The organism is Nonlabens sp., from assembly GCF_018401815.1.
In the GTDB taxonomy this organism is placed as follows: Bacteria; Bacteroidota; Bacteroidia; order Flavobacteriales; family Flavobacteriaceae; genus Nonlabens.
On sequence record NZ_JAGYKG010000007.1, the window covers coordinates 1 to 57,671 of the forward strand.

The following is a 57,671-nucleotide window of genomic DNA, read 5'->3' on the forward strand; positions in this document are numbered from 1 at the left end:
TTGAATAAAGAGGGTTTTCGAACCTCCACAAATAAGGAGTGGAACAAGAGTAACCTTTCTATCTACATAAAAAGAATGGGATTTGAGTTGGGAAAGTAGAAAGGGGTTACATTTACACACCCATAAGATTAAACAACTACGGTAGAATAACATAATTAATTCATTTTTTTAAAAAGCCACTTCCACAAGAAGTGGCTTTTTAAGTTGATTACTATCGCTTGTTATGAGATCGCTCAGGGCGAAAGCAGAAGCCAGCACTGTAACAGTCTACATAAAGCTACGTACAGTAGAAACAAGAAGAGGAAGCCCCATATGCAAGTCAGGTCAGAAAAAAATTGAAAAACACCGTGTTTTTTTATATTGTAAAGCAGTATCTTTGCACTTCGAAAAACAGCCGCAAAAAGCTGTATCTTTTTAAGTTTTAAAACATTATATAAATGTCTCAAATTACAGGTAGCGTTTCACAGATCATCGGACCGGTGGTAGATGTAACATTTGATAGTGCAGAAGGCGCACTTCCTAAAATTTATGATTCACTAGAAATCACCAAAAAAGATGGTTCCTTACTAGTACTTGAAGTACAATCTCATATTGGTGAGAGCACGGTAAGAACAATTTCAATGGATTCTACAGATGGGCTTAGTCGCGGTACCGTGGTTCATGCTACTGGTAATCCTATCAAGATGCCTATAGGTGATGACGTCTACGGCCGTCTATTTAATGTGATCGGTGACGCCATTGATGGTTTGGGGAATCTTCCTAAAACCGGAAAAGATGGACTTTCTATTCACAGAGATGCACCAGCATTTGAAGACCTTTCCACTTCTACTGAAGTGCTTTTTACTGGGATTAAAGTAATCGACCTTATTGAGCCTTATGCAAAAGGAGGGAAGATCGGGCTTTTTGGAGGTGCAGGAGTTGGTAAAACAGTATTGATTCAAGAATTGATCAACAACATTGCAAAAGGTCACGGAGGACTTTCTGTATTTGCCGGAGTTGGTGAACGCACACGTGAAGGAAATGACCTTTTACGTGAGATGTTAGAATCAGGAATTATAAAATACGGTGACGATTTCATGCATTCTATGGAAGAAGGCGGTTGGGATCTTCAGAAGGTGGATAAAGCCGGAATGAGAGAATCAAAAGCAACTTTCGTATTTGGACAAATGAATGAGCCACCAGGAGCACGTGCTCGTGTAGCACTTTCTGGTCTTACCATTGCAGAGTATTTCCGCGATGGAGCTGGAGATGGACAAGGAAAAGACGTTCTTTTCTTTGTGGATAACATCTTCCGTTTTACTCAAGCAGGTTCTGAGGTGTCGGCTCTTTTAGGTCGTATGCCGTCTGCAGTAGGTTATCAGCCTACTCTAGCCACAGAAATGGGTGCGATGCAGGAACGAATTACCTCTACTAAAAAAGGATCTATTACCTCTGTACAAGCGGTTTACGTACCTGCAGATGATTTAACCGATCCAGCGCCAGCAACAACTTTTGCTCACCTTGATGCAACTACAGTACTTTCTCGTAAAATTGCAGAGCTTGGAATTTATCCAGCGGTAGATCCACTAGATTCTACCTCTCGTATTCTTGCTGCAGACATTTTAGGTAATGAGCATTACGATTGCGCCACTCGCGTAAAAGAGTTGTTACAGCGTTATAAAGAATTACAAGATATTATTGCCATCTTAGGTATGGAAGAATTATCTGAAGAAGATAAAATGGCGGTTAACCGTGCACGTCGCGTGCAACGTTTCTTATCTCAACCATTCCACGTAGCAGAGCAGTTTACTGGTCTTAAAGGTGTGTTAGTTGATATTAAGGATACCATCAAAGGTTTTAACATGATTATGGACGGAGAGTTAGATCACCTTCCAGAAAGTGCATTTAACCTTAAAGGAACTATTGAAGAGGCTATCGAGGCAGGAGAAAAAATGCTTGCTGAAGCATAAATAAGTAAACAGTAGCAGCCTCAGCAACCCGTCTTACTGGGACTGTAAACTGGAACTGAAAACTAAATAAAGATGATTTTAGAAATAGTTACACCAGAGATGACCCTTTTTAAAGGGGAGGTAGAATCAGTTGCTGTACCTGGTATTAACGGCCAGTTTCAGATGCTAGACAATCACGCGCCAGTGGTATCCTTGCTTACTAAAGGAGCTATTAAGATTTTTGGAAGTGTAGCACTTGAAGAATCTGTTGCTGATTTGTTTACAAAAGCAGACGGTACTACTAACTTTGCTATTACTGGCGGAGTTCTAGAAATGAAAGATAACAAAGCCATTGTTTTAGCAGACTAAAGCAAGACGTGTTTTAAAAATATTAGAAAGCCTTTATCATTTTGATAGAGGCTTTTCTTATGATTAGAAGTTATACCATATCAGAGACTTGATCCCTTTAGGCCTGGATACTATTCAATAAAAAATCCTTTGAAGCATATTCCAAAGGATTGATTTTAATTGTTTAAAAACAGTTGGCCTAAAGTACAACCGCTCTATGGAGTGGCATTGTTATTATTTCAACAACTTAATTGTAGCTTCATTACCATTGGTCACGGCGAGTTGAAGAGCAGTTGTTCCATCTACTTGAATAGACGTATCGGCTCCAGCATCTAATAGTTGAGCTACCAGATCAGCACGACCCATTTTTGCGGCCCACATTAATGGAGTGTTATCGTTACATGCTTTGTTGACATCTACTTTAGCTTCTGTCATAAGGTATAGAGCAACATCTGAGCTTCCCATTTGAACAGCTAGTTGTAGAAGAGTTGCTTTCCTTGTGCCAGCTTGCAGGCATTCGTTTTTGTTGGTGTCGTTAACTAAAATTTTAAGGTCTCTAGGGCTATCATTCTTCAGAGCAATAGTCATGTCTTTAGTTAGATCTTGAGCACTTGCTGTTCCTGCTAGGATAAGAGCGAGAATAAAAAGGACTTTTTTCATTATTATTAGGTTTTAAGAGTTGCTAATATAACACTATCGGTTCAAACCTTTTAGTAGTTTGATCACAGATTTTTGGTAGGGACTACTTTTCTACCTTTTGCACTATAAAGTTGTACTGGCATCAAGACCCTTTTCAAGCGATTTCACTTTATAGCCAAGGCTGGTATCCAATTGATTATTCCTACTAGAAAACTTGCAAATACTACCTTGAATTATCAACAAGCAAAATGTGGTTTGTGATTTCGCTTTCCTTATTTTTACAGCATGCTTCCAGATAAACTACAAGCTCTTTTAGGTATGCGTCACTTCTCAGGAAGTTTGCGCAAACTCACTGTAAATAAAGGTCTTGTAGATTTTGCGTCTAACGACTACCTGGGGTTTTCAAAATTGGCGCCATCAGCAACCTATTCCTCTAATGGAGCAACTGGCAGTCGCCTGCTTTCTGGTCATAGCGAGTTGCATGATGAAGTAGAAGCACAAATTGCTCAGTTTCACAACGCGCCGGCGGCATTGCTGTTCAATTCAGGATATGACGCAAACATTGGGCTGATTCCCGCACTTACAGATCGAGCCGATTTGATCCTTTTTGACCAGTTGGTGCATGCCAGTATACGCGATGGGATCCAGCTCTCTCAAGCCAAATCCTTGAAATACCGTCACAACGATTTAGATCACCTCGAGATTTTATTGTCCAAATTCAGCGAGGAAGAGGAGCGCGAGGTGTATGTCATCACAGAGTCTGTTTTTTCTATGGATGGTGATATGCCGGATCTTAAGAAATTAATAGCATTAGTAAAGCGATTTGAGAATGCGCACCTGATTTTGGATGAGGCGCATGCCTTGGGTGTTATAGGAAAAAACGGCGCTGGTCTCGCACAAAAGCTGGATGTAGAAAATGATATTTTTGCTCGAGTGATGACCTTTGGCAAAGCTTTGGGCTGCCATGGTGCCGCTATTTTAGGGAGTGAAGACCTTAAGGAATATTTGATCAATTATGCCCGTAGTTTTATTTATACCACTGCGCTTCCAGAGCATTCGTTGCGATCTATTGCTTATGGTTACCGCACTTTGAGTCAGCGTGAAGGTACCCTCTCTCAATTAACCCAAAACATTACACTTTTTAATAAACTAGTGCTGCAAAATGGTTTGAGATTGCGCTTTCGCGAAAGCGAGACCGCCATCCAAGTATGTATCATTCCAAAAAACGACAAAGTAAAAAAGACGGCAAGTGTATTAAAAGAAAATGGCTATGATGTACGAGCTATTCTATCTCCTACCGTACATCAGGGAGAAGAGCGCCTGCGAGTGTGCTTACACAGTTTTAATACAGAAAAAGAAATAGAAGGCATGTTGAAATTACTTGCCAAAACCTTAAAAAACTTATGAGTAAATTCAGAACCGTGGCCGTATTTGCCTATCCTGCAGAAGCACTAGCAGTAAAAGGGAGATTAGAAAGTGAGCAGGTGATGGTTTTTTTAAAAGACGAATTTACTGTGGCTGCAGACCCATTGATCTCTAATGCGATAGGTGGTGTGAAAATGCAGGTACACAAAGAAGATTATATAAAAGCAATGGGAATCATTGAACAGTCTAATCCAGATATGTTGAAACATCGAGTAGAATACATCAAATGCCCTAGTTGCAAAAAAGTGGATGCTAGAGATAGGCGAGTTATAGAAACCGCAGGCTCCTTATCTGAAAAAATGATCGCTATAGGCTTAAGTATTTTTCCATTCACGAATTCATTTAATTACGAGTGTAAAAACTGTCAAACTAAATTTAATGTAAATGAGTAATATTTTTATTACCGGAATAGGAACTGATGTAGGTAAAACAGTGGTTGCAGCAATTGTGACACAAGCACTACAAGCCGATTACTGGAAACCTATACAGAGTGGTCTAGAAGAAATGGACAAAGCTACTATTGCTAGTCTTATCAACAATTCTAAAACCCAGATCCATCCAGAAGCCTACCGACTTTATACGCCTATGAGTCCGCATAAGGCAGCTGAAATTGATGGAATCACCATAGACCTTGCAAAAATTATACGTCCTAAAACAGAAAACACTTTGGTTATAGAAGGTGCTGGAGGATTGCTGGTTCCTATTAATGATCAAGCAACAATTGTTGATTTAATCAGCCCTGAGGATCAAGTGATCTTAGTGAGTTCTGGTTATTTAGGAAGTATCAATCATACCTTACTTAGTGTAGCGCTTTTAAAAGCTAAAGGCTTGAACTGTGTAGGTATTATTTACAACCACGTTGATCTTGATGGTACTATCGAAGTGATTGAAAAAATGACAGGATTAACAACTTTGGGTCACATAACAAGAGAACAAGAAATAAGTGCGGCTGTTGTTTCTGCCTATGCCTTAAAATTTGAAAAAGTTCTAAAAGCATTATGAAAAAGGAAGAAATTCTAAAAAATGATGCGCGTTTTATATGGCACCCGCTTACGCAACATAAAACGGCTTCAGCACCTATTGCTATTTCTCATGCAAAGGGAAATTACTTGTATGATTTTGAGGGAAAGAAGTATTTTGACGGAATATCAAGTTGGTATACCTGTAGTTATGGACATACTAATCCCGTTCTAACTAATGCGATCAAACATCAAGTGGATCAATTGCACCATATCGTCTTTGCTGGAATGACCCATGAGCCAGTAGCCACTTTGGGAAAGAAGCTCATAGCCATCTTGCCTGACAATCAGCAGAAGCTGTTTTTTTCTGAGAATGGTTCTACCAGTGTGGAGATAGGGTTAAAAATGGCGTTTCAGTACCATTTTAATAAAGGGGAGCAACGGAATACAGTGGTAGCATTAGAAAATGGGTTCCACGGAGACACTTTTGGAGCGATGAGTGCCAGCGGATTGTCTGTTTATAATGGACCCTTTGAAGATTTTTTTATTGATGTGGTGCGTATTCCAGCACCGACAAAAGAGAATTTAGATCAGGTGTTACAACTTGTTGATCGCATTCTAGAACAACAGCAAATTTCAAGTTTTATCTATGAACCATTAGTTCAAGGAGCAGCAGCGATGCAGCTTCATGATAATGAGGCTTTGTGCCAAGTAATTAACAAATTCCAGCAACAGGGCGTGATTGCGATTGCCGATGAAGTGATGACTGGTTTTGGTAAAACAGGGACCTACTTTGCCAGCGATCAAATAGGTGCAAAGCCAGACGTGATGTGTCTTTCTAAGGCACTCACTGGGGGCATCATGCCTATGGCAGTTACTTCTTGTACTTCAGATATTTACGATGCTTTTTACGATGATGAATTAGCTAAAGGGCTATTTCATGGTCATACCTATTCGGGAAACCCATTAGGATGCGCTGTTGCTAGTGCAGCAATAGATTTGTTAATTTCCGAAGAGATTCAGGAAAATATCAAACGAATAACAAGGTCTAACCTAGGGTTTAAAATAAAAATTGAATCTCATATAGGCGTTGCTGCAGTGCGAGCAAAAGGGGTGATTCTCGCTATTGATCTCGCTGTAGAAATGGAGCGCTATGGAAACAAACGCAATGAGATGTTTCAATGGTTTTGGCAGCGTGGTTTGTTTTTAAGACCGCTAGGTAAAACAATTTATATAGTACCTCCTTATACCAGCTCGGAGCAAGAAATGAATTTTATCTATGAGTTGTTAGAAGAATTTATAGTTCAGGGGGTCTAATTTTTTCAACGATTAGGTTACGAGTAGAGTTTTAATAGCATATTTTTTTTAGATAGGGAGTTGTATTTAATAGCCAGGGCATAAATATTCCAAAAAATGCCAGCCGTTTTGCCAAGTTTTCAAAAACTCGCGATGCTTTATTTTACAGGTACAATGCGTTGGATTCTTTTTCTTCTATTTATTCTAAGTCTGACTTCTTTTGACGATTTTTGCAAGAGTTAAAAAGCAAGTGAAAAACCCTATTTACATCAACGATGCAGCGATGATTGCCGCAGTAGATTCATTTACGAGTCTAAGGTCCGTTCATTGTTTTGAAAAAAAAAATAAAACTTGGATCAGTCCTATTTCCAAAGAGAAGGAAGGACAATTGCAGGCATTTTTAAAAGATCATAAGGCTTATAAATTTTTGGATCGCAGTGTGCAGCTGGCGCTTTTTGCAGCCAGGTCCTTAAACAATATTCCAGAGCAAACGGCCGTAAACATAGGTTCTAGTCGTGGTGCTACAGGATTGTGGGAGAAGTATCACTCTCGCTTTCGCGAAAGCGGAACCGTTCCAACAGCTACCTCTCCATTAACTACTCTTGGCAATATTTCTTCTTGGGTAGCTCAAGATTTGGGATTGAAAGGCACAGCTTTTTCTCATAGCATTACTTGTGCTACAGCCTCTCATGCGATTCTTAATGCTATTGCTTGGTTAGAAAGCGGTATGGCAACGAGTTTTATCGCTGGTGGAAGTGAAGCGGCATTGACAGAGTTTACCGTAGCCCAAATGCAAGCAATGCGTATTTATTCTAGAGATAGTATTCCTTACCCTTGTAAGTCACTGGATTTAGATAAGTCCCAAAATTCAATGATTTTAGGAGAGGCTGCCGCCTGTTTTTTACTTTCTAAAGAAGATAAAGATAGCCTGGCTAAAATCACTGGTTATGGAAGTGCTATTGAAAAATTAAAAAGTGCTACATCCCTTACAGAAAACGGAACGTGCCTACAGGGTTCCATGAAACAGGCTGTAGCGCGCATAGATCTAGAAACGGTAGATGCGATTATTACACACGCGCCAGGAACTATTAAAGGCGATAAAGCAGAGGTTACCGCGATAATAGCAGTTTTTGGTAAAAACTACCCCTATTTGTGTAATAATAAATGGCAACTAGGCCACGTTCTTGGGGCTAGTGGTGCCCTTAATCTAAGAATGGCTATCGAAATGCTACAATCAGAGGAGCTATTTAAAATTCCTTATTTAAAAGAATCTTTTGTGAACCCGAGGGGAGACGTAAGAATTCCTAAGCGTATTTTAATCAATGCGACTGGATTTGGAGGTAATGCGGTAAGTTTGTTGGTAGAGCGGTAATGGGCACTTATAGGGGAGGATTTTTAGATTCTTTTTAACGCGTATCTAATATTTCTTTATCCTTAAATCCTTGTAAGGAATACTTTAAGAATCCTTATTTTTACTTATTCAACTAGAAGAGGATTATGAGACACAACTGGACTAAAGAAGAAGTATTGGAGATATATAATAGACCCATTATGAGTTTATTATACGACGCAGCAACCATTCACAGAGAATTTCACAACCCAAATCAAGTACAGGTCGCTACACTTCTTTCTATTAAAACAGGCGGTTGTCCAGAAGATTGCGGGTATTGCCCCCAAGCTGCTCGTTACCATACAGACATAGAAGGAAATGATTTGATGTCTGTACAACAAGTTAAAGCACAAGCCTTAAGAGCAAAATCTAATGGTAGTTCTCGTGTTTGTATGGGTGCAGCTTGGAGAAATGTAAAAGACGGGCCAGAATTTGACCAAGTCCTTGAAATGGTGCGTACCATCAATAAATTGGACATGGAAGTGTGTTGCACTTTAGGGATGATCACTGAGAACCAAGCACACCGACTTGCCGAGGCAGGACTATATGCTTATAACCACAACTTAGACAGTTCTGAAGAATACTATAAAGAAGTGATCTCTACTCGTGGTTATCAAGACCGTCTGGATACGATTGGTAACGTACGTAAAACTAATGTTACGGTTTGTAGCGGTGGGATTATAGGAATGGGTGAAAACATAGAAGATCGCGCAGGAATGTTAGTGGCTTTATCTAGTTTAAGTCCGCAGCCAGAAAGTACTCCTATCAATGCGTTAGTTGCAGTTGAAGGTACTCCACTAGAAGAGCAACAGCCCGTTTCTATATGGGAAATGATACGTATGGTGGCAACTACTCGTATCGTCATGCCGCAAACTCAGGTGAGGTTGAGTGCAGGTCGCACCGATATGAGCCGCGAAGGACAGGCGATGTGTTTCTTTGCAGGCGCCAACTCCATCTTCGCAGGGGATAAACTATTAACAACTCCTAATCCAGATGTCAATGAAGACATGAGAATGTTTGAATTATTAGGATTGGAGCCTATGAAGCCATTTGTAAAAAAGGCACAGCCGGAAACTGTAGAAGCCCAATATTCTGTTTATAAAGATCAAGGTGAAAAACCCAGATGGACACGTCCTGATCATAAAATTGAACGTAACGAGCAAGCCAAACAAACAGCTAAAACTTTTAAAGCATAGTTATTGAAGTTGTATTAGTCCCCTTAACTTCTTAATCAAATAGTTGTTTATGGCTCTTAATCTTCAAGAAATACCACGTGTACCGACAATGTGTAAAGATGATTTTGTCAAAAATCACCTTCAACCACAGCGACCTGTAGTTATTGAAAAACTAACAGAAGACTGGCCTGCTTATGAAAAGTGGCATCTAGCATACATCAAACAAGTTGCGGGAGATAAAATAGTTCCTTTGTATGATGACCGCCCGGTAGCGCATGATGAAGGATTTAATGAAGCACATGCCGAAATGAAAATGTCTGCATATATAGACTTGCTAGAAGAAAAACCTACTAACTTTAGAATCTTTCTCTACAATATATTAAAAGAAGTTCCCTCTCTTCAAGCCGATTATAAGTTTCCGAAGTTGGGAATGAAATTGATCAAAGGCTTGCCGATGATGTTTTTTGGAGGAACTGATTCCAAGGTGTTTATGCATTTTGATATTGACGTTACCAACATCCTGCATTTTCAATTTCATGGTAAAAAGAGGTGTGTTATTTTTCCGCCAGACCAGTCCCCCTATTTGTATCGCGTCCCACATTCTTTAATTGCTAGGGAAGATATTGATTTTACAGACCCAGATTTTGAAAAATGGCCTGCTTTGCAAAAAGCCCATGGTTATGTTTGCGAGCTCCAACACGGGGAAATGTTGTACATGCCAGAAGGATACTGGCACTTCATGCATTACCTCACTCCAGGATTTTCTATAAGCTTAAGGTCGTACCCTAGAAAAATTAAAAACTTAGGGAAGGCGCTGTACAATTTGTTAGTAATGCGTCATTATGATAATTTCATGCGCAAACGCAAAGGGCAGGAATGGATCGACTATAAAAACAATCAGGCGATTGTAAGGACGCACGAGTATCTGAATAAATATCGTTGATCCCAGTTTTACAACTAATTAGGAATGAGTTCTACTGTTTTGGCATAAACCAGATGGCTTTCCCAACCTCTATAGAGCAAGTAATCAGCTAGTTTTTTGCGTTTTTTGTAGTTGTCGGTTTCCGTTGTGAGTTGTTCTAACCGCTTTCGCGAAAGCGCATCAAAAGCAATTTCATAATCATCATTAGAAATCTCTTTAAGACCTTCTTTTATAGTACGCTCGTTCAGTCCTTTCATTTTAAGTTCGCGTACAATACGAACCCTGCCCCATTTTTTAATACGGAATTTCCCTCGAGCAAAAGATTCGGCATAGCGGGTCTCATTCAAAAATTTGTGATGAATCAAATGCGGGATGATCTCATCTATGGCGAGCTGAATCACCCCCATACTCTTCAACTTATCTTCCACATCCTTATGACAGCGTTCTTGATAGGCGCAGTACCTCTCGATGGAACGAGTAGCCTCTTCTACGGTGTACGAATCTTTTTGCATGAAGTAGTTTGATTAAGTTTTCAACCCGATTTCAATAGGTGCTGTTTCTTGGTTTTTGAACAGGAGTTTCAGGATTGTAATTAAGAAATCAACTTTACCACATCTTTAGCAAAATAACTGGCAATCAAGTCAGCCCCTGCTCTTTTGATGGCGGTGACTTGTTCCATCATTACGGCATCGTGGTTGAGCCAGCCTCTTTCGGCAGCTGCTTTAAGCATGGCATACTCGCCGCTTACTTGATACACGCTTACGGGAACATTCACTTCATTTTTAATATCTCTAACGATGTCCAAGTAGCACAACCCTGGTTTTACCATAACTATATCTGCTCCTTCATCGATATCCATTAAGGTTTCTTTGATGGCTTCACTGCGGTTAGCTGGGTCCATTTGATAGGATTTTTTATCTCCAAAACCTGGCGCACTATCCAGCGCATCTCTAAAAGGACCATAAAAGGCACTTGCATATTTTGCTGAGTAGCTCATGATTCCGGTATCAGTAAATCCTTCTTTTTCTAGTGCTTCTCTGATATATAGAATACGGCCGTCCATCATATCGCTAGGAGCCACCATGTCAGCCCCAGCTTGTGCGTGTGAAACGCTCATCTGTGCGAGTACTTCACAAGTCGCATCGTTTATAATCTTGTGATTTTCTACAATACCATCGTGACCGTAACTGGAATAAGGGTCCAGAGCCACATCAGTCATGACGTATAGTTCTGGAGCAACTTCTTTAACGGTTTTGATAGCGCGTTGCATAAGGCCTTCTTTATTTAAAGCTTCTGTTCCTTTATTATCTTTTAATTCGTCAGGTACTTTAACAAAAAGCAACACACTTTTCAGCCCCATACTCCAAAGTAATTGTACTTCTTTCTTTAAAAGATCCAGACTGTAACGGTAATAATTGGGCATAGAAGCAATTTCTTCTTTGATGCCTTTTCCTTCTACTATAAATAATGGAACAATAAAATCATTTGGTGAAATCAAGGTCTGTTGTACCAGAGATCTTACCGAGGCACTAGTTCTTAATCTTCTATTTCTTCTTAGCGGATACATATTCTAAATCTAGTTTATTGATGAGGTTGTGGTAATCCATCGCATCGTTAGCAATTTTCAAAGTTACTTTCTTTAAGGTATTTAAAATAGCGATAACAGCAGTTTCTGAATTGTTGTATTTATGAGACTGGAATTGGTTTTGTATAAAGTCATTGATAAAAAGGGCTTCTTTATAAGTAATGGTTCTCCTTTTAACTCCTTCAGCTTTTTTATAGACGATGTAATCATCTCTAAAGCTCATGGATTCTTTATCATGACTGTCACGAATATATTCACTTGTAAAATCTTTACTTTGAAATATGGAATTGATATTTTCTATGGAGGGTTCTAAGCTTTGGGTGCAGGATGCGATAGTAACTATGGAAAATAGGAGAAGTAGTTTTTTCATGATCCTTTCAAAAAATATGGTAAATTATGTCCTTTTTTAATTACAGTGTTTGATCCAAATTTATTAGGGATCTATTGGAATGGTTTTCATTAGTTTATTTAGTTTCTGTTCCCTAACCGTAAAATCCTTTTGGTTGCTCGCTACGCTCGTCGCCAATACCTATATTCATCGGCACAAGCTCTGTTTTCCCTTTGAAAAAGGGAACTGCTTTTATTAGTTCTTTTCCCAAAGGATAGAATTAATTCTACCCTTTGGGAAAAGCGATTTCGGGAATAAATTATTCCTTCTTTAAAACCGTACTGCTTGCTTGTGCGGTGCACATTACGGTAAGATCGGCAATATTTACGTGTGCTGGTCTGGTCAGCGCAAATAGAATGACATCAGCCACATCTTGAGGTTGTAAGGGCATGTAGCCTTGATATACCTTATCTGCTCTTTCTGTATCTCCTTTAAATCGCACCTCGCTAAAGTTAGTTTGTACGAGCCCTGGACTTACAGCACCGACTCTAATGTGGTAGGGGTTTAAATCCAGTCGCATTCCAGTCGTAATGGCATCGACAGCATGTTTAGAACCGCAATATACATTTCCGTTAGGATAGACTTCTTTTCCTGCCGTAGAACCTATGTTGATGATGTGACCGCTTTTACGCTCGCGCATTTGTGGCATTACGGCATGACTGACATACAGCAGGCCTTTGACATTGATATCCATCATCGCATCCCAATCTTCTATGCTGCCTTTGTCTATAGGGTCTAATCCATGAGCATTTCCCGCATTATTAATTAGGACATCAATCTTATCAAAAGGAGATTGGGTAAGGCTGTGGATTTGTTGCGCTACTGTTTTTTGATCGCGCACATCAAAGCATAGCGTTTCTACAGGAACCTGTTGAGAAAGCTCTTGTTTTAATTCGTTTAATTTTTCTTTATTGCGCCCACACAGCACTAACGCAAAATTATTTTTGGCAAGTGTTTGTGCTGTAGCTAGTCCTATTCCGCTTGTTGCTCCGGTTATTAGTGCTGTTTTCATAATGGATCTTTCTAACAAAAATAGGGAAAAGCTACTGGTGATCTGTTGGATTTATGTTAGGGTTTTTATTTTACAATAAAAGGAACCTGTTTACCAAAATACCCTATGGGAAAAAGCGTAAGTGTTAACAATCGATAACATAAAACCATACTTCTTTGAAGTATATCAGCATGTCCTGCTTTAACTTTGGTAGTCACAGAGCCAAAACGAAATTTAACTACTTTTAAACAATTCCCTCTTGGATGAGGGTGCATTTTTGTCATTTCCTGACATGGTGAGGTAAAATAACAAAAAGAAGATTTACAAAATAGGATTTAAGAAAATATACTTATGGATCAACACAACACGCAGGTAGATATTGCGAGCATCAATGAAAAAGTGGCATTGGAAAGTCAGTTTGTAGAGCTGCTCGTTAATGAAATGAATAAGGTAATTGTAGGTCAACAATACATGATAGAACGCTTGCTTATAGGCCTTTTAGGTCGTGGGCATATTCTATTAGAAGGAGTTCCTGGACTTGCAAAAACACTCGCTATTACAACACTTTCTAAGGCAGTAAGTGGTTCTTTTTCAAGAATCCAATTTACACCAGACCTGCTTCCAGCAGATGTGGTAGGGACACTTATCTATAATATGAAAGATGGCGAATTCAATATCAAGAAAGGACCCATATTTGCCAACTTTGTACTTGCAGATGAGGTGAATCGGGCACCAGCTAAAGTACAGAGTGCGTTGTTAGAAGCCATGCAAGAAAAGCAGGTGACCATAGGGGATACCACATTTAAATTAGACAAGCCCTTTTTAGTAATGGCGACTCAAAATCCAGTAGATCAGGAAGGAACGTATCCGTTACCAGAAGCACAAATGGACCGTTTTATGTTAAAAACGGTCATCGATTACCCTACAATTGTGGATGAACAGTTTATCATGCGAGCAAATCTTAAGAAAGATTTTCCTGAGCCTAATGCAGTAGTGTCTGTTGAACAAATTTTACGTGCTCAAGATGCAGTAGAAATTGTCTACATGGATGAAAAGATCGAGAAGTATATTTTAGACATCGTCTTTGCGACTCGTTATCCAGAAAAATACAACTTAGCAGAGTTGAAACCCTTAATTTCTTTTGGGGCGTCTCCTCGTGGATCGATCAACCTTGCAAAAGCCGCAAAATGTTATGCTTTTATAAAACGTCGAGGCTACGTAGTTCCTGAAGATGTAAGAGCGGTAGTACTTGATGTATTGCGTCACAGAATAGGAATCACTTATGAAGCAGAAGCAGAAAACTACACGACAGAAGACATCGTAAATAAGATCGTAAACACGATTGAGGTACCCTAATCTAGTTGACAGTATTTAGTTGTAGTAGGCAGTTTTTATCTGGAACTACTTGAAGAATACTTTTGTTGAAAATTGAAAACGAATAATGAACACACAAGAACTCCTTAAAAAAGTACGTAAGATCGAGATCAAAACACGTCGATTAAGCGATGCTGTTTTTGGTGGCGAGTACCACAGTGCGTTTAAAGGACGTGGGATGACTTTTAGCGAGGTTCGAGAGTACCAGTTTGGTGATGATGTGCGCAATATTGATTGGAATGTAACCGCTAGATACAGTGAGCCCTATATCAAAGTGTTTGAAGAGGAACGGGAATTGACCTTAATGTTGGTAGCAGACATTAGCGGCTCGACACTTTTTGGAACTCAAGAGCAAATTAAAAAAGAAATTATAACAGAGTTGTGCGCTACACTAGCTTTTAGTGCCATGCAAAACAATGACAAAGTAGGCCTACTGCTATTTTCCGACCAGGTAGAATTATACATTCCGCCTAAGAAAGGGAAATTTCATATTCTTAGAATTATCAGAGAATTACTAGAATTTAAACCTCAAGGTACTGGAACAGATGTGGCTGGAGCACTTAAGTTTCTAGCAGGGGTGCTCAAGAAAAAAGCCATCGTATTTGTGATGTCAGATTTTATGAGTGCCGACTATAAAAAAACCCTTCAAATTGCAGGTCGCAAACACGATGTTACTGGAATTAGAGTTTATGACCAGCGTGAGGCAGAAATGCCTAAAATGGGACTCGTGCAATTCAAAGATCTAGAAACAGGGGCGTCGCAATTGATTAACACCAGCTCTAAATCGGCACGCATTAAATATGCTGCTTATCACAAAGAATGTGCTGCTTATTTTAAAGATGCGTTCACGAGATCTGATGCAGGCGCTATAGATTTAGAAACCCGAGAGAATTATACCAAAAAACTATTAGGATACTTTAAAGCACGATGATCAAAAAATTAGTGTACATAGCGTTTTTATTTTGCATCGCCATAACTTCTGCCCAAGACCAGACAAAGACGGAGGTAGTTACAAAGGTAGATCGTGACTTGATCAAAATAGGTGAAGAAGTAAAACTGGGAATCAGCGTAGAAGCTGATTTAGGTGATTTGATCATTTTTCCAGAGCAACAGACTATGGGTGCCATGGAAGTGCTCCAAAGCTATCCGGTAGATAGCTTGAGAATCGCCGATAAAATCAGGTTGTTCAAGCAATACGGCATCACCCAATTTGACTCGGGGGATTACTGGGTACCGCGATTGCAGGTATTGAAAAACAACCGAAGCATTCAATCAGATTCTGTTCTGATAAGTGTGCGTGAAGTAGTTGTTGATACTACTAAGCAAGGCATGTTTCCTATCAAGGACTCCGTAGATATTACCGATAGATCTACTCTTTCTTATAACTGGATGTGGTGGTTATTGCTATTAATTCCTGTGGGGATTGTTGTTGTTTTGCTTTCGCGAAAGCGGGAACAAAAAACCTATGAAGAAACCTTACAGCCTTTTGAATGGACCAAGTACCGCCTAAAATTATTGGACGAAAGTGGTCGTCTCGAAAACCGAGAATGGAAGGAATATTATACAGAACTTACGTACATTATTAGAAGGTATATCGATTCTAAAGTCTATGGGCATACTCTAGAAAGCACTACGGGACAATTGATTAAAGAATTAAAGATAGCTATGTCTGAAAAAGGCATGCATATTACTGATAAAACACTATCCAGGCTAGAAGACATCCTTCAAAAAGCCGATTTGGTCAAATTTGCTACTGCTGGTGGAGATGCGATAAGTGCTAAAGAAGACCGACAGCGCACCATGGAAATTATCAATAATATCCATCAAGTATTGCCGCCACCTACTGAAGAAGAACTCATGCAGGATGCGCGTTACAGACGCAAGCAAGAACTTAAAAAACGCACGCGCAACATATTAATTGGTATAGCAGCTGCTGTTGTTGCTTTGGGAATAGCGGTAGGAATCTGGGGGTATCTTGCAGGATTTGATAACGTGAAAGACCAGATTTTTGGTAACTCTCAAAGAGCACTTACGGAGCAGACCTGGTTGACCAGTGAATACGGCATGCCACCGGTGCAGTTGAATTCGCCTGATATTTTAGTGCGTCAAGACAGTACCAATTTAGGAGAAGTATTTAAACAGGTTGCTTCTTCAATTGACGAATTTGCTTCTGGAAATATTGCTGACGACTTTTATATAGGTGTCATTACGTTTACCATAGGAGCAAGTGATCCTGATGCAGAAATTGAACTTGATCCAAAGGTGGTAAGAGATAATATGACCATAATTTTAGATAAAATGGGGGCAACCGACATCTTGATGTTGGAAGATGAGGTAGAAATAGATGGAGTTAAAGGAGTGTCCTTAAAAGGTACGTACCAACTTAATGATGAAGATTATGAGTACGATATTCTTATGATGTCTAATCGCGTAGGTATCGACCAAATCATCATCACCAATAAGAAAGATAATGAAGAAGATGCTGATCGCGAATTTGGAAGAATTTTGAGAGAACGAGTGAGAAGCTCTATTGTATTTCCATCTTTTGATGATGGTAAAAAGAAGAAAGAATAATGATGGACTGGGTTACAAATATTGAGTTTGCTTCACCAGAAATGTTTTGGTTGTTATTGGCGTTGCCATTGGTGATCGCTTTTTACATTTGGACTTTTAACAGGCAGCATGCACAAATACAAGTTTCTTCAATTAAAGGGTTTCAAAGTAAAGGATCTCTATTAGGGAAATTGAGGCCCTTACTTTTTGTATTGAGATTGCTGGCCTTGACTTTAATCATCACTGCCCTCGCAAGACCTCAAACAACTGATGTTACCACAAAGACTCAAACAACAAACGGTATAGACATTGTTCTTGCCATCGATGTAAGTGCGAGTATGCTGGCTAGAGACTTTGAACCTGATCGTCTAGAAGCTACTAAAGAAGTTGCTGCAGAATTTATTAATGGAAGGCCTAACGACCGTATAGGCGTTGTGGTGTATGCGGGAGAAAGCTATACAAAAACACCGATCACCACAGATGAAAGCATTTCTCTGAAAGCAATTAAAGACATCAAATTTGACGGTGTTCTTGAAAATGGTACTGCTATAGGAATGGGACTTGCGACCGCTGTAAATAGATTGAAAGAAAGTGAAGCGCTGAGCAAAGTGATTATTTTAATGACAGATGGAGTGAACAACAGCGGTTTTCTCGATCCTAAAATTGCTAGTGAATTAGCCATAGAATTTGATATTAAGGTCTACACCATTGGAATAGGAACTAACGGTAATGCATTGTCCCCTTACGCTCAATTACCTAATGGAAAATTTCAGTTTAGAATGGCACCTGTAGAAATTGACGAAGAGCTTATGAAACAAATCGCTGCGGATACCGGTGGTAAGTACTTTAGAGCAGACAATAATAAAAAGCTTAAAGAAATTTATGCCGAGATTGATCAACTAGAAAAAACAGAGATCGAGCAATTTGAATTCTATAACATAGATGAAAAATACAGAGATCTTGTTTTATTGGCCTTATTAGGTATAGGTGTAGAACTGTTATTGAGATATACTATTTTTAAGACTGCTGCGTAAAGGTGATGAGTACTGAGTTCAGAGTTTTTGGGTTAGCCGCTGCCAGTTAAAGCTGGAAAAGCAGTGGTAGAAAATATAAAGGAACTGTTTATAATTAAAAGAAGTTGTTAGGTTGAGCGATAGTCGAAACCTTTTTACCTGAGGAAAGAGACGTTTATTTCTTAAGAGAAATACGTTGGTTTCCCCTATTTGACAGACAAGCTTTTCAGGCTCATTTAGGAGGAGTGAAAAAACTAATTTTAACTATTACTAATAGATAATAACTAAGAAAGTGTATATACTAGAAGAAAAAATATATTTCTGGCTTTTGTGCCTTATCCCGGTCTTGATCGTTCTATTTATAGGGCTTTCTTACTGGAGGCATCGCGCACAAAAAAAGTATGCTGCTAAGCAAATGCTGGATCATTTGATTCCAGACCGCTCTTGGTTCAAACCTATTTTAAAATTGGTAACCGTTTGTGTGGGAATTGCGTTTTTAGTTTTGGCGCTGGTGAACCTTAAAGCAGGCGAAAAAACAGAAACTGTCAATCGAGAAGGTGTTGATATTGTTTTTGCAGTAGATGTATCTAAATCGATGCTAGCAGAAGATATCGCTCCTAACCGATTGGAAAAATCCCAACGTTTAGTTACCGAGATCATTAACAACCTGGCAAGTGATCGCATAGGACTCATTGCTTATGCAGGAAGCGCCGTTCCACAATTACCGATTACAACAGATTACGGAAGTGCAAAAATGTTCTTGCAATCGTTGACTACCGAATTGATTTCCAGTCAAGGAACGGCTATTAATGAGGCGATACAGTTGGCAGAAAATTATTATAGTGACGAGACGGAAGCCGCAAAAATTTTAGTCATCATCAGTGATGGAGAAGACCACGAGGGAGAGAGCGTTGCAGTTGCTGAAGCTGCTGCTGAGAAGGGAATACGCATCTTTACTATAGGTGTAGGAACTGAAAAAGGAACGACCATTCCCATTAAAAGAAATGGAATCGTTAGAGAGTTTAAAAAAGATAGAGACGGGAACACCGTGATCACTAAGCTCAATGCGGAAACATTAATAGAAATTTCTGAAGCGGGAAAGGGGGCTTATATCGATGGTACGGTTACGGCAACGGTAATAGAAGAATTGAAGGCTGAGCTCTCCGGAATCGATAAGGTCGCCTTTGAATCACAACAATATGCCGACTTTGAATCTCAATTTCAGTGGTTTTTGGGTTTTGGACTGTTCTTTTTATTTTTAGATATCCTTTACCTAGAGAAAAAAACCAATTGGCTTAAAAAATTAAACTTGTTCAATGAATAAGAAGAAGATGAAACATATAATAGTCGTTTTATGGATTTTGGGTAGTTACGCTTTCGCGAAAGCGCAACCAACACCAACAACAAATCCAGTATATGAAAACGCAGTAGCAAAAGCTCAGGAATATGCAAGTGAAGGAAATTTCAACCTTGCCGAAGCTGCCTATAAAAAAGCAAAAGCAGTAAATCCGCAGAGTGTGGATGCCGCTTATAATCTTGGAAATTTATACTACGAGAACACTAAGAAGTACAAGGCCTCTAGCAGTTATATAGCAGCTGCTGAAGCCGCTACAACCAAAGAAGAAAAACACAGGATTTTTCACAATCAAGGAAATTTGTTGCTGGAAAACAAAGAATATAAAAAGGCAGTAGAGGCATATAAAAATGCGTTGAGAAATGATCCGACAGACGAAGAAACCAGATACAATCTAGCGCTTGCTAAAAAAGAAGAAGAAAAGCAAGGTGGCGGCGGTGGCGGTGGTGATGATGAAAAAGATAAGAAAGACGACAGCCAAAGCAAAGATCAGGACAATAAAGAAGGGGATAAAGACGAGAAGTCTGACGGTAAAAACGACGGAAAAGAAAACGAGAAAGACGGGGACAAGGAAAAAGGTGATGGAGAAGGCGATAAAGATCAAGATGGAAAGCCTAAAGATGGAAAAGATGGCGACGGGGAACCTAAAAAGCAAGACCAAAACGCCCCACAACGTGTGGAAGGTAAAATGACACCACAACAGATCAATCAGATATTAGAGGCGATGAGTAATGAAGAACAAAAAATTAGAGCTAAAGTAAACGCAAAGAAAGCTGCAGGTCCTGCAAAAAAATCTGAAAAAGATTGGTAATGAAAAATTTGATTTATGTAGTAGTTATTTTAATAAGCGGTTTAAGTTTTGCACAAGTTGACTTTACCGCTGAGGCCAGTCGCGATAAAATTGCGATAAATGAACGATTGCGTATTGAATTTAAAATGAACGTGGATGGAGATAATTTTACGCCTCCTAATTTTACCGGATTCCAAGTTGTTGCGGGTCCTAGTCAGTCAGTTTCACAAAGCTGGATCAATGGAGTAAGTAGCATGTCTAAGTCCTATACCTATGTGCTGAAGCCTAATACAACAGGAAAGCTCACCATACAGCAAGCGGTGATGACTTATAATGGGAATGAATATAAAACCATCCCACAAGTGATCAATGTGACTGGTGCAGTAGAAAAACCAAAGGGTCCAGATGACCAATCCATTAGCGTAGATGACAGCATTCATTTAGTTGCCGAGGTTTCTAATTCCAACCCGTATTTGAATGAAGCCATACGAGTAGTTTATAAAATTTATGTTTCTAATCAGACAGGGGTAACCGGCTGGAATGAGTTAGACAGTCCAAAATACAGAGACTTCTGGTCTCAAAACATTGATAATCGCAATAGACAAGTTCAAAATGGTACTTATCTAGGAGAACCTTATCGTTACTTAGTTTTAAGAGAGGCGGTTTTATACCCGCAGAAAACAGGCAAATTGGAAATAGAACCCCTTACATTAGATGTTCAAGTTCAAGTACCCACTAACAGAAGAGACTTTTTTGGGAGGCCTTATACTACAACGGTTAGTAAAACAGTTAGTGCAGGGAAACGCGAGATTACTGTTAAGAACTTACCCGCAGTAGGAAGGCCAATAAGTTTTACCGGAGCGGTTGGTGATTTTAATTTTAAAGTAGAAACAGATCGTGCCCAACTTGATGCAGGAGAAAGTTTAACCGCTAGTATCAGTGTTTCTGGCTCTGGTAATTTGAATTTGATGGAGCTTCCTAAATTAAAAGCACCACAAAGTCTTGAAGTATATGATCCAGAACGCAAGAATAATGTGACCACTAATATTTACGGAATGCGCGGTAGTATTACAGATCGTTATGTAGTCGTACCTCAATATGGCGGTAAATATATGATTCCACCTATAGAATTCTCTTATTTTGATCCTGCAAAAGAGCGCTATTTTACTAAAAATAGTGATGAAATGTTGTTGATGGTTGACGGTGATGCCCCTACTACTGCTGGAGTACATCCAGTTGCCGCTACTGGAGACGAAACGAGAAACATCATAGAGAACAACGCTCAGTTTGCCTTTATTAAAACACAAACCCGATTAGAAAATAAATACAAGACCTATTTTTTTAACACGCTAACGTATTGGTCGGTTTTGGGAGGAACACTCTTGATTTTACCACTAGTTCTATTATTTAGAGGGCAACAAGAAAAACGGCATTCAGACGTAGTAGGCAATAGAATCAGGACAGCCAATAAATTGAGTAAAAAGTACCTGAGTACTGCCAAGAAAAACATAGGAAATCACGAGTTGTTTTACATTTCTTTAGAAAAATCCTTACACAATTACCTCAAATCAAAACTGCGTATGCAAACTGCCGAAATGTCTAAAGATAAAGTAGCGGTCTTGCTTGCAGAGCAAGGAGCGATGGAGGGTGTTAGAAAAGAATTTATAGAATTGCTAGCAAGCTGCGAGTTTGCTAGGTTTACGCCGTCTTCTGAAGCTAGTATGAAGGAAGATTATGAAAAAGCAGGTCGTATTTTAAACGATATTGATAAACAAATAAAAAAGTAAGATGAAAAAGGCGTTGCGTATTTTATGTTTGCTTTTTGTTTTTATAGCTAATGCACAAGATTCTTTTGAATTGGCCGCTTTCGCGAAAGCAAACCAAGCATATACAGAAGAAAACTATGACTTAGCTATTGCAGGTTATGAGCAAATTTTAAAAACAAGCAAACACAGTGCTGAGGTGTATTTTAATCTAGGAAATGCATATTATAAAATTAATGCTATAGGGCCAGCTATTTACAATTACGAAAAAGCATTACAACTGGATTCAGAAAATAGAGATGTCATCAATAATCTCAAATTTGCCAATCAAATGAAAATTGATGTTATTGAAGCTACAACTACCACAGGTTTAGAGTCTGATGTATCTAGGGTTATCACCGCTCTAAGTGTAGATGAATGGGCTTATTTTAGTATACTAATACTTCTGTTTACTGTGTTAGTGTTCCTTCTTTATTACTATGCTCAAACCACGAGTAAAAAACGGCTGTTTTTTATATTGACTTTTTTCGGGCTTTTATTTTTAGCAATATCTATTGCAGCTGCATTTTATGTAAAGAGCAGTTTAAACGACCAGCAATACGCTATCGTTTATACGGCAGAGTTTACTACAAGAGAAGAGCCTAGAGAAGAAGCTGCACCTAGTTTTAACTTACATGAAGGCACAAAAGTAGAAGTGCTAGAAGAGTTCAATCAATGGGCACTTGTGCTGCTTTCCAACGGAAGTAAAGCATGGATCCCCTTAGATAAGATCAAAAAATTATAACTTTTTTATTTCTTTCACCTAAAACTCTGGGAACCTTGTTACTTTTAAGATTCCAATCCTTAGAAAACTTACATATTCGTTTTTTTTAATAAGGGACTTTACAATGTAACCTTTGTTCAAAAATATAAAGGGCGATGTATTAGGAGGTTTAACCGCTGGAGTTGCAGCACTGCCTTTAGCACTAGCTTTTGGAGTGCAATCTGGTATGGGAGCAATCGCTGGATCATACGGGGCTATTTTTATAGGTTTTTTTGGATCGCTTTTTAGCGGTACCAATACACAAGTTTCAGGCCCGACAGCACCCATGACTGCAGTAAGTATGGTAATGATCGCTGGAATTGTTCAAGTATACGAGGGCGATTTATCTAAGGCACTACCAGCAACCTTTGTATCGATTAGAAACGATTGATATCATTCCAGACCTCTTAGGGAAACAGCATATTTTTGAAAATTACGATGCTTGCCTTCATTGGATCCTTGCAAATGTCGAAGATACCGTGCCATCTCCAGAAAATTAAGTTCTGATAGTTCTTGCTTTCGCGAAAGCAAATGCCTTGTTCAACTATTATACAGCATCGGCTTTTTAGAAAATTGAAACATAGGTTGCAATTTGTTCATTTTCACCACCAATAAAAAAATGGATGTTGTTAAATCGCTATTCACGCATAGTATCCATGAGGGATGTATAATTTTAATACCTTAAAAAAATGGTATCTTTGAATTCCAAAAAAAAGAGGCGATTTTCAAGTTAAATTTCGTGTTCCTAATGGAGGTAATTTTTTGTTCAAAGGAGACAAATAATCCAATGATCATGTCGGTTAAATTCTAATTTTATAGACACGTATCGGCATAAACGAAATCAATCAAATGCAAAAATTTAACACTAAAATTGTTTAAAATGGATCAGACCAAGAAAATTGCTGTCATTGGCGGTGGTAGTTGGGCGACGGCCATAGTAAAAATGCTTTGCGAAAACCTACATACGGTGTATTGGTATATGCGCAGCGATTACGCGATTGAACACATCAAAAGGAACGATCACAACCCTAGTTATTTGAGCTCTGTAGAGTTCCGTACAGAGCAATTATACCTTTCTAGCGATATCAATGAAATAATAGGCCTATGTGATCTTTGTATATTTGCTGTACCTAGTGCTTTTTTATCGAAGGAGTTGGAAAAACTTAGCGTTTCATTAAAAGGCAAAATTGTTTTTAGCGCTATAAAAGGTATTGTTCCAGAAACTGGGCTTATAGTAGGAGAGCATTTCCATGAGCATTATGATATTGAGTTTGAAAACATAGGGGTTCTTACAGGTCCTTGTCACGCTGAAGAGGTAGCCCTAGAACGACTTTCTTATTTAACCATTGCTTGCGCCGATGAAGAAAAAGCAACATTTCTTGCTGAGCGTTTAGAAAGTGATTACATCAAGTGTAAAATCAGCGATGATATCATCGGTACAGAATACGCTGCGATGCTTAAAAATATTTATGCCATTGCTGCTGGAATTGCACATGGTTTAGGTTATGGTGATAATTTTCAGAGTGTTTTGATGAGTAACGCGATACGTGAAATGAAGCGTTTTATCAAGAAAGTTCACAAGATGAAACGCAATATTAATGATAGCGCTTATTTGGGAGATTTGCTGGTAACAGGATATTCTGGATTTTCGCGTAACCGTTTGTTCGGTAATATGATGGGAAAAGGATATACCGTACGAAGTGCACAAATGGAGATGAATATGGTGGCCGAAGGTTATTACGCTACTAAAAGTGCTTTTCAAATCAATGAAGAAAAAGGAGCTAAAACTCCTATCTTGGATGCTGTTTACAGCATTTTATACGATAATAAAAACCCTAAAAAGGTGTTTAAAAAACTAGCTGATAAGCTGGATTAAAAATTAAAACAATACAATGTCAACACTTGCAAAAGATTTTGGGATGGACGTTGCTTTAAAGCAACTAGGTCTCAAGGAAACAAATCACGGAACATCAACTGGTAATCATCACTTCGGTAATGGCGCGACCATAACTTCTTCTTCTCCTGTAGATGGAGCAGTTATAGGTAAATTAACGACCACGAGCCAAGAAGATTATGAAAAAGTAGTTGCTAGCGCACAAGCTGCGTTTAAAGACTGGAGAATGAAACCGGCACCTTTACGTGGTGAGATTGTGCGTCAGTTTGGTGATGAATTGAGACGATTGAAAGAACCACTGGGTAAACTGGTTTCTTATGAAATGGGGAAATCCTATCAAGAAGGTCTTGGAGAGGTACAAGAAATGATCGACATCTGTGATTTTGCAGTAGGTCTTTCTCGTCAGTTGCACGGTTTAACCATGCATTCAGAACGTCCTGGACATAGAATGTACGAGCAGTACCATCCATTAGGAATAGTAGGAATCATTAGTGCTTTTAATTTTCCAGTAGCTGTTTGGGCATGGAATACAGCTCTTGCATGGATTTGTGGAGATGTGTGTATCTGGAAGCCTAGTGAAAAAACACCTCTTTGTGGGGTAGCTTGTCAGAATATCATAGCAACTGTTCTTAAAAATAACAACCTGCCAGAAGGAATTTCTTGTTTAGTAAACGGAGATTACAAAGTAGGGGAAATGATGACTACAGATAAACGTGTGCCACTTATCAGCGCAACTGGTTCTACTCGTATGGGAAGAATTGTTGCGAGCAAAGTAGGAGAACGTCTTGGTAAATCATTATTAGAATTAGGAGGTAACAATGCCATTATAGTTACTCCAGATGCCGATATAAAAATGACGGTAATAGGAGCTGTTTTTGGAGCTGTAGGAACTGCTGGACAGCGTTGTACTTCAACACGTCGTCTGATTGTTCATGAATCTATGTATGATAAGGTAAAAGAAGCAGTTGTTGCTGCTTATGGCCAGTTGAAAATAGGGAACCCATTAGATGAGAACAACCACGTAGGTCCAGTAATCGATACCGATGCTGTTGCTAACTACAACCACGCTTTAGAGCAAGTTGTAAAACAAGGTGGTAAAGTGCTCGTAGAAGGTGGCGTACTTACTGGTGCTGGTTATGAAAGCGGTTGTTATGTAAGACCTGCAATTGCAGAAGCTACAAACGATATGCAAATCGTACAACACGAGACTTTTGCTCCGGTATTGTATTTATTAAAATACTCTGGAACTGTAGAAGATGCTTTGGAACAACAAAACGGTGTAGCACAAGGATTATCTAGTGCGATCATGACCAATAACCTAAGAGAAGCAGAACATTTCTTATCTCAAAGAGGATCTGATTGTGGTATTGCAAACGTAAACATAGGAACTAGTGGTGCTGAGATAGGTGGCGCCTTTGGAGGTGAAAAAGATACTGGTGGTGGACGTGAGTCTGGATCTGATGCTTGGAAAATCTATATGAGAAGACAGACCAACACGATCAATTATACTACAGAATTACCTCTTGCACAAGGAATCAAATTTGATTTGTAAGAAGTGCTTATTTTATAGAATATTCAAAAACCGCCTTAGAAATAAGGCGGTTTTTTTGTAACTAATGCTATAGAAATCTAAAAGATTTAGATAAGTAAATTTGACTGTCAACACCCATTTTTTTAATAGTTCAAAACTCTTTATATTTAAGAATTAATTCAAACCTTTAAATTATGTTTAAACACAGAAACACAGAAACACAGAAACACAGAAAGTTAAGTGGTTCAAACCGTTTTTGTTCACACTCACTGCATTCATTTTTATTGTAAGCAGTTGTGAGCGAGATATGGTAATAGAAGAAGAGGCTACGAGCTTAAAAGAAAACTCCATACAAGTTAATAAGATAACCAAAGAACAAATGTTATCAAAGTATGAGTTAAAGAGATCGCTATCAGAAATTACGTTTAAATCAAAGAATCAACTTCTTAGCGTTTATGACAGTGTCAATCAATTGTTTATAGATGACACTTATGCAAGTCAAATTATAAGTGGTGATTATGAAAGTTATAATATACCTGCGTATAAAATAAACCAAGATTCTACCGTATTGTATAACGTGTTTTTAGAAAAACAGCTGGATGGTACTTTTGAATCCTATTTGTTGAGCTATTATTATCAAAACAATGTAGGTGCAGATTTAAATCAAGAAGTTATATCTTTCTCAAAAGAACAACTATCTACAAATTTTCAAATTAATACTGATTTTAGATCGTGTGGACTTAGTGGAGTTACGTGCAATTGTTACACCCTCATGAGAGAATATGTCGACCTTGAAAGCTATGTTTATAGATGGGATTATGTCTCATGCAATAATGAAAGCATTGACGATGGAGATAGCGCAAGTGGCGGCGGTATTCCTTCTAATGACCCACCTGATTCAAACGTACCCAGTGATCCTATCGACTCTAATCCTATAGATACAAATCCAGAAGAAAATCAAGGTAGTAATGGAGGCTCTAGCGATGGTACTGCCACCATAGGAGCTACAGATAGTAATTGCCCACAATCAAGTGTACCATCACTAGGAGATGGGAGGTGTGGATCGCTTTCTGAGCCTGTCATTGGCGATGAACAATTTATTACTATTGATGGACCAGAAGAGGAAATTACTGATATTGCAGATTATTTAGCTGTTTTTGATATGTCATCATCAGCAGTAATTACCATTCAAGTTGATCAACCAATACCAAATTCAAGTGAACCTTTTGTCGTTGATGGAATAAACGTAGATGTTGGTCATTCTTTTTTGACCATCCAACAGGGTTCTACAGTTAGGAGCTTTGGATTTTATCCAGATGGAATAAGCAAACCTACAGCCCCTACTGAATCAGGTATTTTTGGTAATGATCAAGTTCATGAAATTGATGTAAACGGTAATGTGAACGCCACAGCATCTGAATTAAGCAGAATTATCACATTGGCAATACAATATAGCAACGAGGACTATAATTTAAACAATCAGAATTGCACTGATTTTGTTTTGGACGCTTCAAATATATTAGGTCTAAATTTTGGAGATGCTGGAGGTACGTGGTTACTTGGTGGAGGATCAAATCCAGGAGCTTTAGGACAAGTGCTCAGAAGTCAAATTAACTCAGGTAACTTAAATGGTGGTACTTCAACTGGAACTAGCCCATTAAATTCAAATTAATTTTTATGAAATATTTTATTTTTATTTTACTAATCAATTCTTGTGTCCATCTAAATGAAAATCAAGATCAGAAATCAATAGCAAAAAACTTTGCTTATGATTTATATTTTACAGAAAAAACCTATGATATTGTATTAGAGGAGTATACTGTTTTAACAAAAGATGAGATTACCAAGGGAGGTGATTACCTAAAACAAATCTTTAATATGTATAGAGAATCAAGTAAAGACAAAACTGTACGCGATAAGGATGATTTGAAAGTGGAAAAATATGAAGTAAAAAAACATAAGGATATTGTCCATTATGATATGGACTTAAATTATGATTATTACATATATTTTATTGAAGATGAACCATTAGGAACAGTCATATTCAACAAAAAAAATAAGATTGTTTCTTTCTTTCCTGAAATCCATAAACCAAAAACAAAAGCTATTAAAGCTGCATTTCTAATAGATATAGTTAATAGTTATCAAGGATTCTTAGAAAAACAGAAATAACTTTTATGTTCAAAATAGATGATTACTCCTTTATTCCTTTACTGATTCAAGCAGTTATTGTGTTATTTAATATCTTTTTGATTATCATAATAATCAGATTATAATACCCTCACTTCTTTAGACCACTTTTAGTTGTTTTTTAATTGAATTCTTAGGCTGCATTTTTATACATTTCAATTGGTTTTTGATTTATTCCTTGATGGTTTTTGTTATGATATTTATCCATCCACTTTTTAATTCCTCGGTACAAAGTTATACCATCATCAGCGGGGTTTAAAAAGATATGTTGGTACTTAATGGTTCTCCAAAATCGTTCAATATAGATATTATCTAAAGCTCGTCCTTTGCCATCCATACTAATTCTTATCCCTTCATCCTTTAAAAGTTTTACATAAGCTAAACAAGTGAATTGACTCCCTTGATCAGAGTTCAATATCTCGGGCTTGCCTTTGGTTTTTATGGCGTGTTTGACCACTTCCAAGCTTGCCTGTGCATCTAAGGTGTTAGATAATCCCCACGCCATAATAGCTCGGCTGTATACATCTATTATGGCTGTAAGGTACATGAATCCTTTATGCATTGGTATATAGGTTATGTCTATCTCCCATACCTGGTTAGCTCGCTCTATTTTCAAGCCTTTTAAGAGATAAGGATGTACATACTTCTTTTCTCCCAGAACTGTTAAGTGTCTTCTAGGATAAATAGGTCGAATGTTAGCCTTACGCATTAGACGCCTTACACGCTCATAGCTAGCCTTAATATCTTTATCTTCTAACATGGATTGCATGGTGAGAACTCCAGCTGTTGGTTCCTCTAAGATGTGCTTATCCATAATTTGCATTATTTCTAAGTTTTCTGGCTTTTCACCTATGGGTTTATAATACAAACTACTCCTTGATAAATTAAGAAGCTCACATTGGTTTCTAATACTTAATGAGAGGTCCTTTTGTTGTGAAATCAATTCCTTTTTCATTGCAGTAGATCCAAATTTTTCAAGCTTTTTTTTAAATAGTCTCGCTCCATTTCAAGCTTACCAATTTTTGCATAGAGCTTATCCAAATCAACTTCCTGCTCTTTTGGTTTAGATGATTTTTTATCAAAAACATCACTGGATTTTTCTAAAAACTCTTGTTTCCATTGACTGATTTGATTCGGATGTAACTCAAAACGTTCAGCTAATTCTGATAGGCTATACCGCTCCTTTAAGGCTTCTACAGCTACCTTTGTCTTAAATTCTGAAGTGAACCTGCCGGCCGGAACAGGCGGGTTTCCTTCTTGATTTTCTCATTTTGTCCATTGTTTAAAGTTAATAAATTTTCAACTTAACTAATGGTCCGAATTTGTAGAGGTATTATACACAATGCCTTTTTCAATAGGATTTTTATGGATGTAATTAATTTTTTACTGAATCACATCAGTACTCTATAATTCAATTGGTTTGTTGTCATGACGCCAAAATTGAAAATTACTAGTAGTTGAACTTTTTAAAGCTTCTTTCTTAAAATAATTTAATGAAAATTCTTTTCTGCTTTCTCTTGGATTTTCTTGAATTGATTTGATAATACTCCTACTTATATCTCTTTTAAAATCTCCTAATAACAATTCTGGTTTTTGATTATCAATACTTCTAAAAATTAAATGAACGTGATTGGTCATAATGCACCATGCATAAATTTCCACGCCTTTGCTTTTTTGACAAAATTCTTAGCGCTCTATAAGCAACTCTTTGTATTCGTTTCTAGTAAATACAGCTAACCAGCCCACAACTGCTCCATAACCCTACGAAAGGATTCGCGCGGCAGCGCGGGGCGTCCAACCATTGACGGCATCATTTCATGCGATTGGATTTTACAATTATAACCATCGCCTGAACATATTCGCTCTTACTTTAATGCTCTATAGTTGCCCGTTTGTTTTTAGCAACAATTGCCAAAAAAAACAGGCACTCGCTTCAATTATACTTTTTTTTCCTACCATAAAGGGGGAGTTAGCTCGTAACATTATATCTAATTCATAAATTATACCTCTTTAAAAAACATACCCCATTTTTTTAAAGGGTCAAAATATATAATTATATAATTATTAGATGTATACCCCTATTTAATTAGGGGGTAATATAATTTATTTATACTTTTCCCCCGTATTAACCCAATAAATAATAACCATTATGAAAAAAGTGGAAGCCATTATTAGAAAATCAAAATTTGATGAAGTCAAAAAAGCCCTTCATGCCATAGACGTTAACTTTTTCAGTTACTGGGATGTAACTGGAGTCGGAAATGAAAAGCAAGGTCATGTATACAGAGGTATTAGCTACAGTACCTCTGACATTCAAAGAAGAATGATTTCAATTGTAATCTCAGACGAATTTTTAGAGCCTGCTATTAACTCCATATTAGAAGCTGCTAGTACCGGTAATGTAGGAGACGGTAAAATTTTTGTGTCCGATATACAAGACGCTTACAGGATCAGGACTCGAGAAAATGGAACAGCAGGCATTAACTAATTTAAAATTATATAAAAATAAAATATGGAAACAGCACTATTTACAGCAAACAATGTATGGATGATGGTATGTACGGCATTGGTGTTTTTTATGCACCTTGGATTCTCTTTTTTAGAGATTGGATTAACCAGACAAAAAAATACCATTAATATTCTATTTAAAAACGTATTCATCATTTGTACTGGACTTTTACTTTATTACCTAGGCGGGTTCAACTTAATGTACCCTGGAGATTTCAATGGATATTTAGGTTTTTCAGGTTTTGGAATTCAACTTCCAGAAAATGGACTTACCCCTGATTACGCTTCTGGAGGCTACACTTACTGGACAGATTTTCTATTTCAAGGAATGTTTGCAGCCACAGCAGCCACCATAGTTTCTGGTGCGGTAGCTGAAAGAATTAAATTAGGCGGGTTCATGATATTTACAATTATCTATGTTGGACTGGTATACCCCATTGTTGGTTCATGGCAATGGGGTGGCGGATTCTTAAGCACCTTAGGTGGTGAAAATGCAGGGTTTCATGATTTTGCGGGGTCTACCTTAGTGCATTCTGTAGGAGGTTGGGCAGCTTTAATAGCCATTTACCTACTAGGCCCAAGAATTGGTAAATTTTCAGAAACTGGAAAGGCGCAAGCTATACCTGGACACAATATCCCATTAGCAGCAGCAGGAGTTCTTATCTTATGGTTAGGTTGGTTCGGATTTAATGGTGGGTCTGTTTTGTCTGCAGATCCAGCGGGAACTTCACTAGTATTGGTCACTACATCTTTAGCAGCTGCCGCAGGTGGAATAGGTGCATTTGTACTATCTGCTATTTTCTATAAAAACTATGACCTCACCATGTTTTTAAATGGAATTCTTGGAGGATTGGTTGGAATTACTGCAGGAGCAGATCTAATGTCTCCTAATGAATCGGTAATTATTGGATTGCTCGCTGGAGCGCTTATTGTTTTAGCAGTAGCTTTTGTAGACAAAATAAAATTAGACGACCCGGTTGGTGCAGTAGCGGTACATTTAATATGCGGGATTTTTGGTACTCTGGCAGTAGGAATATTTGGCGCTAAGGCAGGAATAGATCAGTTCCTATTCCAACTAGCAGGTGCAGGAGCTACAGCTGTTTTTTGTTCCGTTACGGCTTTTTCAATTCTTTATATTATTAAAAAGACTTTTGGAATAAGGGTTTCCAAAGAAGAAGAACTAGAAGGATTAGACCTTCATGAACATGGAATGGATGCTTATGCCGACTTTAGATTAAACCAACACTAAAAAACCATTATAAATAGCAACGGAGCGTTCTGCAAAACGCTCCGTTTGTTAAAAACCACTTAAAACCGAATTCTCATGATTTTTAAAACTATTACAAAGAACGTAAAATTATTATTGTTAAGCACTTCTTTAACCCTATCATTTTTATCTTCTGCTCAAGAGCTTAAAGAAAAAACAGTCCCAAAACTTACCTTCAGCGGAACTCTAGATACTTACTTTAGAGCAAATCTAAACGCTCCCAATTCAGGGGAACAAGCTATGGCTCCGGGTAGTTCATTTGCAAATTTGCCTGGATTTGCCTTGGGCATGGCAAATATTATAACAGCCTACAAGGGAGAAAAAGTAGGCTTTGTAGCAGATTTAGTTTTTGGACCAAGAGGTACCGATGCTATTTTTAACTCGCCAATGTATTCTGCTACTGGAAATGTTGTGAATCAATTATATATGTACTGGAATGCAAGCGATAAAATAACCATAACTATGGGTAATTTTAATACCTTCTTAGGCTATGAGGTTATTTCTCCCGCTGCAAACTTTAACTATAGCACTTCCTACTTATTCTCCTATGGCCCTTTTAGCCATACAGGAATTAAAGCAGACCTTGCGTTGACTGAAGATGTATCTCTTATGTTAGGAGTCTTTAATCCAACAGACCTTACAGAATATAATCCAACTGGAGGTTACGCATTTGGAGCTCAGCTCGGTTATAAAGGGCAAAACATGAATATATTAATAGATAATGGTGCATATGAATTGGATTACACTGGCGGATTTTCAATTACTGATAGTTTTTACTTAGGGTTAAATGGAGCCCACTATGACAACGACGGAGTAGGTTTTTCAGGAGTTGCCTTATATCCTCAACTCACCACATCAGATTCATTTGCCATTGGTCTTAGGGGAGAATACTTTTTAGAACATGGGGCTTATGGTGCTATTGACCAAATAGGTAACAATGTAGCAGATTCAAGTGTTTTTGCTCTAACACTTACCGGAAGTGCTTCTATTGGAAGCCTATTATTAAAACCTGAAATTAGGATTGATAATGGCTCTGACGCAAGCTTTTTAAATACCAAATTTGCACCTCAAAAAAGCCTTTCTTCATTTTTACTAGCAGCAGTTTATGCATTTTAGCTCCCTGTGTTTTGATGAATAGGTAATTGTTAAGTTCGTTTTTTTTTAATGGTGCCCGCTTAGTTAACAAGTGGAACAGCAAATCAACGAAGTGATCTAGTAGCAAGCTTGAACGCAGCACTCCTCAACGAGTTAGAGCAGCCTCTCAAAAGAATTGAACATGCATCAAAAACCTGATCAACAACCTTATTAAATAGCACAACGCTTTGTTTTAAATGAAGAGTTCAAATCATGAATAACTGGTTGTATGCCATGCGAGAAGTGAAGCCCAAAACTCATGTCAAAGCACTGGAACAAAAATCAGAAAACTGAATTTGAACATCATTGTGATCTAGCCACTCCTTTTAATACTAAAACTTATTGAACCCCTTATCCGTCATAGCATAAGGGATCTGTACAGAATTGTACAGGTATAATTGAAAACGTTTTCCAAGAAAAATAACCCTTTAGATTAGAAAGCAAAAAAGGAAGCACAATAGTTATTGGCCTACCTAAAAGTTTGATGGTAATCCCCCGATTAAAGCACTACAATGCAGATGTGTTGCACTTATAGGGGGAACTCAGCTTTGTTTGAAGAGAAATACATTGCTTTACTATTACTCCCTCCATTTTTATGTTTGCCGTCATCTAATTTATCTGCAAGCCTGTTGTTACTTTCAATTACGTGGTAAAGGCCTCCTGTGGGGGCAATGAAACTTGATATAGGAAAAAGGTGCATCACAAAAAAATAGCACCCACAAAATTATTGTAAATAGGTATTCCAATTAGAACGAACTCCTTTTCCAACTAACTATATTTGCAACCCGATAAGATTAAATGAGTCAACAGACCTTTTACTTGTTGTTTTTCTTTACCCCTAACTAAAGAAAAACTTTATAAAAAAGAGTCCTACATATTGTTATATGGGACTACTAGAAAAAGCTGAGGAGCTCCATCCTTGGCTTTTTTGTTTTGAACAGTCCCCAAATCATGACCCCTACGCCTTTTGTTTCCGTAACCAACTATACCTTTACGACCCCTTTAAAAAATTAACCATGCACTGCACCGCTTGTCTTAAGTCTTCTGGTAATCGATCAGCATTCCAAGGATGCGAGGATCCTAAAGTATGATTTGCTTCTCTAATGAGTTTTAATTGGGAATGAGAACTTGCTTTATGAAGTGCATAAGCATCGCTTACCAAAACTGCTTCATCTAGTTCTCCATGAAGGATCAAGTGAGCTTGCTTTATTTTTTCGGCTTGTTTAAGAATAGTTAATTCTTCTTCATTTTGAAGGAAATCTTCATAGAATTGGTAGAAAAGCGGCATTTCTTGTTTGGTACGTGCGTTTTTAACATAGATCACACCTTTTTCTTTCCATTCCTTTACCTCTCCGGCATTTGGAAAGCGCTCGGCATAATGAGCCACACCAGCAAGCGTAATAAGTTTTGAAACTCTAGCCTCCTTTGCGGTTACTATGGTGGTAATACCCCCCGCTCGAGAATGCCCTAATAGATTTATCTGATGACGATCTACTGGCAAATCTGAGTTTTCTATCCAATCCAAAACCCTAATGGTATCTCTTACTTCTATACTGTAATTATTGTTTCCAAAAGCTTCGAGATCTGGAAAATCCATAGGCTGCTCTACAGTGCCCCCGTTGTGTGAATAGTTAAATTTTATAAATAGAAATCCCGCTTTCGCGAAAGCGGAACCCATCAAGCTCCATGCGCCCCAATCTTTAAACCCTTTATATCCATGACAAAAAACAACTACAGGTAAAGGGGTACTGCTTTCTTGATACTCATAATCCAACAGTATAGCTCGATCGCTTTCTCCTTTTATGATACTATTATTCTTTGTAATCATACTGGTTTTTCTGTAAGGTGAATTTCTTTATCAAATAATTCTTGAATCAACCTCAGAAGTACTTTTTCAAAATCTTGCAGCACTTCTGCATCAATCATTTTTTCTTTATAAGATCTTGCTTCCTTAAAAGAAAAAGGAATATAGCCCTCATCAAAATTCTTAAAACTGATAATCCCTGCACTAGCTTCAGTAAAGGGTTCATTAAGACTATACAAATAACTGTACATCAGGACTTGGAAGGCTTTTGCCTTTTTATAATCCTCTGATAGTATATGGAAATTTTGTGGATCAATACCTACATCCCCTTTTTCAGTCGCTCCAGACTTATAATCAATAATGCGCAATTTTCCGTTGAGTTGATCAATACGGTCCACCTTTCCATGGATTTTCACCTTACCTATTTGCGGAACTTCAATATGGGCCTCTAGTTTGCGCTCTACGCTTTTAATAATAAGTTCTTGGCCCCCTAGAACAAGATTCAAGTCGCTTTGTACCATTTTCTTGATGTAATGAAGGGATACTTCATAAATGATTTTATTTTTGCCTAAGGGTGTGGATCCTGACGAGTAACACTCATGATACGCCTTTTCTAATTGGGGCAGGATTTGCTTTTTGATCTGGTCAAAATCTTCTTTGACCAATAGTTTACCCACATAATACTGATACAATTTATCAAGCGCTTCGTGAATAATCAAACCCATGGTGTTTGCAGCAATATTCTCTTCCACATCCTCCATATCTGAAATGCGCAAAATCTTACTCGCATAAAAGTCAATTGGATTGCGCACATAACTGGTCAATGCAGATGGACTAAAACCACTAATGGCTATTTGCTGTAATCGTTCAAAGTAAGAGGGTTCCTTTTTAATTACCAGCAACTTTTCCTTTACTGCACTATTTTTAAAAATATACTGTTGGTGAGAGATGACGTGCTTAGAGTTTTGATCTGTTTCTAATTGAGTTAAAAACCTGCTCTTTTCTCCACCTCCTAGGGTATCTCCTTCTGTATTGTAAATAAACGCTGCCTTTTCTACTCGATGAAGCAATCTGTAAAAGTGGTAAGCGTATACACTATCTTTCTCTGAATAGGTAGGCAACTCAAACTGATACTTCATGTCATTTGAAATATAAGAGGTTGTTGATTTACCTGCAGGTAAAACACCCTCGTTCACTGAAAGCATGATGATATTTTTATAATCTAAGGCTCTTGTTTCTAACAGCCCCATAACTTGAAGTCCCCGAACCGGCTCTCCTATAAAATCAAGATTTTTAAGAGACACCAATTGCTTGTATAGATAGGCAACGGTTTTAAGGTCCTTAATTTCTTGATTGTTGTCAATAATAGTTGCCAGATGTTGCACCACTTCGGTAATGCCTAATAATTGTTCTATTTCTAGTCTTCGATTCTCTTCTTTAAGCAATTTGATTTTAAGCTCGTGCAGCAAGAATTGAATCAGACCAATAAGCCCACCAACATCCTGTACCGGTTGAAGTATTTTATAGAGCATGTCATTTGGTGAACCTTCATCAAAGCTCGATGGAGTCACATAAATTAAATTTTTCTCTCTTATATATTGAACCAACCGCCTGGAGTCCTTTTTAAGGAGCACATGAGCAAAGGAGGATTCTAAAATGTTGATCACGCCCTTATAATAAAATCCATCCTCAATAGCCTCGGTATGCATCTTAATAATATCATAGATAAAAGCAGTTAATGGCAACTGATCTAGTGCAAGTCCCATCGTCACGTTAAAGTGCTCAATATTCTCAGGAATAGCGTCTAATAAGGGAAGTAACAAGCGCTCATCTGCAAGAATAACAGCAGTTTCCTCGAGTTCTTCTTGTGGGATTTGCTCCATTAACTGAACGGCCACTTGAATCATGCTTAAGTTACCTGCAGCACCATGAATACCTATCTGTTTATTGGTGTTATACTCATTGCTATACAGTTGTAATTCTTTTGAAGTATAATACTTCCACTGCTTTTTAAACTTGCGTATAAACTTACCCGATTCGTGATGTGGTACATCCATCAAATAGGCATCTATATCCCAATAAACCAACCCCCTTTCTTCTTGAATAATTTTTTGAATGATTTTGGATTCGGCAGTATTAAGCGCATTAAGTCCTAAAAAGATAGTTTTTACACGATGCTTTAATATAGAAGCACTTGATTCTTGTTTCCCTTCAAAAAGATTCAAATGAATTGTGTCAAAGTGCTCCATACAGCGATCAAATGCCAATCGATAGGCCATACCTTGATAAGCAGTTTCATTTTCCATACATAGCTTTTGGAAAGCCTCATAATACAAGTGTAATTTTTTCCAGAATCTCAAGTACTTAGAAACCATCAAAGTGGGGGTTTTATTCAAAGCCCAATGGTCCATTTCTTTGACACTACCTAAATAATTAAAAAACTGTTCTGGATCAACTAGGTAACGATCCATCTCGTTGAAATCTTTAAGAATAGTGGTTGCCCAACCTATAAATTCGTCAAAGCTATCCACTTTATTATCCTTCTCTACACTTTTGTAAGCGCTATAAAACAGTGGTAACAGATCTAAATCATCCACTACTTCTACTTCAGCAAGTTGTTCTATATACTCTTCTACACTATAAATTTTAGGCAAAAATATAGGTTGCTCCAGACGTTGTGCTATGTACCTGCTTAAAAAAATACCGACCCTTCTCGACGGCACGACATAAATAGCTGTGGTGGTATCTATTTGATTTTTCTCAAGATCCCCAAGAACTTTTTCTAAAAATGAATTCATCTGGTTAAGATAATTAATATGCTTCTTTTAGGAGTCTTTTTTAGATTCCTTTTAAAAATAAAAAAGTCCATTTGCAGGGCAAATGGACTTTAAGCATTGGATGAATAAATAAGTATGAGTTATCTTTTTGTAATCGTAAATTCTGATCTACGAGACAATTCATATTCCTCAGACGTACATTTTTTTGATGCGCAATCCACAACTGGAGCTGCCTCTCCACGGCCAACAGCTTTTAATCTAGAGGCCTCCACCCCTTGTGATTCTATGTATTTAATAATGCTATTGGCGCGTCTTTCTGTCAGCGCTAGGTTATAATCATCAGCGCCTCTTATATCTGCATAGGTTTCTGCAAGAATTTCAAGCGTAGGGTATTTTTTCATTAATCCTACTAATCGATCCAGCTCAAGCGCAGCGTCTGGTCTAATATTTGATTTATCCAAGTCAAAATAGATCTTGTTAAGAATGATTTTATCTTCAACAATTTCTGGCTCTGGCATCATGAGTACTTCTACCATAGCTGTTTCTTCTTCAGCAACTGATAGGGTAGCTTCACCACTTTCATATTTATCTTTTGCTCCACGAGCAATAAGTTCTAAGTTGCAATCTGTAGTAAATACCGCTACACCATTTGCGTCTGTAGTCTGCCCTGGCATAGTATTATCCCCTGCATCTTGTAAAGAAACAATAGCACCTGGAATTGGCATTCCTGTTTTTGCATCTACTGCTGTTACACTAACTACTACTTCACAGATTTCAATTTTTTCTATTCCATATACGTCGTCGCCACCTTTTCCTCCTTCACGATTGGAAGAAACAAAACCTTTACCCGTAGCTTCTGAATAAGAAAAACCAAAGTCATCTAAGGGACTATTCACGGGACTCCCCATATTAGTTACTTGACCATCTTTGTACCTGAACACATCTAGACCTCCTAGACCTAAGTGACCATTACTTGAAAAGTAAAGAGTGTTATCATCTGCAACATAAGGAAAGGAGTCGTCTCCAGTAGTATTCACTGCAGGACCTAAATTAACCGGATTAGAAATAAGACCGTCTTTAAGTTCTGCTTTATAAATATCTGTCCCGCCTTGTCCTCCTGGTGCTTCACTTGCAAAATAGATCATTTTTCCATCTTTAGTTATAGATGGATGACCTACTCCATATTCTTTGGATTCTAAAGAAGTAGTAGCAACATCTCTCCACTCTCCACCAGCATTTAATGCTCTGTAAATGGTAAGTTTACTTTCTCCATCTACCGCTTTTTCATAATCTCCTTTATAATAATCTACACGAGTAAAAAATATGTATTTCCCATCTGGTGTAATGTCTAAAGTACCTTCGTGATATTTTGTGTTCACTTCACCCTTTACAAGTTCTGGCTTTCCTACGGTTCCCGCATCATCAATAGTTGCTTCATAAATATCTAAGTAAGGCTCTTTGTTCCATCCATACTTACCTCTATTCTCATTACGAGCACTTGAGAAGTAGAGCTTATTACCTACTTGTAAAGCTGAAAAATCACTTGCCTCCGTGTTGAATTGATGAGATTTAGTGGTAAATAGTTCTTTCATCCCAAGAATCTCATCGATATAATTTGGATGTGATTTGTATTGCTTAGCGCGATCATCTGCAGGTTTTAAAGATGCAAATTGGTTCATTATGGTATTAGAAAGATCGTATTTTTGAGAAGCCTTTAAAGACTGAGCATATCTATAAAGAGTCTCTGCCTGAGGATCATTTTTTATTGCTCTCGCATAATTTTTTTCGGCATTTTTAAAATCACTGTTGTAAAAATAAGAATCTCCTAGTCGTGTGTAAACGTGTTGAGTTCTCACTCCGTTTTTGATCAGCTTTTCATAAGCCTCTGCAGCATCTACATAACGCAGTTGCTCGTATAATTTATCTGCTTTTGCAGTTTTATCGGTTTGTGCTTGCGCGCTCATCGCAACACCAACGAATAAGATTAAAAATATGTATAGTTTTTTCATGGTTGTACTCTTTGCATGTTTAGAATTAGAAGAAACGCGGCGATTGCATCACTTTACGTGGGAAGGCCAAGCCAAATGTTAAAAATACCTCGTGAGAGCTTTCAGCAACTACAGAAATATCGGAAACTATGCGATCATAAGCATAACCTACTTTAATACTCTCTGTGATATTCATTCCTATCAATCCGCTGAAGGAATCTTCATAACGGTAAGAAACTCCTAATTCAAATTTGTTGTTGAATAAAACATTTGTATTCAAATCAAAACTCACAGGAGAATCAAATGCTCCTTTAACCAAAACGTGTGGCTTCAATTTAATATTGTCAGCTACGTCAAAAACGTATCCACCTGTTAAAAAATAGTGTTGCGTCTCACTACCAAAATTAAGGCCGTTTTCATCAAGGTGTGTGCTGTTCAACATGTTAGGAACAGAAAAACCAGCATACCAGTTGTCCCCATAAAGGAAGGCTCCAGCACCAAGATTTAAATAGGTCTCATTAAGTTCTTCAGAAAAAAGCGGATCTCCTGGTTGTGTCGTCTGAACGGTATTCAGATTCACATCAAAAAAGGTAAGTCCTGCTTTAAGTCCTAAGGCTAGGGTAGTTTTTTCACCAACTTGTAACTTATAGGAAAAATCTCCATAGGCATTAGTTTCACTAATCGGACCTATATTATCTGAGATAATGGAGAGGCCTACCCCTGTTCTTTCCCCTAATGGTGTACTACCAGACAGGGTGATGGTCTCTGGTGCTCCAGTGATGCCCGACCACTGCTGCCTGTAAAGAGCTGTGATGTTCACACCATCTTGAGTACCTGCATAGGCTGGATTAATAATATTTTGATTGTACATGTACTGTGTGTACTGGGGATCTTGTTGTGCATGCACTATACTGGTTGCAGCGACAGAGATAAGCAGCCCCATTGCAAGTAATTTTTTCATTCTCACAAAGTTAGTTTTAAGGTTGAGTTTTCAGTTTCAGATGGCTAAATATAGAACGATTCTATTTATGATCTTGAATTTCTTCCTTCTAATTTCTCTTTCGCCTAAGCTAAAGAGTAAAAATAAAGAAATTTAGAATCCTATTGTTATATCTAGTTTGGTGAATATATAAAAAACTACTCCTACTTATTGTTTAACAAAACCATAATAGATTAATGGCATATTTTAGGGTTCAATAGCGTCTTAATTTCTTCTAAACAAAGCAAAAACTGGAAAATGATCACTATACCCCCCTTTGTAATTGCCCCCTACAAATGTTCGGGCTGGCTGACCACGGTATTTCCCCTTCCATTCTCTCAACATAATGCCATCAAAAATATCTGCTTTATAAAAATATAAGGACCCCGATACATGATTATGTAAACTTTCACTAATTATAATTTGATCAAAAAGATTCCACTTAAATTGGTGGTTTAAAGTGCCTCTATGAAACTTCTTTAAAGGAGCAGTAATATTATCAAATCCTTGAGGTAAAATCCCCTTTTTGATACTGTTATTCTCTGGATCATCATTAAAATCTCCCATAATAATTACATGATGTGCCTCATTTATATCTAAATGTGGGTCAATGCGTTTCTTATTTGGATCTTTTATTTCTATGTGTTGAATTAATTGACTGGCAACCTCAACTCTTTTTGCATCGGTAGCCTCTGCACCATCACGACGTGACGGCCAGTGATTTATATAAATATGTACTGGAGTCCCAGCTAAAACTCCTTCTACATATAATATATCTCGAGTAGCTTCTAGTACCCCTTCTTTATTTTTTAACTCTATAACGATAGGTTCTGAATAGCCGAGTTTAAAAACCCGAGTATCATACAGTAAGGCTACATCTATTCCTCTCTCATCCGCACTGTTATAATGAATATAATCATACTTTTTTGGAGCGAGTTTAGGTTGCATAATGAGATCATGAAGCACTTTTTTATTCTCTACTTCTGCAAGACCCACTATCGCTGGTAGCTTGCCTGTGAATTCAAAACCGATCTTACTTATAGCTTCACTTATTTTTTTAAGTTTCTTTTGATACCTGTTTTCTGTCCAATTCTTATGGCCAAATTCAGTAAAATCCTTATCTAATACTTGGATATCTTTTATAGCATCAAAAAGATTTTCTACATTGTAAAAAGCAACAGTATACTGCTCAAAAGATTGGGAAGGAATAGACAAATCCAAAATGTTTTAAGGCTCAAATGTAAGGCATAACTTCCCCAAACTGAAGCAATCCAAATGGGAAATAAAAGTTGAATGCCTTTTAGATATAGGCTGTTTATTTGTTTGTTTTGTAGCCGCTATACCTATTACAACCTTAGGTCCATTCTACTTTTTGGGGCTGCATTAGGAAAACAGTTTCCAGACCGCATGGTATTTGGAACATAGCAAGTTTATTCGGCACCGTACCAAGCGTACTCTAAAAAATAAACTAGGTCTAAAAGTTATTTTTCCATATGGTTTACAATTCCCATTTGTACAGCCAGATTCAGTGCAGCAGTTTGATTTTAAAAAAGGTTTTATTTTATACCGTACTACTTGTTCTATACTGCTAAAGCTAGCAGCATGACCATAAAATGCTGCGTCGCGTCATTGTATAAAACAGATGTCTTAAACTTATAAGTTTCAGAGGGGGTTCCTATAAAGCCTCCTTGGCCTTTTTTTACATTATCAAAACCCGCATCATCTAAAACTATAGCTTCATTAGAGTTGTCAAAGTGTTCAAAGCCAAAAGCGTGAAATTCTAGATCTTTCAATGCTGGGCCAGTATGACAAATAACGCACTATCCTTTACCTGCAAAAACAATAGCACCTCGCTTCTCTCGATCAGAAATAGCATTGTCATCTCCCTTTAAATAATCTTGCCATGGAGAACGACTTGCCAGAAGTGTTCTATTATAAGCTGCAAGCGCTAAGCGCTACATCTGCAAAAGCCTGATCAAAAAGGCATCGGTAACCATTCTTCTTTACAAAATCTTCATCGATTTGAAGTCTGTGCATGTACTGACCAACTAAAGCTTGGGTTTCTAGTTCATGAAAATCCAAATGATTTTCAGGAACTCCTGTCGCTATACATCTAGATTCCGTTTCACAAAGGGGGTTCTTGATAAGTAACATTTACTCCAGTAGGTGCTTGTAATGGTTGTACATGTGCCGAGTCCAGCGCTATGTTTACATTAATTGCCTGCCTTCTCCAGCAAAACCGAAGCCAGTTCCTCCTTCCTCTATTCCTCATCGTAGACCAGAATAAAAGCTGGAAGCTACAGTACGACATGAAGCGCATAAATAAGCGCCTCCCATTAGGCTCTTTTTAGGAACCCTGACTGCAGCTATTTCATGCAATAACAATTGTCCTAAAACAACTTAATGAGTGTTGAATAGATGAAATAGGCCTTGAGGTATCACTGGAAAATCATCAGGTTTTGGCAACAAAGAACGGGTTCTTTATCCACTAGCATTTTGCAATAGCTATTTCTCTAGACGAATGTCTAAGGCTATTTTAGCCAACTCATAATCTTTGATACCTGTACAAGAAAGTAAAAATATAAATGAAATACTTCATAAGTAAGAATAGTGCTCTCCCATTGTGAAAGTCTAAATTAACAACTATTTCTCAACATTGAACTGCTTATGATTTCCTAACCATTAACAGTCTATTACCTTTGCTTCATGAACAGATTACACTATACCTTTATAAACAACCATCAGCCTGTGGTGTTATTGATACATGGATTTCTAGGAAGTATGGAGCAATGGAATTATATAGAGCAAGATTTATTGAAGGCTTATTCATTGTTGAAAATAGATCTTCCTGGGCATGGGTTGACTGCTGAGTTTAAGGAAGACTACACCTTAGAAGAGCTCGGTTTAATGATCGATCAAATCTTAATTACAGAGCGGATAGAAAAAATTCATGTGGTAGGTCATAGTATGGGCGGTTATTTAGCTTGCGCTTTCGCGAAAGTGCAACCCGAGAAAATCTCTTCTTTAACCTTAATCAACAGCATCGCTAGCAACGATACTAAACAACGAAAACTACTGCGCGATCGATCGATACTATTGATAGAAAAGCATCAGGCAGCTTACATAAGCATGGCTATAGGCAATCTATTTACCGAAGAAGAAAGAACCTTATATAAAACTCGTATAGCTTTAATGAAACAACAAGCAGATCAAATTTCCATTAAAAGCATTGTTCAAGCTCTAAAATGCATGCGAGACAGGGCTAATTATTTACCTTTTTTAAAAGGAATTGACTTTTCTATTACCTACATATACGGTGAACAAGATAAAATTGTCACTATGGAACTAGTTGAAAAAGAACAGATTCACTTAGGAGCAAAAGCAAAGCTTATCGACAACGGACACATGTCTTTGTTGATCAACCCTTTAAACCTACTAAAAAATATGTGTTTCGTCGAGTAATTGTGTATTTCAGCATATTTAATTGCTAAAAAATATATATTTAGGCTGGTTATCGTTAGATAATTCATTTTTATCCGTTAAACGCCTTATATATGATTAAAAACTATTCTCCATTAAAAGCATTAGGATGTTCCTTGATAGGTCACCGTTATCAGGTATCCTGTGAAGTGAATGATCATATTCAAGAACTATGTTGTTGTACCTGCCATAAACAAATGACAAGAACAATTTACGGGAAATTTGTGCCGCTTAATGAACGTCATTCAGAAATTAATCGCATTTTAAACCATGTAGATCGCAAAAGAAAAGAAGCAAGAATGTAAATTTACTCTTGAAAACTATTCCACCCCATTGCTTTTATAGGTATTTGTTCACCTCCTCGTGTCACTAAATTAATCCCGTAAGAAGCATCTACCACGTGTCCTATTACCGATAAACTAGGATTTGCTTTTATTTTGGAAAAATCTTCCTGTTTTATAGTAAACAACAATTCATAATCTTCCCCCCCGCTTAATGCAATTGTAGTACTGTCCAAATTAAACTCTTCACAAGCTGTAATCACTGTAGGGTCTAATGGTATCTTATCTTCGTATAAGGTCATTCCTACTTCACTGTGCTTGCATAAATGGATCATTTCAGAACTCAATCCATCAGATAAATCAATCATGCTGGTAGGGTGTACCTCGAGTTCTTCTAATAATTTACAAATATCCTTCCTAGCCTCTGGCTTTAATTGCCTTTCTAATAAATAGCTATAAGCCTCAATATCTGGCTGACTTTGAGGATTAGCTTTAAAAACAGCTTTCTCTCTTTCCAGAATTTGCAATCCCATGTAAGCAGCTCCTATATCTCCAGAAACCACTAATAGATCTCCTTCTCTTGCTCCTTTTCTACGCACGATTTTACCTGCATCTTGCTCGCCTATTGCCGTTACAGAAATAACTAAACCGCTGCGAGAGGCAGTGGTGTCGCCCCCTATAAGGTCCACTCCATAGGTATTACAAGCCATGTGAATACCTTCGTACAATTCATTGACGGCTTCAACAGGGAATCTATTAGAAATAGCAATGGATACGGTTACCTGAGTAGCTCGAGCATTCATAGCATACACATCAGATAAATTCACCACGATCGCTTTATAACCTAAATGTTTTAAGGGCACGTAGCTCAAATCAAAATGCACCCCTTCTACGAGCATATCTGTCGTTACTAACGTAGATTTTGTGTGATTTAAAACTGCTGCATCATCACCTATTCCTGTAATGGTAGAATCTTGTTTGATCTCAAAATTCTTAGTTATAAAATCAATCAGGCCAAACTCGCCTAGGTTTTCTATTGGTGTGCGTTGTGGAGACTTATCTTCTATCATCCTGCAAAATTACGATTTAGGTAAGAATGACCGCGTAAAAACGACCTAATATTTAAGAAAATACTACTCATCAACACTTTGAATAGCACTATACGAGAATATCATAGTTACACTGTATTTACCGCCTCGTGTGTTGTATATTTGTAATCGTTATAAATAAGCTATTTTATATGATAAGTGTATCAGAAACCGCAAAAGCAAAACTCGCTCAACTCATGAGTGAAGAAGGATTTGCAATCGATAAAGACTTTGTACGTGTAGGCGTAAAAAGTGGTGGCTGTAGTGGTCTTTCTTATGATTTAAACTTTGATAAGGAGACTGTAGAAACAGACAAGGTGTTTGAAGCAAACGACGTGAAAATCGCTGTGGATAAAAAAAGTTTTTTGTATCTCGTAGGAACTGTGTTAGAATTTAGCGGTGGTTTAAACGGTAAGGGATTTGTTTTCAACAATCCTAATGCACAAAGAACTTGTGGTTGTGGAGAGTCTTTCTCTCTCTAATAAGTTGATTTAAATGACGCTTTCGCGAAAGCGGTTACAAGAAAAAAAATATGTCAAAATATACAGAAGAACAATTAGAAAAAGAACTCAAGAATAAAGAGTACGAGTACGGCTTCTATACAGACATGAAGTCTGACACCATTCCCGTTGGTCTTAGCGAAGAAGTGATACACATTATTTCTGCAAAGAAAAATGAACCAGAATGGATGCTAGAATGGAGACTACAAGCTTACCGAGTTTTTATAGAAATGGAAGAACCAGAATGGGCCAATGTCACCTATAAAAAACCTGATCTTCAATCCATATCGTATTACTCTGCTCCTAATTCTAAGCCTAAATACGACAGCCTGGATGAAGTAGATCCAGAGTTGTTAGAGACCTTTAAAAAACTGGGAATCTCTATAGATGAACAAAAGAAACTTTCTGGAGTTGCCATGGACGTCGTGATCGACTCTGTGTCTGTAGCAACAAGTTTTAAGAAAACACTTGGAGAGAAAGGAATCATTTTCTGCCCTATTTCGGAAGCGATTCAAGAGCATCCAGAATTAGTAAAAAAATATTTAGGAACGGTAATTCCTCAAAACGATAATTATTACGCCGCTTTAAATAGTGCTGTGTTTTCTGATGGGTCCTTTTGTTATATCCCAAAAGGAGTGAAGTGTCCTATGGAACTTTCTACTTACTTCCGCATCAATGAAGGAGGAACAGGACAGTTTGAAAGAACACTTGTTATTGCAGATGAAGGTAGTTATGTCTCTTATTTAGAAGGCTGTACTGCTCCATCACGTGATGAAAACCAGCTGCATGCTGCTTGTGTAGAATTGATTGCACTAGATGATGCCGAAATCAAATACTCTACTGTTCAAAACTGGTATCCTGGAAATGCTGAAGGAAAGGGAGGGGTATTTAATTTTGTAACCAAACGTGGTATTTGCGAAAAAAATTCGAAAATATCTTGGACTCAAGTGGAAACTGGTAGTGCGGTAACCTGGAAGTATCCTAGTTGCATCCTTAAAGGGGATAACTCGGTTGGTGAATTTTATTCTATCGCCGTAACTAACAATTACCAACAGGCAGATACAGGAACTAAAATGATTCACTTAGGAAAAAACACCAAGTCTACCATTATTTCTAAAGGTATCAGTGCTGGGAAATCTCAAAATTCCTATCGAGGTCTAGTGAAAATAGGTGCCCGTGCAACAAATGCACGTAACTTCTCGCAATGTGATAGTTTACTAATGGGTAATGAATGTGGAGCGCATACCTTTCCCTACATTGAGAACAGCAACAGTACTTCAAAAGTAGAGCATGAAGCTACCACCAGTAAAATAGGTGAAGACCAAATTTTCTATTGCAACCAGAGGGGTATTGATACCGAAAAAGCCATTGCTCTTATCGTCAACGGCTTTTCAAAAGAAGTATTGAACAACCTGCCTATGGAATTTGCCGTGGAAGCACAAAAACTTCTAGAAATAAGCCTAGAAGGATCTGTAGGCTAAACAACAACAACCAACAAATACATTGATTATGAAGCGATTGTTTATTTTAAGTTTCTTAGTTTTAAGTGTAGTCTCTTGTAAAAATGATAAGGAAGCTACACCAGACACCCCAATAGTACAAAAGGCGACTCCAGAAGTTCTTCCCGAAGGACAGCAAGTCTACCGAGGGGAATTTATCTTTCTCACAGATGCGGCGGTACTGACCACGAAAAACGAAATCTATGCTGTGGCCATCGACGATAAGATGAAAGAACTGGATAAGGCAGCACAAGCACTTAAAAAAACCGAATTCGATATGGTGAACGTGGTCATTCACGCTACTGTAAAGCCCAACCCTATAAAAGCAGAATTAGGTGAAGGATGGGATGAAATGCTAACCATTACCAAAATTATAGAAGTAACTCCAGCAACAAGTGCCGATATGTTTAAGACTGGAAAAACATTAGATATTAAAGAAGTTAAATAACAGCTATGTTAAAGATTAAAGACCTTAAAGCAACAATCGAAGGAAAAGAGATCCTGAGTGGAATCAATCTTGAGGTAAAAGCAGGAGAAGTACACGCAATAATGGGACCTAACGGTGCCGGTAAATCTACCCTTGCCAATATTATTGCAGGACGCGAGGAATACGAAATAACTGGAGGCGAGATTTCTCTAGAAGGAGAAGACATCACAGAATTGGATCCAGAAGAAAGAGCACACAGAGGTGTTTTCCTCTCTTTTCAATATCCAGTAGAAATTCCAGGGGTATCGGTTACTAATTTTATGAAAACCGCAATCAATGAAACACGTAAAGCTCAAGGAAAAGATGATATGAGCGCTAAGGACATGTTACAAATGATACGTGAAAAGTCAGAAATGTTGGAGATAGATCGCAAATTCCTTTCCCGCTCTTTGAATGAAGGGTTTTCAGGAGGAGAGAAAAAACGCAATGAAATATTCCAGATGGCCATGCTAGAACCTAAACTAGCCATTCTTGATGAAACCGACTCTGGACTAGACATTGATGCCCTACGCATTGTTGCCAATGGAGTAAATAAGTTAAGGAATAAAGACAATGCCACTATAGTTATTACCCACTATCAGCGTCTTTTAGATTATATCGTTCCTGATTTTGTGCATGTTTTACACAATGGACGTATAGTGAAATCTGGTGGTAAAGAGTTGGCGTTAGAACTAGAAAAACGCGGTTACGACTGGATCAAAGAAGAAATAGAAGCTTAGAAACAACAACTCAAGCGTTGGAGCTACCTAAACCCCTATTTCTTTTCAATAATGAACTTTTAAGTTCGCTTTCGCGAAAGCGAGAAAAATATTAACTATGAGTTTTAAAGACCATATCCTTTCTTCTTTTATTGCCCTAGAAAATGAAGTTGACACCAACAGCTACGTCCATCACATACGTAACGAAGCCTTGAACGACTTTGAACAACTAGGAATACCACAACGTCGAGATGAAGCCTATAAATACACTTCATTAAAGTCTTTATTTAACAAAGAGTACGTGCTTTTCCCTAAAAAAGAAACAAGCATTTCTTATGAAGATATCAAAAAATACCTCGTACATCAAATAGATGCCTATCGAGTGATATTTATAGATGGAATATACAGTTCTCACCTTTCTCAAACGACTCACGATAAATTTGACGTTTGTTTGATGTCTAGTGCATTAAATAATCCTAAGTACGCAGCAGTAATAGAAAAATATTACAATAGACTTGCTACTAAAGACGGGTTGACCTCCCTAAATACCGCATTTGCTAAGGAAGGCGCTTACCTGCATATCAATAAAAATATTGCAGTAGAAAAGCCCATAGAGATCGTTTATTTCTCTACAGGAAATGAAGCACAATTGATGACACAACCCCGCAACCTGGTTGTAGTAGGAGAAAATTCTCAAGTACAAGTTATTGAAAGACACCAAAGTCTGAGCGATAACGCGGTACTGACCAATAGCGTTACTGAAATTTATGCGGCAAAAAAGTCATTAGTAGATTGGTATAAAATCCAAAACGATGATTTAAGTGCATCTTTAATAGATCACACCTTTGTAGCACAACAGGACCATTCAGAAGTGCGCATGCACACCTTCTCTTTTGGAGGAAAATTAACTCGAAATAACTTGAGTTTTTACCAACGTGGAGAGCGTTGTAACTCTGTTCTCAACGGGGTAACGATTATAGAAGGAAAACAACATGTAGATCATTCTACACTTGTACACCATACAGCTCCTAATTGTGAAAGCTTTCAAGAGTACAAACAAATTTTTGATGAGCGTGCCGTAGGTGTTTTTAACGGCAAGGTACTTGTAGATAAGATTGCTCAAAAGATCAACGCTTACCAGCAAAATAACAATATTCTAGTAAGTGATACTTCTACCATTAATGCCAAACCTCAATTGGAGATTTTTGCTGACGATGTAAGGTGTTCTCACGGTTGTACTATAGGCCAGCTAGATGACGAAGCGTTATTTTACATGCAAGCCCGAGGGATTCCTAAAAAGGAAGCTCGTGCTTTATTGATGTTTGCTTTTGCCAACAGCGTGTTAGAAAGTGTAAAGATTCCAGAGATTAAATCCCGTATTACCAAGCTTATCGCAATGAAGTTAGGTGTGGAAATCGGCTTTGATTTGTAAGAGTGTTTTTAAGGATAAATTACTACCGCTAGATCCTAAAAGGTCTAGCGTTTTTTATATCCTTATTTCAGAAAAACAACCCGAAGCCTTGCCTATTCTAAGACCAATTACCTCCCCCTCTCTTTATAAAATATGTCCCACAGCAAATTCTTCTAGGCCATAAAAACAGCAGGAAATCATAAAGCCGTATAAGGATACGTAATATAGAATATGCCTCAAGAGGGGTTAAGCAACTTTTTCTCCTCCTCACTCAAAATGTAACTTGTTTTTACTTGCTTCCGATGATCATACATTCTAAAAAAGTTTTAGGCAACTGATAAAAATACCATGAATTAATAGGAGCAATTTTTAAAAAGCTCTGATCCAACATCTGAATAATAATCAACTTCTTATCCCTTTAACCTCTAGAATCTTGTATTAGTTGATCGGATCCTTAATCAAATAAGAAGGCTTTGAGGCTTTAAAGATTACCCATAGCTATGCCAAATACACATTATTTTAAGTTCTTTATTATCAGGTAGATAAAAGGTTAAACCTTCTATAGATTCATGAATATCGAGTCGATATTCATGAATCTGGACTAATAGCGTTTGTATATGACTTCTTTAATACTCTAAATTTACTTTGTCATTAATGACCAACTCAAAATAGAATTATTCTGCGAGTTTTAATTCACTATTTAACACAGCCTAACAGTGACACAGATTTAAAAAATAGTACAAAAAGAGAAAGCCTCTACAAGGTAAAGGCTCTCACAGGTTTCGCTAAAAACCAAAACAACATTATTGTAGTTCATTTTAAAAGCAACTAAAATACTTGAAATGAAGAACTATTTAAGCTGTTTTGAAGAGTGTAATGCCTATACACTTTAAAAAGCCGTGGTTACCGAAAAACGTTTAGAGTAGGTGGTGTATTTAAAATTGATACTGATGAAAAATTTAAAGAATATAATTAGAGGAGTAAGTTTTGTGCTTTCCTTGTTTATGGTTTTTAATGTTAGTGGGCAAACAAATGGATCAAGGACAGGAGAAAATTTAATATCTATTGATTACGATAATCCAGACAATCCTTATGATGATACTGGGATTAAACATAATGAGATCGTAATGGAGTTTTTAAAGAGATACGGCAATGAAAGGTTAGCAATTCAAAAAACGCTTGATTTGACCAATGAACTTTGTGATGAGCACGAACTTAAAGGCGAAAGACTTACTTTAAAACAATTCAATTATGGAGTGAGTGATATTAAAAATAGTTTTAGTGGTACTGTAGAAAAATCAAATCTTTCCTATACTGGTAAAATAGAACTTCAGCGACTACTTGATTTTATTGTGAGCAATGGTTTTAAAGGTGGTATAGACTTAGAGGAAGTTGTTATTTATATTAAAGATTTCGAAAGCAGTATTATGAAAAACAGAGAATTAACAGAAAGTGACAAAACTTCATTGTTGCAATTAAGCTCTGTAGGAAGACACTCTGTTGGTATGTGGTATAAAATATATAATTCTCCAACAGCTCAAAAAATTGCAGAAAAGAGAACTCCTGGATGGTTAAGGTGGTTGGTAGTAGGAGCTGCCGATGTTGCAGGTGGAGTTGCAGGTGGGGGAGCCTTTAGTGTTGCTACAGGTGTGGCTGCTAGTACTACGACAAACACCTTTATAAGTACAGTAGATAAAGAGAAGTAGTGAGTTATTGTAATGGAGGTTCTTTTAAATAGTTATTTCATTTTTAAAAGAACCTCCATTCACTAATGAAGTTTAATCTAAAAATGAAAACAATAAAAAAAATAAAAAAAATGAAAACAAATCTAATTTTAATCGTTTTTTTATTCTCAGGAATAAACACATTTGCCCAAAAAGACTTTAAAGAGTTTGCGGTAAATTTAAATGTGAATCAGCAGTACGTAAAAAGCGATTTTGGTCTTAATATAGAAGGCGTTCTGAATTATCGGTTTGCAAAAGATTTTTCTTTAGGCATATCCTTTGCTAATGCAAAGATGGAAAATGATGAATTCAACTTAAAATATAATTTACAACGATATGGATTACAAGCAAATTACGCCTTTGCGAAGGTTGATAATTTCCAGATAGAATCTATTTTTGGTTTTTCATACCTCATGTTTGACGAGGAATTAGGGCTAGAGGACAGCAAGGGACTAGGCATCGACGTCGGGATACAAGCTGTTTTTAGAACTCATCGAGATTTTAATTATGGTTTAAGAATTGTTACCACTTATGCAGAGTTTTCACCAGGGGGTATCATGAACGCTGGAGCTTTCTTTAGGTTAAATTTGTAATGTTAAAAATAGTATGCTTTTTGCTAGTTACTAGTGTTTATTCACAGGGTATAGTAAAAGACAATTTTATATATGTTTTCAATAGATCTACCGATTTAAAAAGAGAGTACATAGCTAAGGACTTTAATCAAATAGATACCTTGTCTACTCATATAGGTATTGGGTTTAAAACAAAGGAGGGTTATCATATTTATAACGTGTCCAACGATAAGTTTATTGATGGTACTGCATTGATAGTTGAAAGTCTAGAATCGTTTATAAGCATAGAGAATATTAGCTATTATTCTATTTGGAAGATTCAACTGAAATCAAAAGAATTTTTGAAGTTTAAAAAGGTGCTTAAATATTACAAAGGAAAAGAGGTCACATTTGATTACCATTTTACTCTTAAAAATGACAACCGGCTGTACTGTTCAGAATTTGTTTATAATGTATTGAACGATGTTGACGATGTAAGATTCTTCTTTAAACCAAAAACTGTAGAATTAAATCCATTTTATGCATCTGCTTTAAAAAGGGAGGTCTTTAAATACATACCTGTTGATTTTTTTCAAACACTGGGTATATTTATTAAAATTGAAGAACGCTATATCAACTAATTCTGTTTTATAAAGACATATCAAGGTCGATACTTATTTTTTAGAATTACAGCTTAATACAACTAGGTAATGTGATGACTATTGCTAGTCATACAGCTCTTATTAATTTATCTCAAACTTAAAAACCGAACCCATGAAAATATTAATACCCATAGCATTGCCATGCCTGCTTACTAGTGCCTATTCTCAAGAAGAAATAAGTGATGGATTTATTGCGACAGAATTAATCTTTGGAAAGTTACCTCGCGCTACAACTGAACCTTGTGGTTTTGGTCGCGGCATCTGTAAATTCAAAACTAATGGATCTATTGCATCATCAAATGCAAGTGCAACTTTTAACAAGAATGGAACTTTAACTATCCTCATCAAAAGAGATAAAATCACCCTTGAAGATGAAGTAAGAATAGTGGGAATGAAATTAATAAAGACATTAACCTAGAAGAATTGTTTTTCTAATACAAGAAGAACTAGAGCTTCCTGAAGAGGCCAGAGCAGCTTTAAAACTACCAGAAAAACTTAACAAACTAGCCATAGGAGAATATCCTGTAGTGCTAACAGAAAAAGAATTTATCATCACTCTTAAACTCCTATAGTTATGGCCTCATTAATCAAATATATGGCTGGGATTGTCTTGTTTTTAGTAATGAATGTGATGACCGCAAACTCAACAGATCCAAATAAAGAAATAGCGGTACTCCTAGAAGATTTAAGTGTTGAACTACAAATCGTACAAATGTTTTATAGAACTGAAAACAATAGTTTGTACCAGCGTTTAAACAAGCTCTCCCAAGACTTAAAAGCTGGAACATTACATCGCGTCAGTCACAACTTTTAATGAAGAATGGAAGTCTAATAGATTCCATTAAACCTTTGAAGACCAAGAATCTAAAAGGTTTGTCAGCTACTAAAATAAGTGAACAAATCTTAAAAACTCAAAAGCGTATCATGATGTAAATACGGTCGTTGATGATATAATTTATAAGCATGCAAATTTAGAGTACGACCAATTACTACCGCTAGATCCTAAAAGGTCTAGCGTTTTTTATATCCCTATTTCAGAAAAACAACCCGAAGCCTTGCCTATTCTAAGACCAATTACCTCCCCCTCTCTTTATAAAAATATGTCCCACAGCAAATTCTTCTAGGCCATAAAAACAGCAGGAAATCATAAAGCCGTATAAGGATACGTAATATAGAATATGCCTCAAGAGGGGTTAAGCAACTTTTTCTCCTCCTCACTCAAAATGTAACTTGTTTTTACTTACTTCCGATGATCATACATTCTAAAAAAGTTTTAGGCAACTGATAAAAATACCATGAATTAATAGGAGCAATTTTTAAAAAGCTCTGATCCAACATCTGAATAATAATCAACTTCTTATCCCTTTAACCTCTAGAATATTGTATTAGTTGATCGGATCCTTAATCAAATAAGAAGGCTTTGAGGCTTTAAAGATTACCCATAGCTATGCCAAATACACATTATTTTAAGTTATTTATTATCAGGTAGATAATAAAGGTTAAACCTTCTCTAGATTCATGAATATCGACTCGATATTCATGAATCTGGACTAATAGCGTTTGTATATGACTTCTTTAATACTCTAAATTTACTTTGTCATTAATGACCAACTCAAAATAGAATTATTCTGCGAGTTTTAATTCACTATTTAACACAGCCTAACAGTGACACAGATTTAAAAAATAGTACAAAGAGAAAGCCTCTACAAGGTAAAGGCTCTCACAGGTTTCGCTAAAAACCAAAACAACATTATTGTAGTTCATTTTAAAAGCAACTAAAATACTTGAAATGAAGAACTATTTAAGCTGTTTTGAAGAGTGTAATGCCTATACACTTTAAAAAGCCGTGGTTACCGAAAAACGTTTAGAGTAGGTGGTGTATTTAAAATTGATACTGATGAAAAATTTAAAGAATATAATTAGAGGAGTAAGTTTTGTGCTTTCCTTGTTTATGGTTTTTAATACAAGTGCTCAAAAAGAAGAGTATACTGAGGCATATGTAAAAGGACAATTACAACAAGGAATGGCGTCATTGGTGGAAAGTCTTAGACCGTCGTATGAGAAAGGAATGGACTATGATGATTTTTTAACTGTTTTACTAGGTGAAAATTCTACCTATGAAATGCCAAAAGAAGGGAAAGCGCTTTTAGAAAAATCCTTCGTATACCTATCAGAAGGTTTTTCCAATGAAGGTATCGCAAAATCTTCTTCTGTAGAAGAAATTGCCACAGCAGCACTTTATGTTCACAACTATAATTCTAAGTACAATTCATCTAATGATAATAGTATATTATTTGGGTTGAACTTAAAAAATGAAAAATCGGATTCTGAATATGGGTTGTCAACTGCATTAACAAAGTCTTCATCGCGATGCAGATGGTGGCAATTAGGTTGTCATTTAAGAAGTGTTTTTGGGGAGTCTGGTGGGAACACAATAAACAATGCCATCATTGAAATAATACTTAGAATACTAAAAGGTCTTTAATAATTTCAATAATGAAAAAATTAATATTGATTTTATTTGTACACATAATTCTAACAGGATGTAAAAGTTATCTCTATAACAAAGCATATAAAAGTATTGGGGCATTTGATGAGGAGGTTCAACTAATAAATCTAGAAAGAGCAGATAAAAAGGTTGCCTTCTTGCCAATGGTTCATGTTAGTACAAAGTTATACTATCAAGACGTTAAAAATAAAATTGATTCATTAGAAAAGGACGGGTATTATTTTTATTATGAGTTGGTGAACAATAACAACAAAGACGATAGCCTTCAAAGAAAAATGAGGAAGATGCTAAACTTACCATTTGGATCAAAACGCGACTATTTAAATGTCATAGACTCTTTAATGAAAGTTAAAAATATACAATTAGCAAAAAAGCTGGTCAATCAACCCAAATACAAAGAGTTAGGATTAAATGAAATAAATAGTAAAAATGTAGATTCTTCATTTGAAGACATGGTAGCTCATTATGAAGGTCTTTATGGATGCATTGTCTTAACCCCATGTGATTTTGAAAATAACTACGATGAGAAATCAAAATGTGAAAATAAAGATTTCGACAAAAAAAAGAGTGAAAGTATAGTATTGGACTTTAGGAATGGTGTTGTAGTAAATGAAATATTGAATGATTCAAAACATAATAAGATTGCAATTATTTATGGACGTGCTCACATTAAAGGAATTAAAGAGGCCCTTTTAGAGAATGGATATATAGAGTGAACTTAATCCTTAATAAATTATTTAAAAGAAAGTTATAATAATTGCTGATGGGGCAAACTTCTAACTTTCTTTTAAATCCCAATCCTTAAAATTATGAAAATATTAATACCCATAGCATTGCTATGCCTGCTTAATAGTGCCTATTCTCAAGAAGAAATGAGTAATGGATTTATTGCGACAGAATTAATCTTTGGAAAGTTACCTCGCGCTACAACTGAACCTTGTGGTTTTGGTCGCGGCATCTGTAAATTCAAAACTAATGGATCTATTGCATCATCAAATGCAAGTGCAACTTTTAACAAGAATGGAACTTTAACTATCCTCATCAAAAGAGATAAAATCACCCTTGAAGATGAAGTAAGAATAGTGGGGAATGAAATTAATAAAGACATTAACCTAGAAGAATTGTTTTTTCTAATACAAGAAGAACTAGAGCTTCCTGAAGAGGCCAGAGCAGCTTTAAAACTACCAGAAAAACTTAACAAACTAGCCATAGGAGAATATCCTGTAGTGCTAACAGAAAAAGAATTTATCATCACTCTTAAACTCCTATAGTTATGGCCTCATTAATCAAATATATGACTGGGATTGTCTTGTTTTTAGTAATGAATGTGATGACCGCAAACTCAACAGATCCAAATAAAGAAATAGCGGTACTCCTAGAAGATTTAAGTGTTGAACTACAAATCGTACAAATGTTTTATAGAACTGAAAACAATAGTTTGTACCAGCGTTTAAACAAGCTCTCCCAAGACTTAAAAGCTGGAAACAGCCTAAAGGAAAAAGTAGCACTACTTATAGAAAAAGATCATGTTCTAAATGAATTAAAATTAAATGAACTTTCTGAAGCCACAGATATTAGTAAAATAAGATATTTAAAAGGCTTACAAATTATCAAAATCTTGTATGAAAAGACCTTGACACTGGATCATCACTATGCATCGGTCGCTACTTTTAATGAAATTAATAATTTGGGTAACCCCAATAATTATCCGGAATTTATAGAAATGAAGGCGAAAATGACAAAAAATCAGGATAAAAAATCGGGTTTTGAATTGTCTAGTATATTAGGAGATAATATTTATACCTCTGTGGTGCACTCTATGGTTTCTCTTTTTAATAATTCCAGTGCAAATAAAAAAGAAAAAGAGGAACATCTTAAAGAAATAGAATGCATTTTAGACTTTACATTAAGAATGCATAATGATTTAAACATTATATACTTTGAGACTGCATTTCTGCAAAAGAGCAATACTAATGTCATGTTAGAACTACAACAATTATTTGTAGATTATACC

Annotated in this window: 53 protein-coding genes and 4 pseudogenes (1 of these 57 running past the window's edge); 41 read left to right on the top strand and 16 right to left on the bottom strand. The window is 37.0% G+C overall.

Annotated features, from left to right (window positions below):
* Positions 1–437 precede the first annotated feature (437 nt).
* Together atpD and KG732_RS12225 are read left to right on the top strand one after the other, a co-directional pair.
* Entirely contained in the window at positions 438–1,949 is a 1,512-nt protein-coding gene (gene atpD / locus KG732_RS12220) for a F0F1 ATP synthase subunit beta (RefSeq protein ID WP_213524164.1), read from the top strand.
* Between the two features lie 72 nt (positions 1,950–2,021).
* A complete protein-coding gene (locus tag KG732_RS12225) occupies positions 2,022–2,297 on the top strand; it encodes a F0F1 ATP synthase subunit epsilon (RefSeq protein ID WP_213524166.1) in 276 nt (91 codons plus the stop codon).
* Positions 2,298–2,510: 213 nt separating this feature from the next.
* On the opposite strand, the gene KG732_RS12230 is transcribed toward KG732_RS12225, so the two are convergent.
* Entirely contained in the window at positions 2,511–2,936 is a 426-nt protein-coding gene (locus KG732_RS12230) for an ankyrin repeat domain-containing protein (protein WP_213524168.1), read from the bottom strand.
* Positions 2,937–3,200: 264 nt separating this feature from the next.
* Between KG732_RS12230 and KG732_RS12235 the strand changes: the two genes are divergently transcribed.
* The 7 genes from KG732_RS12235 to KG732_RS12265 all read left to right on the top strand — a co-directional run bounded on the left by KG732_RS12235 (position 3,201) and on the right by KG732_RS12265 (position 10,103).
* Complete coding sequence (locus KG732_RS12235) at positions 3,201–4,322, top strand: pyridoxal phosphate-dependent aminotransferase family protein (protein ID WP_213524170.1); 1,122 nt, start codon at positions 3,201–3,203, stop codon at positions 4,320–4,322.
* Complete coding sequence (locus tag KG732_RS12240; RefSeq protein ID WP_213524172.1) at positions 4,319–4,732, top strand: DUF2007 domain-containing protein; 414 nt, start codon at positions 4,319–4,321, stop codon at positions 4,730–4,732. Before KG732_RS12235 ends, KG732_RS12240 begins: the two co-directional genes overlap by 4 nt.
* The gene (gene bioD, locus KG732_RS12245; protein ID WP_213524174.1) at positions 4,725–5,342 is read left to right on the top strand and encodes a dethiobiotin synthase; all 618 of its coding nucleotides are present in this window, start codon (positions 4,725–4,727) and stop codon (positions 5,340–5,342) included. The genes KG732_RS12240 and bioD overlap by 8 nt, the downstream gene beginning before the upstream one ends.
* The gene (gene bioA, locus KG732_RS12250; protein WP_213524176.1) at positions 5,339–6,616 is read left to right on the top strand and encodes an adenosylmethionine--8-amino-7-oxononanoate transaminase; all 1,278 of its coding nucleotides are present in this window, start codon (positions 5,339–5,341) and stop codon (positions 6,614–6,616) included. The genes bioD and bioA overlap by 4 nt, the downstream gene beginning before the upstream one ends.
* Before the next feature lie 229 nt (positions 6,617–6,845).
* The gene (locus KG732_RS12255) at positions 6,846–7,967 is read left to right on the top strand and encodes a beta-ketoacyl synthase N-terminal-like domain-containing protein (protein ID WP_213524178.1); all 1,122 of its coding nucleotides are present in this window, start codon (positions 6,846–6,848) and stop codon (positions 7,965–7,967) included.
* Positions 7,968–8,092: 125 nt separating this feature from the next.
* Positions 8,093–9,181, top strand: a complete 1,089-nt coding sequence (gene bioB, locus KG732_RS12260) for a biotin synthase BioB (RefSeq protein WP_213524180.1) — start codon at positions 8,093–8,095, stop codon at positions 9,179–9,181.
* 49 nt (positions 9,182–9,230) lie between these two features.
* Positions 9,231–10,103, top strand: a complete 873-nt coding sequence (locus tag KG732_RS12265) for a cupin-like domain-containing protein (RefSeq protein WP_213524182.1) — start codon at positions 9,231–9,233, stop codon at positions 10,101–10,103.
* 14 nt (positions 10,104–10,117) lie between these two features.
* On the opposite strand, the gene KG732_RS12270 is transcribed toward KG732_RS12265, so the two are convergent.
* From KG732_RS12270 to KG732_RS12285, 4 genes are all read right to left on the bottom strand, one after another.
* On the bottom strand, positions 10,118–10,594 hold the full coding sequence (locus KG732_RS12270) for a regulatory protein RecX (protein ID WP_213524184.1): 477 nt from the start codon (positions 10,592–10,594) through the stop codon (positions 10,118–10,120).
* A gap of 80 nt (positions 10,595–10,674) precedes the next feature.
* Entirely contained in the window at positions 10,675–11,649 is a 975-nt protein-coding gene (gene hemB / locus KG732_RS12275) for a porphobilinogen synthase (protein WP_213524186.1), read from the bottom strand.
* Positions 11,627–12,037, bottom strand: a complete 411-nt coding sequence (locus KG732_RS12280) for a hypothetical protein (RefSeq protein ID WP_213524188.1) — start codon at positions 12,035–12,037, stop codon at positions 11,627–11,629. Before KG732_RS12280 ends, hemB begins: the two co-directional genes overlap by 23 nt.
* Before the next feature lie 277 nt (positions 12,038–12,314).
* Complete coding sequence (locus KG732_RS12285) at positions 12,315–13,070, bottom strand: SDR family NAD(P)-dependent oxidoreductase (protein WP_213524298.1); 756 nt, start codon at positions 13,068–13,070, stop codon at positions 12,315–12,317.
* A gap of 327 nt (positions 13,071–13,397) precedes the next feature.
* Here KG732_RS12285 and KG732_RS12290 point away from each other — a divergent pair, with 327 nt between their 5' ends.
* The 13 genes and pseudogenes from KG732_RS12290 to KG732_RS12350 all read left to right on the top strand — a co-directional run bounded on the left by KG732_RS12290 (position 13,398) and on the right by KG732_RS12350 (position 28,292).
* Positions 13,398–14,402: a MoxR family ATPase gene (locus tag KG732_RS12290; RefSeq protein ID WP_213524190.1), complete on the top strand. Its 1,005-nt coding sequence runs from the start codon at positions 13,398–13,400 to the stop codon at positions 14,400–14,402.
* Positions 14,403–14,487: 85 nt separating this feature from the next.
* Positions 14,488–15,351, top strand: a complete 864-nt coding sequence (locus tag KG732_RS12295; RefSeq protein ID WP_213524192.1) for a DUF58 domain-containing protein — start codon at positions 14,488–14,490, stop codon at positions 15,349–15,351.
* Positions 15,348–16,994 carry a hypothetical protein gene (locus KG732_RS12300; protein WP_213524194.1) on the top strand — a complete coding sequence of 549 codons (1,647 nt, stop codon included), beginning with the start codon at positions 15,348–15,350 and terminating at the stop codon, positions 16,992–16,994. Before KG732_RS12295 ends, KG732_RS12300 begins: the two co-directional genes overlap by 4 nt.
* Positions 16,994–18,007 (top strand): VWA domain-containing protein, encoded by a 1,014-nt coding sequence (locus KG732_RS12305; RefSeq protein WP_213524196.1) that lies wholly within the window; start codon positions 16,994–16,996, stop codon positions 18,005–18,007. Before KG732_RS12300 ends, KG732_RS12305 begins: the two co-directional genes overlap by 1 nt.
* Before the next feature lie 271 nt (positions 18,008–18,278).
* Entirely contained in the window at positions 18,279–19,310 is a 1,032-nt protein-coding gene (locus KG732_RS12310; RefSeq protein ID WP_213524198.1) for a VWA domain-containing protein, read from the top strand.
* Positions 19,303–20,151, top strand: coding sequence for a tetratricopeptide repeat protein (locus KG732_RS12315; protein ID WP_213524200.1), 849 nt, complete (start codon positions 19,303–19,305; stop codon positions 20,149–20,151). The genes KG732_RS12310 and KG732_RS12315 overlap by 8 nt, the downstream gene beginning before the upstream one ends.
* A complete protein-coding gene (locus KG732_RS12320; RefSeq protein WP_213524202.1) occupies positions 20,151–21,917 on the top strand; it encodes a BatD family protein in 1,767 nt (588 codons plus the stop codon). The genes KG732_RS12315 and KG732_RS12320 overlap by 1 nt, the downstream gene beginning before the upstream one ends.
* Before the next feature lies 1 nt (position 21,918).
* Positions 21,919–22,677 (top strand): tetratricopeptide repeat protein, encoded by a 759-nt coding sequence (locus KG732_RS12325; protein WP_213524204.1) that lies wholly within the window; start codon positions 21,919–21,921, stop codon positions 22,675–22,677.
* 112 nt (positions 22,678–22,789) lie between these two features.
* A pseudogene (locus KG732_RS12330) lies at positions 22,790–23,059 on the top strand (SulP family inorganic anion transporter); the annotation flags it as partial.
* 516 nt (positions 23,060–23,575) lie between these two features.
* Positions 23,576–24,571: an NAD(P)H-dependent glycerol-3-phosphate dehydrogenase gene (locus tag KG732_RS12335; RefSeq protein WP_213524207.1), complete on the top strand. Its 996-nt coding sequence runs from the start codon at positions 23,576–23,578 to the stop codon at positions 24,569–24,571.
* 16 nt (positions 24,572–24,587) lie between these two features.
* A complete protein-coding gene (locus KG732_RS12340) occupies positions 24,588–26,141 on the top strand; it encodes an aldehyde dehydrogenase family protein (RefSeq protein WP_213524209.1) in 1,554 nt (517 codons plus the stop codon).
* Positions 26,142–26,376: 235 nt separating this feature from the next.
* Positions 26,377–27,792, top strand: a complete 1,416-nt coding sequence (locus KG732_RS12345) for a hypothetical protein (RefSeq protein ID WP_213524211.1) — start codon at positions 26,377–26,379, stop codon at positions 27,790–27,792.
* A gap of 5 nt (positions 27,793–27,797) precedes the next feature.
* The gene (locus KG732_RS12350; protein WP_213524213.1) at positions 27,798–28,292 is read left to right on the top strand and encodes a hypothetical protein; all 495 of its coding nucleotides are present in this window, start codon (positions 27,798–27,800) and stop codon (positions 28,290–28,292) included.
* A 151-nt stretch (positions 28,293–28,443) separates the two neighbouring features.
* Here KG732_RS12350 and KG732_RS12355 read toward each other — a convergent pair.
* From KG732_RS12355 to KG732_RS12365, 3 pseudogenes are all read right to left on the bottom strand, one after another.
* Positions 28,444–29,286, bottom strand: a pseudogene (locus KG732_RS12355) (IS3 family transposase); the annotation flags it as partial.
* A pseudogene (locus tag KG732_RS13190) lies at positions 29,262–29,528 on the bottom strand (transposase); the annotation flags it as partial. The pseudogenes KG732_RS13190 and KG732_RS12355, both read right to left, overlap by 25 nt.
* Positions 29,529–29,714: 186 nt before the next feature.
* Positions 29,715–29,975: pseudogene (locus KG732_RS12365) on the bottom strand (transposase); the annotation flags it as partial.
* A 484-nt stretch (positions 29,976–30,459) separates the two neighbouring features.
* On the opposite strand from KG732_RS12365, the gene KG732_RS12370 reads away from it, so the two are divergent.
* The 3 genes from KG732_RS12370 to KG732_RS12380 all read left to right on the top strand — a co-directional run bounded on the left by KG732_RS12370 (position 30,460) and on the right by KG732_RS12380 (position 33,201).
* Complete coding sequence (locus KG732_RS12370) at positions 30,460–30,798, top strand: P-II family nitrogen regulator (RefSeq protein ID WP_213524219.1); 339 nt, start codon at positions 30,460–30,462, stop codon at positions 30,796–30,798.
* Positions 30,799–30,822: 24 nt separating this feature from the next.
* Entirely contained in the window at positions 30,823–32,067 is a 1,245-nt protein-coding gene (locus tag KG732_RS12375; protein WP_213524221.1) for an ammonium transporter, read from the top strand.
* Between the two features lie 75 nt (positions 32,068–32,142).
* A complete protein-coding gene (locus KG732_RS12380) occupies positions 32,143–33,201 on the top strand; it encodes an outer membrane beta-barrel protein (RefSeq protein WP_213524223.1) in 1,059 nt (352 codons plus the stop codon).
* A 1,009-nt stretch (positions 33,202–34,210) separates the two neighbouring features.
* Here the strand turns inward: KG732_RS12380 and KG732_RS12385 are convergent.
* The 7 genes from KG732_RS12385 to KG732_RS12415 all read right to left on the bottom strand — a co-directional run bounded on the left by KG732_RS12385 (position 34,211) and on the right by KG732_RS12415 (position 42,921).
* Complete coding sequence (locus tag KG732_RS12385; RefSeq protein ID WP_213524225.1) at positions 34,211–35,047, bottom strand: alpha/beta fold hydrolase; 837 nt, start codon at positions 35,045–35,047, stop codon at positions 34,211–34,213.
* Positions 35,044–37,821 carry a PD-(D/E)XK nuclease family protein gene (locus KG732_RS12390; protein WP_213524227.1) on the bottom strand — a complete coding sequence of 926 codons (2,778 nt, stop codon included), beginning with the start codon at positions 37,819–37,821 and terminating at the stop codon, positions 35,044–35,046. The genes KG732_RS12385 and KG732_RS12390 overlap by 4 nt, the downstream gene beginning before the upstream one ends.
* A 119-nt stretch (positions 37,822–37,940) precedes the next feature.
* Positions 37,941–39,809 (bottom strand): OmpA family protein, encoded by a 1,869-nt coding sequence (locus tag KG732_RS12395; protein WP_300980457.1) that lies wholly within the window; start codon positions 39,807–39,809, stop codon positions 37,941–37,943.
* A 25-nt stretch (positions 39,810–39,834) separates the two neighbouring features.
* Positions 39,835–40,749, bottom strand: coding sequence for a type IX secretion system membrane protein PorP/SprF (locus KG732_RS12400; protein ID WP_213524229.1), 915 nt, complete (start codon positions 40,747–40,749; stop codon positions 39,835–39,837).
* A 243-nt stretch (positions 40,750–40,992) separates the two neighbouring features.
* Entirely contained in the window at positions 40,993–41,982 is a 990-nt protein-coding gene (locus KG732_RS12405) for an endonuclease/exonuclease/phosphatase (RefSeq protein ID WP_213524231.1), read from the bottom strand.
* A gap of 365 nt (positions 41,983–42,347) precedes the next feature.
* Entirely contained in the window at positions 42,348–42,560 is a 213-nt protein-coding gene (locus tag KG732_RS12410) for a hypothetical protein (protein WP_213524233.1), read from the bottom strand.
* A gap of 139 nt (positions 42,561–42,699) precedes the next feature.
* Positions 42,700–42,921, bottom strand: a complete 222-nt coding sequence (locus KG732_RS12415) for a hypothetical protein (RefSeq protein WP_213524235.1) — start codon at positions 42,919–42,921, stop codon at positions 42,700–42,702.
* Between the two features lie 552 nt (positions 42,922–43,473).
* Here KG732_RS12415 and KG732_RS12420 point away from each other — a divergent pair.
* Both KG732_RS12420 and KG732_RS12425 read left to right on the top strand, forming a co-directional pair.
* Positions 43,474–44,229: an alpha/beta hydrolase gene (locus KG732_RS12420; RefSeq protein WP_213524237.1), complete on the top strand. Its 756-nt coding sequence runs from the start codon at positions 43,474–43,476 to the stop codon at positions 44,227–44,229.
* Positions 44,230–44,321: 92 nt separating this feature from the next.
* The gene (locus KG732_RS12425; RefSeq protein WP_213524239.1) at positions 44,322–44,552 is read left to right on the top strand and encodes a hypothetical protein; all 231 of its coding nucleotides are present in this window, start codon (positions 44,322–44,324) and stop codon (positions 44,550–44,552) included.
* A 2-nt stretch (positions 44,553–44,554) separates the two neighbouring features.
* On the opposite strand, the gene thiL is transcribed toward KG732_RS12425, so the two are convergent.
* Positions 44,555–45,598: a thiamine-phosphate kinase gene (gene thiL, locus KG732_RS12430; protein WP_213524241.1), complete on the bottom strand. Its 1,044-nt coding sequence runs from the start codon at positions 45,596–45,598 to the stop codon at positions 44,555–44,557.
* Between the two features lie 170 nt (positions 45,599–45,768).
* Between thiL and KG732_RS12435 the strand changes: the two genes are divergently transcribed.
* The 14 genes from KG732_RS12435 to KG732_RS12500 form a co-directional block, all read left to right on the top strand.
* Positions 45,769–46,098, top strand: coding sequence for an iron-sulfur cluster assembly accessory protein (locus KG732_RS12435; RefSeq protein ID WP_213524243.1), 330 nt, complete (start codon positions 45,769–45,771; stop codon positions 46,096–46,098).
* A gap of 50 nt (positions 46,099–46,148) precedes the next feature.
* Positions 46,149–47,597 (top strand): Fe-S cluster assembly protein SufB, encoded by a 1,449-nt coding sequence (gene sufB / locus KG732_RS12440; RefSeq protein ID WP_213524245.1) that lies wholly within the window; start codon positions 46,149–46,151, stop codon positions 47,595–47,597.
* 28 nt (positions 47,598–47,625) lie between these two features.
* The gene (locus tag KG732_RS12445; protein ID WP_213524247.1) at positions 47,626–48,063 is read left to right on the top strand and encodes a component of SufBCD complex; all 438 of its coding nucleotides are present in this window, start codon (positions 47,626–47,628) and stop codon (positions 48,061–48,063) included.
* Between the two features lie 5 nt (positions 48,064–48,068).
* Positions 48,069–48,821 carry a Fe-S cluster assembly ATPase SufC gene (gene sufC / locus KG732_RS12450; protein WP_213524249.1) on the top strand — a complete coding sequence of 251 codons (753 nt, stop codon included), beginning with the start codon at positions 48,069–48,071 and terminating at the stop codon, positions 48,819–48,821.
* 97 nt (positions 48,822–48,918) lie between these two features.
* On the top strand, positions 48,919–50,232 hold the full coding sequence (gene sufD / locus KG732_RS12455; RefSeq protein ID WP_213524251.1) for a Fe-S cluster assembly protein SufD: 1,314 nt from the start codon (positions 48,919–48,921) through the stop codon (positions 50,230–50,232).
* A gap of 929 nt (positions 50,233–51,161) precedes the next feature.
* Positions 51,162–51,917 (top strand): hypothetical protein, encoded by a 756-nt coding sequence (locus tag KG732_RS12460; protein ID WP_213524253.1) that lies wholly within the window; start codon positions 51,162–51,164, stop codon positions 51,915–51,917.
* Positions 51,918–52,027: 110 nt separating this feature from the next.
* Complete coding sequence (locus tag KG732_RS12465) at positions 52,028–52,528, top strand: outer membrane beta-barrel protein (RefSeq protein WP_213524255.1); 501 nt, start codon at positions 52,028–52,030, stop codon at positions 52,526–52,528.
* A complete protein-coding gene (locus KG732_RS12470) occupies positions 52,528–53,127 on the top strand; it encodes a hypothetical protein (RefSeq protein WP_213524257.1) in 600 nt (199 codons plus the stop codon). The genes KG732_RS12465 and KG732_RS12470 overlap by 1 nt, the downstream gene beginning before the upstream one ends.
* Positions 53,128–53,260: 133 nt before the next feature.
* On the top strand, positions 53,261–53,566 hold the full coding sequence (locus KG732_RS12475) for a hypothetical protein (RefSeq protein WP_213524259.1): 306 nt from the start codon (positions 53,261–53,263) through the stop codon (positions 53,564–53,566).
* A gap of 156 nt (positions 53,567–53,722) precedes the next feature.
* Positions 53,723–53,962: a hypothetical protein gene (locus KG732_RS12480; protein WP_213524262.1), complete on the top strand. Its 240-nt coding sequence runs from the start codon at positions 53,723–53,725 to the stop codon at positions 53,960–53,962.
* A gap of 1,083 nt (positions 53,963–55,045) precedes the next feature.
* Positions 55,046–55,633 carry a hypothetical protein gene (locus tag KG732_RS12485; protein ID WP_213524264.1) on the top strand — a complete coding sequence of 196 codons (588 nt, stop codon included), beginning with the start codon at positions 55,046–55,048 and terminating at the stop codon, positions 55,631–55,633.
* 11 nt (positions 55,634–55,644) lie between these two features.
* Positions 55,645–56,373 (top strand): hypothetical protein, encoded by a 729-nt coding sequence (locus tag KG732_RS12490; protein ID WP_213524266.1) that lies wholly within the window; start codon positions 55,645–55,647, stop codon positions 56,371–56,373.
* A gap of 93 nt (positions 56,374–56,466) precedes the next feature.
* Positions 56,467–56,928, top strand: coding sequence for a hypothetical protein (locus tag KG732_RS12495; protein WP_213524268.1), 462 nt, complete (start codon positions 56,467–56,469; stop codon positions 56,926–56,928).
* A gap of 2 nt (positions 56,929–56,930) precedes the next feature.
* On the top strand, positions 56,931–57,671 hold the 5' portion of the coding sequence (locus KG732_RS12500; RefSeq protein ID WP_213524270.1) for a hypothetical protein. The gene runs 423 nt beyond the window's last position; the window shows 741 of its 1,164 coding nt (coding positions 1–741); its start codon is at positions 56,931–56,933; its stop codon lies beyond the right edge, outside the window.

Coding starts and splice junctions, on each gene's coding strand:
- KG732_RS12325 (WP_213524204.1), top strand. CDS start 21,919: ATGAAAAAGGCGTTGCGTATTTTATGTTTGCTTTTTGTTTTTATAGCT.
- KG732_RS12230 (WP_213524168.1), bottom strand. CDS start 2,936: ATGAAAAAAGTCCTTTTTATTCTCGCTCTTATCCTAGCAGGAACAGCA.
- sufD (WP_213524251.1), top strand. CDS start 48,919: ATGAGTTTTAAAGACCATATCCTTTCTTCTTTTATTGCCCTAGAAAAT.
- bioA (WP_213524176.1), top strand. CDS start 5,339: ATGAAAAAGGAAGAAATTCTAAAAAATGATGCGCGTTTTATATGGCAC.
- KG732_RS12415 (WP_213524235.1), bottom strand. CDS start 42,921: ATGTTACTTATCAAGAACCCCCTTTGTGAAACGGAATCTAGATGTATA.
- KG732_RS12265 (WP_213524182.1), top strand. CDS start 9,231: ATGGCTCTTAATCTTCAAGAAATACCACGTGTACCGACAATGTGTAAA.
- KG732_RS12435 (WP_213524243.1), top strand. CDS start 45,769: ATGATAAGTGTATCAGAAACCGCAAAAGCAAAACTCGCTCAACTCATG.
- KG732_RS12235 (WP_213524170.1), top strand. CDS start 3,201: ATGCTTCCAGATAAACTACAAGCTCTTTTAGGTATGCGTCACTTCTCA.
- KG732_RS12475 (WP_213524259.1), top strand. CDS start 53,261: ATGAAAATATTAATACCCATAGCATTGCCATGCCTGCTTACTAGTGCC.
- KG732_RS12375 (WP_213524221.1), top strand. CDS start 30,823: ATGGAAACAGCACTATTTACAGCAAACAATGTATGGATGATGGTATGT.
- KG732_RS12370 (WP_213524219.1), top strand. CDS start 30,460: ATGAAAAAAGTGGAAGCCATTATTAGAAAATCAAAATTTGATGAAGTC.
- KG732_RS12445 (WP_213524247.1), top strand. CDS start 47,626: ATGAAGCGATTGTTTATTTTAAGTTTCTTAGTTTTAAGTGTAGTCTCT.
- KG732_RS12395 (WP_300980457.1), bottom strand. CDS start 39,809: ATGAAAAAACTATACATATTTTTAATCTTATTCGTTGGTGTTGCGATG.
- KG732_RS12300 (WP_213524194.1), top strand. CDS start 15,348: ATGATCAAAAAATTAGTGTACATAGCGTTTTTATTTTGCATCGCCATA.
- KG732_RS12460 (WP_213524253.1), top strand. CDS start 51,162: ATGAAAAATTTAAAGAATATAATTAGAGGAGTAAGTTTTGTGCTTTCC.
- KG732_RS12270 (WP_213524184.1), bottom strand. CDS start 10,594: ATGCAAAAAGATTCGTACACCGTAGAAGAGGCTACTCGTTCCATCGAG.
- KG732_RS12320 (WP_213524202.1), top strand. CDS start 20,151: ATGAAAAATTTGATTTATGTAGTAGTTATTTTAATAAGCGGTTTAAGT.
- KG732_RS12240 (WP_213524172.1), top strand. CDS start 4,319: ATGAGTAAATTCAGAACCGTGGCCGTATTTGCCTATCCTGCAGAAGCA.
- KG732_RS12485 (WP_213524264.1), top strand. CDS start 55,046: ATGAAAAATTTAAAGAATATAATTAGAGGAGTAAGTTTTGTGCTTTCC.
- bioB (WP_213524180.1), top strand. CDS start 8,093: ATGAGACACAACTGGACTAAAGAAGAAGTATTGGAGATATATAATAGA.
- sufB (WP_213524245.1), top strand. CDS start 46,149: ATGTCAAAATATACAGAAGAACAATTAGAAAAAGAACTCAAGAATAAA.
- thiL (WP_213524241.1), bottom strand. CDS start 45,598: ATGATAGAAGATAAGTCTCCACAACGCACACCAATAGAAAACCTAGGC.
- KG732_RS12490 (WP_213524266.1), top strand. CDS start 55,645: ATGAAAAAATTAATATTGATTTTATTTGTACACATAATTCTAACAGGA.
- sufC (WP_213524249.1), top strand. CDS start 48,069: ATGTTAAAGATTAAAGACCTTAAAGCAACAATCGAAGGAAAAGAGATC.
- KG732_RS12315 (WP_213524200.1), top strand. CDS start 19,303: ATGAATAAGAAGAAGATGAAACATATAATAGTCGTTTTATGGATTTTG.
- KG732_RS12335 (WP_213524207.1), top strand. CDS start 23,576: ATGGATCAGACCAAGAAAATTGCTGTCATTGGCGGTGGTAGTTGGGCG.
- KG732_RS12225 (WP_213524166.1), top strand. CDS start 2,022: ATGATTTTAGAAATAGTTACACCAGAGATGACCCTTTTTAAAGGGGAG.
- KG732_RS12420 (WP_213524237.1), top strand. CDS start 43,474: ATGAACAGATTACACTATACCTTTATAAACAACCATCAGCCTGTGGTG.
- KG732_RS12385 (WP_213524225.1), bottom strand. CDS start 35,047: ATGATTACAAAGAATAATAGTATCATAAAAGGAGAAAGCGATCGAGCT.
- KG732_RS12290 (WP_213524190.1), top strand. CDS start 13,398: ATGGATCAACACAACACGCAGGTAGATATTGCGAGCATCAATGAAAAA.
- KG732_RS12340 (WP_213524209.1), top strand. CDS start 24,588: ATGTCAACACTTGCAAAAGATTTTGGGATGGACGTTGCTTTAAAGCAA.
- KG732_RS12295 (WP_213524192.1), top strand. CDS start 14,488: ATGAACACACAAGAACTCCTTAAAAAAGTACGTAAGATCGAGATCAAA.
- KG732_RS12480 (WP_213524262.1), top strand. CDS start 53,723: ATGGCCTCATTAATCAAATATATGGCTGGGATTGTCTTGTTTTTAGTA.
- KG732_RS12495 (WP_213524268.1), top strand. CDS start 56,467: ATGAAAATATTAATACCCATAGCATTGCTATGCCTGCTTAATAGTGCC.
- KG732_RS12470 (WP_213524257.1), top strand. CDS start 52,528: ATGTTAAAAATAGTATGCTTTTTGCTAGTTACTAGTGTTTATTCACAG.
- KG732_RS12280 (WP_213524188.1), bottom strand. CDS start 12,037: ATGAAAAAACTACTTCTCCTATTTTCCATAGTTACTATCGCATCCTGC.
- KG732_RS12465 (WP_213524255.1), top strand. CDS start 52,028: ATGAAAACAAATCTAATTTTAATCGTTTTTTTATTCTCAGGAATAAAC.
- KG732_RS12425 (WP_213524239.1), top strand. CDS start 44,322: ATGATTAAAAACTATTCTCCATTAAAAGCATTAGGATGTTCCTTGATA.
- bioD (WP_213524174.1), top strand. CDS start 4,725: ATGAGTAATATTTTTATTACCGGAATAGGAACTGATGTAGGTAAAACA.
- KG732_RS12305 (WP_213524196.1), top strand. CDS start 16,994: ATGATGGACTGGGTTACAAATATTGAGTTTGCTTCACCAGAAATGTTT.
- hemB (WP_213524186.1), bottom strand. CDS start 11,649: ATGTATCCGCTAAGAAGAAATAGAAGATTAAGAACTAGTGCCTCGGTA.
- KG732_RS12400 (WP_213524229.1), bottom strand. CDS start 40,749: ATGAAAAAATTACTTGCAATGGGGCTGCTTATCTCTGTCGCTGCAACC.
- KG732_RS12350 (WP_213524213.1), top strand. CDS start 27,798: ATGAAATATTTTATTTTTATTTTACTAATCAATTCTTGTGTCCATCTA.
- KG732_RS12380 (WP_213524223.1), top strand. CDS start 32,143: ATGATTTTTAAAACTATTACAAAGAACGTAAAATTATTATTGTTAAGC.
- KG732_RS12390 (WP_213524227.1), bottom strand. CDS start 37,821: ATGAATTCATTTTTAGAAAAAGTTCTTGGGGATCTTGAGAAAAATCAA.
- atpD (WP_213524164.1), top strand. CDS start 438: ATGTCTCAAATTACAGGTAGCGTTTCACAGATCATCGGACCGGTGGTA.